Raw genomic sequence first — 56,747 nt, 5'->3', positions numbered from 1 at the left:
CGAAGGACGAGGACTTCACCGACCTCGTCTGGCTCGGTGGCGCGGATCGACCGGCCTCCGCCGCCGAGCCCGCTTGGCTCGCCGGCGGCACCGCCCTCGTGCTGCGCCGCATCCGGATGGAGCTCGACACCTGGGACCGGGTTGACCGGCCTGGCCGCGAGCAGACGATCGGCCGCACACTCGCGGACGGGGCGCCGCTCACGGGCGGCACCGAGCACTCCCCCGTCGACTACGAGGCGAAGAACGAGCTCGGGCTCCCGGTGATCCCGAGCTACGCGCACATTCGGCGCGCGCGCTCGGAAGACCCGAGCGAGCGGATCTTCCGCCGGGCGGTGAACTACGAGGAGGGGGGCGAGTCGGGCCTCCTCTTCGCCTGTTACCAGCGCAACCCGCTCACGCAGTACGTTCCGATTCAGGAGCGGATCGACGAGCTCGATCTGCTCAACGAGTGGGTCACACACACGGGGTCCGCCGTGTTCGCGATCCTGCCCGGGTTCCGCGCGGGCGAGCAGCTCGCTGCGACGCTGCTCGCGTAGCCGAGACTGCCCCGGGGCGGCCGCTCAGTGCGGCTGCCCCGGGGCAGCTGGGTACGACCCCGGCGGCGCGCTCAGTTCGCGCGCTGCGCGAACGCCGTCTCGTAGATCAGCACGCTCGCCGCGGTCGCCAGGTTCAGCGACTCTGCCTCGCCGTAGATCGGGAGCTTGAGGGAGCGGTCCGTGAGCGCGCGCTCAGTGTCCGTGAGCCCGCGCGCCTCGTTGCCGAACACCCAGGCGATCGGGCCGGCGAGCACGCCCTCCGAGCGGGCAGCGAGCAGGTCGGTGCCGCGCACATCCGCGGCCAGGGTGGTGAGCCCGGCGGCGCGCGCCGCGTCGATCACGGCAGCAAGATCCGGCGCGACCACCACGGGCAAGTGGAACAGCGAACCGGTGGTGGAGCGCACCACCTTCGGGTGGAACGGGTCGATGCTCTCGCCCGCAAACACCACCGCGTCGGCACCGGCCGCGTCCGCGGCGCGCAGCACGGCGCCCGCGTTGCCCGGATCCCGCACCTCGTGCATGATGACGACGAGCTTCGCGTCGGCGAACGCTTCGTCCAGGCTCGTGTCCCAGGTCTGCGCCACGGCGACGACCCCCTGCGGCGAGACCGTCTCCGTCATCGCCGCGAGCACCTGGCCCGTGACGCGCTCAAGCTCAACGTCGCCGTCCGAGGCGAGCCGGTCGATCTCGTGCTGCCACGGTTCGTTCCCGGTCGTCGCGAAGACGACGTCGGCGAGCCCCGGACGGTAGGCGAGCAGCTCGCGGACGGCCTGCGGCCCCTCCACGAGGAAGCGGCCGTACTCCTGGCGCTCTTTCTTGCGGGCGAGGGCGGCGGTCTTCTTCACGCGGCCTGACTTCGGGTTCTCAATCACCCACTAACCATACCCGCGCCCGGTGCGGGCCGGTTCCGGGCACCGCGCACCTGCCCGGGGAATGCACAAGGCCCCGTCCAACCGGACGGGGCCTTGTGTGTGGTGCGAGGGGCGCGTTACGCGGCCTTCGGCGCCGAGGTGTCCTCGGGCAGAGCCTTCTTGGCGACCTCGACGAGCGTCGCGAACGCTGCCGGCTCGTTCGTGGCGAGCTCGGAGAGCATGCGACGGTCAACCTCGACACCCGCGAGGCCGAGGCCCTGGATGAAGCGGTTGTAGGTGAGGCCGTTGAGGCGGGCGCCAGCGTTGATGCGCTGGATCCACAGGCGACGGAAGTCGCCCTTCTTCTTACGACGGTCGTTGTATGCGTAGACGAGGGAGTGAGTGACCTGCTCCTTGGCCTTACGGTACAGACGCGAACGCTGTCCGCGGTAGCCCTCGGCACGCTCGAGGATTACGCGACGCTTCTTGTGGGCGTTGACGGCCCGCTTGACTCTTGCCATTTCAGTTCTTCCTTACAAACTCTGTGATGAAAAGCGTGGTGCTCGCGTCTTAGTGACCGAGGAGCTTCATTGCCTGCTTGGCGTCACCCTTTGACAGGATCTGGTCAGCACCGAGGCGACGCTTGCGGCGCGAGGACTTCACCTCGAGGTTGTGGCGCAGGCCAGCACGCTGCTTCTTGAGCTTGCCGGAACCGGTCAGCTTGAAGCGCTTCTTGGCCCCCGAGTGGGTCTTCTGCTTTGGCATCGATTTCTCCTTGTTGTGTGCGCGCCCGAGGGCTGCGATGTGCTCGGTTTCGGCTCAGGGAGCCGCACCGAAGATTAGTCGTCGGTGGGGACGGCCTCTGCGGCCTTGTCCGCCTTCCGCGTGGCCTTTTCCTCGGCGCGGCGAGCGTTCAGCTCGGCCTTCGCCTCGGACTTGTTCTTGAGCGGGGCGATGACCATCACCATGTTGCGGCCATCGATCCGGGGGGAAGACTCAACGGTGCCGAACTCGGCGATGTCCTCAGCGAACTGCTGGAGGAGGCGCACGCCCTGCTCGGGACGCGACTGCTCGCGGCCACGGAACAGGATCATTGCCTTGACCTTGTCGCCCTGAGAGAGGAACCCGACCGCACGCTTCGTCTTGGTCTCGTAGTCGTGCTTGTCGATCTTCAGGCGGAACCGGACCTCCTTGAGGACCGTGTTTGCCTGGTTGCGGCGAGCTTCCTTCGCCTTCTGCGCAGCCTCGTACTTGAACTTGCCGAAGTCCATGATCTTCGCGACCGGGGGCTTCGAGTTCGGGGCAACCTCTACGAGATCGAGATCGGCGTCAGCCGCCATGCGGAGTGCGGTCTCAATCGGCACGACACCGACCTGCTCGCCACTGGCACCAACCAGTCGCACCTCGGTGACGCGGATTCTGTCATTCGTACGGGGATCGCTGATCGCCGGCTCCTCTGCTTCAGTGTGCGCTCTCCCCGGAGGGGGAGAACCGTGGGCGCTCCCTGACGGGAGTCACTGTGGAGGAAGATCCGGACCGCGCACGCGCCGTCCCACACCCTTACTGCTGCCTCCTGAGAGGCGGGGTGTCAACAACCCGGTAACCTTAGAGAGGTGCCGGGTGGGAGAATCTCCACTTCCGCATCTCGGCGTTTCACCGAGAACCGTCACCAATCTTAGCACACGACCGCCGTAACAGTCAGGACAGCATGAGCGAGAACCCGAGCGATCAGCCGCAGACCCAGCCTGCCGCACCGGAAACCACGGAGCAGGAAGACATCGCGCAGGCGACTCGCGACATCGCGGACGTGGCAGCCGTAGAGGTCATCACCACCGCGGCCGTGCACCTGCTCAGCGCCGCAGCCGTGAAGGTCGGCCTCGCCGACGACCCCGAGACCCAGACCGACCTCGACGAGGGCCGCAAGCTCATCAACGCGCTCGCCGGGCTCATCACCGCCGGGGCGCCCGAGATCAGCGACATGCACGCGCGCAGCCTGCGCGACGGGCTGCGCTCCGTGCAGCTCGCGTTCCGCGAGGCCTCGGCGATCCCCGACGCCCCGGGCAAGGGACCGGGCGAGAAGTACACGGGCCCCGTCAACTAGAGGAGCGCGGCTCCCACTTCTCCCCCGCCCTCAGCCCTTGAGGTTCTTCATGGAGAAGTGGGAGCTCACCTTCCCCACCCCACGGATCGACATGATCCGCCCCGTCAAAAACTCCTCGTAGCCGGCGAGGTCGGCGACCGCGATCCGCAAGAAGTAGTCGGGTGTCCCGAAGAGGCGCTTGAACTCCGAGACCTCTTCGAGCGCGGCGGCCTCCCGCTCGAAGTCTGTGACCACCGCCGCCTCCTGCGTCACGAGATCGACGTGCAGGATCACCTCGAAGCCGCGCCCCACGGCGTGCGGGTCGACACTCGCGTGGTAGCCGCGGATCACCCCGTCAGCCTCCAACCGCTGCACGCGGCGCAGGCACGGCCCCGCAGTGAGGCCAACGCGGGACGCGAGTTCGACGTTCGTCACGCGCCCATCGCGAACGAGCTCGTCAATAATTGCGCGGTCAAGGCTGTCCATGCACATATATTGCCCGATCAGCGGCCCTGGTGACCAATTCAGCACGCACATTGCGCGGTGTCTGCGCAAATATAGTCATATGCCGGAATCCACCGCCGCGTCCGAGGGCGCCCCACCGTCGCGCCGCGGCCAGATCGCTGCCGGGCTCAACGATTCCCTCGGCGTCGGCCTCGGCATATTCCCGCTCGGGATCGCGCTCGGCGTGCTCGTGGTGCAGGCCGGCCTCCCGTGGTGGGTCTCGCCCGCGCTCGCGATCGGCGTGTTCGCTGGCTCGGTGGAGCTGCTCCTCGTCGGCATGATCGCGGCGGCCACGCCGCTCGTCACGATCGCGGTGACGGTGTTCGCCGTGAATTTCCGGCACGTGTTCTACGCGCTCTCGTTCCCCGTCTCTCGCGTGCGGCCGGGACTGCCGCGCGCGTACTCGATCTACGCGATGATCGACGAGGCGTACGCCACCTACGTGCTCATGCCCGCCGCCCAGCTCTCCTCCGCGCGGATGGTGACCGGGCAGCTCGCCATGCAGGCGTACTGGGTGGGCGGCGGGCTCGTGGGCGTGTGGCTTGCCGCGGCGCTCCCGGCACCCATCGAGGGGTTCGAGTTCGCCCTCGTCGCACTGTTCATCGTCATGACGCTCGACGCGCTCCGCAGCCGCCGCGAGGTCCCCTCGGCGCTGCTCGCCGGGCTCGCGGTCACCGTCGCGCTCTTCGCGTTCCCAGACCAAACGCTCCTCGCGGCGCTCATCATCTTCGCCGCGGCTCTCGCCGTGCGCTTCGCCATCACGAAGGGGGCGGATCGTGCCTGACATCGGCTACCTCATCGCGGCGGTCCTGGTCGCCGGCGGGATCACGCTCGCGCTCCGCGTGCTGCCGTTCGCGATATTGAAGCCCCTGCGGAAGTCGCGGTTCGTTCAGGCCCTGGGGCGGTGGATGCCGGTCGGGATCATGCTCATCCTCGCCGTCGTCGTGCTGCGGGACGAGGTCGCGCAGCGTCCGGACCACGCCTGGGCGGTCGCGGCGGCGGCGCTCGTCACCGTCGCAGTGCACCTGCTCGGCAGGCGCCGCGCGCTCCTCAGCATCGCCGCGGGAACGGCGAGCTACATCCTGCTGCTCAACCTGCTGTAGCCGGGGCGGCAGGCAGGGTCGGTGACTGGCACGTTGGCGTGTTGGCGTGTTGGCGTGTTGGCGTGCTGGCGGAGCCGTGGCGCGGTGCCCGCGTGGCGCTACGCGCCGCGCGGGGCGGCGACGGGGCGCACGCGCATCGAGTCCACGCGCTCCGCGATCACGGCGGACGCCGCCCAGCCGGCCTGCGCGCGTTCGAGGAGCTCCCCCAGGGCGGCGCGGTCGAGCCCCGGCGCGAGCTTGAGATTGACGTCCACCTCGGGTGCGAGCAGGCGACCCTCGGGGTCCCCGGGCGACAGCCACAGGTCCGCGACCGCCGCCTCGGTGGCAACCGCCGCGCGGAACGCCGCGAGCACCTCGTCGTCCGCCCAGCCGGGCACGTACGCCTCGCCGAGCGCGAGCGCGCGCAGAGCGGGACGCCGGATCCCGTACTCAAGCTCGGGTGTCGCCGCGTCAAGGATGATGAGGTCGGTCAGTTCCTGCACCGCCGCGAGCGCGGCCTGGGTCGCGGGGACCGGGATCGGCCGCGCGCTCTCGTGCCAGCTCGCGAGCGTGGTCACGGAGCTGAACACCGGGAGCACGCGCCGGCCGTCCGGGGCCGCGACCGTGACGATCGACAGCTCCTGCGTCTTCTCGACGGTCTTCCCCTCCGGGGTCACGCCCAGGTCGCCGGCCTCGGCGAGCATTGGCACGAGCACGCGCGCCGCCCCCAGCTCCGCGATCACGCGGCCGTGCGCGGCGGCGATGTCGGCGACCGCCGCCCAGTGCGCCGCGGCGTCGGTTGCGGCCGCGGCGGCCGCTGCAGCGGCACGCAGCTCGGCGACGGCGGCGGCAACCAGCACGGGCGTCGCGCCGTCGTCGTCGGCGAACGCTGTGCCGTGGTGGTCGAAGGTGCGCCCCTCCCAGGGGAACCCCGCCGAGTCAGCGGGCCCCCCGGGGACGAGGCTCTCCGGGACCCCCGTCGACCGCGGGACGTCACCCGTCGAGGGGAGCTTCTTGATCGCCATGGCTCAGCCGGTCGCGTTCTCGGGTCTCGGAACCGGCGCGGCTACGCGTGCGCCGCGGGACGGCCGGCAACGTCGAGCGCCGCGGGCAGGGAGAACGCGCCATCGTAGAGCGCCTTACCGATGATGGCGCCCTCGACGCCCAGCGGTACGAGCGCGCGCAGGGCGACGAGGTCGTCGAGGCTTGAGACACCGCCGGAGGCGACCACCGGGCGATCGGTCCGCTCGCACATCTCGCGCAGCAGCTCCACGTTCGGTCCGCGCATCGTGCCGTCCTTCGTCACATCGGTGACCACGTAGCGCGAGCAGTTCGCGTCTTCGAGGCGCTCAAGCACGTCCCACAGATTGCCGCCCTCTTCGGTCCACCCGCGCGCCGCGAGCGTCTCGCCGCGCACGTCGAGGCCGACCGCGATCTGATCGCCGAAGCGGGCGATAACCGAGCGGGTCCACTCCGGGTTTTCAAGCGCGGCGGTGCCGAGGTTGACCCGGCGCACCCCCATCTCGAGGGCCGCCTCCAGGCTCGCGTCGTCACGGATCCCGCCGGAGAACTCGATGTCCACTGCCGTGCCGGCGCGCTTCACGATCTTGCGCGCCACAGCGACGTTGCTGCCGCGGCCGAATGCCGCGTCGAGGTCGACGAGGTGAATCCACTCGGCGCCCTGCTCGATCCAGTCCATCGCTGCGTCGACCGGGCTGCCGTAGTTCGTCTCGGTGCCAGCCTCACCCTGCGTGAGACGCACCGCCTTGCCGTCGACCATGTCGATCGCGGGCAACAGCTGCAGCTTCGGCCCCTCGGTGAACTCGCTCATGTGTGATGTGCTCCTTGTGGGTGTCAGAACGTGGTGATCCAGTTGCGCAGCAGCTGAATGCCGGCCTCACCGGACTTTTCGGGATGAAACTGGGTGGCGCTGAGCGGGCCGTTTTCAACCGCCGCGACGAAGCGCTCGCCGTGCTCGGCCCAGGTGACGCGCGGCCGAGTCGCCTCGGTGCGACCCTCGAGCGTCCACTCGGTCGCTGCGTTCGAGTGCACGAAGTAGAAGCGCTCATCCGCGACCCCATCGAACAGGCGCGAGTCCTGCGGCGGTGCGATCGTGTTCCAGCCCATGTGCGGCAGCACGGGAGCCCGCAGCTCGCGCACCGTCCCCGGCCACTGATCCAGCCCGTCGGTTTCAACGCCTCGCTCCACCCCGCGGGCGAACATCACCTGGAGGCCCACGCAGATGCCGAGCACCGGGCGGCCCCCGGCGAGCCGGCGGTCGATCAGCTCGTCGCCGCGCACGGCCGTGAGCTGCTGCATCACGGCGTCGAACGCGCCCACGCCGGGCACGAGCAGCCCGTCAGCCGCCTGCACCGCGCGCGGGTCGCGGGTCAGCTCGACCTCGGCACCGGCAGCGACGAGCGCCTTCACCGCCGAGTGCACGTTGCCCGAGCCGTAGTCGAGCACGGCGACGCGCGGGGCGGCTGCGGTCACAGCGCACCCTTGGTCGACGGCACGCCGGTGACGAGCGGGTCGAGGGCCTTCGCCTGGCGGAACGCGCGGGCGAACGCCTTGAACTCGGCCTCCGCGATGTGGTGCGGATCGCGCCCCTCGATCAGCTTCAGGTGCACGGTGAGGCGCGCGTTGAGGGTCAGCGCCTCGAAGAAGTGCCGCACCATCGACCCGGTGAAGTGGCCGCCGATGAGGTGGAATTCGAAGCCAGCGGGCTCGCCGGAGTGCACGAGGTACGGGCGTCCCGAGATGTCCACGACCGCCTGCGCGAGCGCCTCGTCGAGCGGCACGAGGGCATCGCCGTAGCGCGAGATGCCTCGTTTGTCGCCCAGCGCGGCAAGGAGGGCCTGGCCCAGCAGGATCCCCGTGTCTTCGACCGTGTGGTGCACGTCGATGTCGATATCGCCGGTGGCGCGTACCGTCAGGTCAGTGAGCGAGTGCCGTGCAAACGCCGTGAGCATGTGATCGAAGAACGGAACCCCGGTCTGAATGTCTGAGGCACCGGTGCCATCAAGGTCGAGGCTCAGGCTGATCTGCGACTCGCTCGTTGAACGCTCGAGCGCGACGGTACGTGTGGCTGCGGTCATGCAGCCAAGTCTATCCGGGTTCGTGTGCCGGATCAGCCTCCGCAACGGCCCGCTGCGGCGCGGTGCGGCGGCGGCGGCGCGTGACATACACGGTGACCCAGATCCCCGCCAGGACCAGGAACAGCACGAGCACCACCCAGTCGGGCACTCCGGCGGCGAAGTTCATCACGGATGATTCGAGCCGCGCCTGATCCGTCGCCCCGAGCACGCCCCCGATCGAGGTGGTGCCCTGCGTCACGAGGAGGAGCACCCCGATCGCGATGGTCAGCGCCCCGCCGATGATGTTCGTCCACGCATTGCGCCAGCGGCCAATCACGAGCTCGCGGGGGCGCACGAGCCGGCGCACGGCGGGCAGGCGCTCCCACAGCACGGCAAGCACGAGCAGCGGCGCGGTCATCCCGGCCGCGAACACGAGGAGCACGATCCCGCCGGCGATCGCGTTGCCGCCGAACGCGGCGAACGCGAGCGCCGCGCCCAGCAGCGGGCCGGCGCACACTCCAGCCAGGCCGTACACCGTGCCGAGCGCAAACACGGAGGCGATCGAGGCGCTCTCGGCGCCGCGCTGGGCGATCACCCCCGGGATCCGAACGCCGAGCAGCAGCGCCGCGCCGAGCACGATCACGAGCACGGAGGCGATCGTGACCAGCGTGAAGCGGTGCTGATTGACCCACGCGCCGAGCGTGCCGGCGAGCAGGCCGAGCGGCACGAGGGCGGTTGCCAGCCCGAGGAAGAACACCCCGGTGCGCGCGAGCAGCGCTCCGGGGCTCGAGAACGCGTAGGCGAAGAACGCGGGGAGCAGCATCACCGAGCACGGACTCAGCAGCGTCAGCACGCCACCGAGGAACGCGCCGAGCAGGGTCAGACTCACGGCCCCGACCTACTGCTTCGCCGCGGCCAGCGCCTCGTCGAGCATGGCGCGGAACGTCTCGACCGGTTGCGCACCGCTGATCGCTTGCCCGTCGACCGCGAAGAACGGGACGCCGCTCACCCCGAGCTGCTGGGCCTGCGTGGTGCTCTGGCTCACGGCCTCGCGCAGGTCGGCGCGCTCCATGTCCGCGGCGAACCGGTCGAGATCCGGCACCTTGGCGGTCTTGGCGAACGCGAGCAGCTCCTCGGGCGTGAGATCCGGGTGCCCGCTCTCGGGCGCCGCGTCGTAGACCGCCTTCACGAACTCGAAGTAGTGCTCCTGCTCCCCCGCGGCGCGCGCGGCAGCGGCGGCCCGAGTGGATTCCTCGCCGAAGTAGGCGACGTCGTGCATTTCGAGGCGCACCTTGCCGGTGTTGACGTACTCCTCCACGAGCACGGGGAAGGTGTCGCGCGAGAACACGGCGCAGAAGGGGCAGCGGAAGTCGACCCACTCGCTCAGCACCACCGGGGCGTCGAGGGCGCCAATCGCCATGGTGTCGCCGTCGATGCGCCGCTCCACCGTCACCGCGGTGTCGGCGTCGGTGCCAGCTGCGGAGTCCTCGGCCGCGGCCCCGTCCGACGCGGCGGTGGCGCCGCCCGCGGCACCGCCCTGCGCGAGCTGCACGCCGCCGAACACGAGCCCGACCACGGCGAGCGCGCCGAGCACCAGGTTCAGGGTTCGGGAGCGACGAAGTCTGCGCTCGAGCTCAGTGCGGGGCAGGGTCTCAGGGGCGTGAGGCATACACACCAGGCTAGCCGGAGCCCCGGCGCTGGCGTTCCGGGAACGCCCAGATTGAGTAGCCCAGCCGGGCGCGCGCGCCAAAAACCAGGGGGTCACGCAGCATTTCTGAGCGGAGAATCCCGGCGACCGGCGCGCGGGGCTGCGCGACGCGGCGCGCAGCCTGGCGCGCGCGTGTTCGATCCTCGCGCGCTAGGCCGTCGCGCCGCCCGGCCCGAGCTCCGTGATGGCGGCGATCACGGCGTCGGTCTCCGCCGCGGTGCCCGCGGTGATGCGGAGGTGGCCGGGGATGCTGAGGTTGCGGATGAGGATTCCGCGCGCCCGGAGCGCCTCGAACGTGGCGCCGGGGTCGCTGAATCCGCCAACGAGGATGAAGTTGGCACCAGACTCGTGCACGGTGTACCCGAGCCCGGTGAGCACCGCGGCGAGGCGATCACGCTGGTCGCGAATGTCGGCGACGGCGCGCAGCATCGCGCCGGAGTGCCGGAGCGCCGCCGTGGCGGCCGCCTGCGTCAGCGCGGAGAGGTGGTACGGCAGCCGCACCAGGCGGAGGGCGTCGACGATTGCGGGGTCCGCGGCGAGGTAGCCGAGGCGCACCCCGGCGAACGCGAACGCCTTGCTCATGGTGCGCGAGACGAGGAGCCGGTGCCGCCCGGGGAGGAGCGTGACGGCGCTCTCGCGCTCCGCGTCGAACTCCTGGTAGGCCTCGTCGACGATCAGGATCCCGTCGAACGCGTCGTACGCGGCGAGGATCACCTCGCGGTCAAGAGGCGTGCCCGTCGGGTTGTTGGGCCCGCACAGGATCACGACGTCTGGCCGGTGCTCGGCGAGCGCGGCGGTGACGAGCTCGGGCGTGAGGGCGTAGTCGGCGGGCCGGGGCACGTCGATCCACGCCGTGTCGGTACCCGATGCGAGCAGGGGGTACATGGAGTAGCTCGGGGTGAAGCTGAGCAGCGAGCGCCCGGGACCGCCGAATGCCTGGAGGATTTGCTGCAGGACTTCGTTCGAACCGTTCGCGGCCCAGAGCTGCTCGGGCTGCAGGCCATGCCCGAGGTATCCGGCGAGCGCGGCTCGCAGCTCGCCGAACTCGCGGTCGGGGTACCGGTTCACGCCACGAACCGCGGCGGCCAAGGAGGCGGCGATGTCCGCGACGACCTCGTCGGGGAGCGGATGCGTGTTCTCGTTCACGTTCAGGCTGACGGGCACGGCATCCTGCGGTGCCCCGTACGGCTGCTTGCCGACGAGGTTTGCGCGGAGTGGGAGATCGCTCAGGCTAGTCACCGCCCCAGTCTACGCTGCGCTGCGGCTCGGCAGCGTCTCTGCGCTTTCTCTGCTCCGCCGCCGCCGTCATGCGGGCCAGGCAGCCGCCGTGGTGCGGGCCAAGCGCACCCACGGAACACCGAACCTGGGCCGTGCGCGCAGTGCTACGCGGAGAGACCGAGTTCTTCTGCCGACACCACCACGGGGCTGTCCGAGTATCGCAGCGGCACGGCAATCGGCTGCCCGGCCTCCACGCCTGAACCGCCCAGCTGATTCAGCTGCACGATCTCAGCGACGAGGTCGCGAGGGTCAGCCGAGGAATCGAGGGCCGTAGCGACCGACCAGAGCGAGGCGCCCGGCTGCACCACGACGTAGTGGAACTGCTGGCCGTCTGCCTGCGCGTTTGAGGCCAGCGCCTGCGGTGCGCCGAGCGTCGCGACACAGGCGAGAACGCCCGCGGTGAAGACGGTGGCAAGAGCGCCGAACACCACGCGGCCACGACGAGTGAGGCGCATGCGGGTGCGGGGACCGCCAAGCGCACCGCGTGCGTCGCGGGCCTCGTCCGTGCGCTGGGACGACATCACTGCTGCGCTGAGAGTAGCTGAGCTCATGATCGTTTCCTTTCTTCGCGATGTCTGCGGATATGAGATCCATGCGAACATCTGTTTCGAATATATCTTCGATAGATCGAAACCGCAAGCAAGAGTTCGAATAGATGTTTCGTTCTTTTCCGCGACACTCGAACACATGTTTGCCCGTGTTCGAATGAAGCGACTAGGGTTTCGAGCAACGAGATCACTGAACCAGGCACCTCCGACATTCATGGATCCAAGCCCCAACCCCGCCCTCCGGGACGGAAAGGACAGCGATGAGCGACTTGGCCGCGCCCCACTCAATGAAGCCGCTGACCGAAAAGCAGCAGGCGATCCTCGAGTTCATTGGCCGCTCGGTCGAGTCGCGCGGATACCCGCCGAGCATGCGCGAGATCGGCGACGCCGTGGGGCTCTCCTCACTTTCGAGCGTCACCCACCAGCTGAGCCGACTCGAACTCGGCGGCTACATCCGCCGCGACCCGAATCGCCCCCGCGCCCTCGAGGTCCTGGTTGAGCTCGCGTCCACGAGCAGCGCTGTCGCCGAGGGATCCGCGCACCAGCCAGAAGAAGCCGCATACGTCCCGCTCGTGGGCCAGATCGCCGCCGGCGTCCCCATCACTGCCGACCAGCAGGTGGAAGAGGTCGTGCCACTCCCCCGTCAGCTCGTGGGCGACGGCGACCTGTTCATGCTGCGCGTGGTCGGCGAGTCAATGATCGACGCGGCGATCTGCGACGGCGACTTCGTCGTGGTGCGCCAGCAGCGCGAGGCCGAGAATGGCGACATCGTCGCGGCGATGCTCGACGGCGAGGCCACGGTCAAGGTATTCCGTCGCCGCGACGGCCACACCTGGCTCCTGCCGCGCAACAGCGCGTTCGAGCCGATCCTGGGCGATCACGCCGAGGTGCTCGGCCGCGTGGTCGCGGTCTTCCGCTCGGTCTAGCCACACCCGGATCACACTCGGCCCACGCGGGAGCGGCGGGCCGCGCGATGGCGCGCGCCCGCACGCCGCCCCCCGCTGCGCCACCCCCTTGCCACCCACCCCGCTGGGCCCGTCTGCGCGCGAGCCCGCGCGGGAGCGCCCACGTGCGCGTTTCGAACTCACGCAGGAGATCCGAACTCAGGCGGACGGAATCGCGGAGATTCATCCGCCTGAGTTCGGATCTCCTGCGTGAATTCGGCGACCCCAGCCACCCACACCCCTCCACCCACACCCCACCACTTGATTTGTTGCACCGGGTCTATTTAAGATTGCGGCATGCGCTCACTCACCGACGCCCCACCCGCAACCCCACACTTCGTCACGGCGGGGTTCGCCCCGCACACGGTCCCGTACCGCGACGGCCTCGCCCTGCAGCGGGACGCGGCCGAGCGGGTGCGCACCCGCGCAGACCGCGGCACCGTCTTCCTCCTCGAACACGAGGCCGTCTATACGGCCGGCCGGCGCGCCACCCCCGACGAGTACCCGCGCGACGGCACTCCGGTCGTCGACGTCGACCGCGGCGGGCGGGTCACCTGGCACGGCCCCGGGCAGCTGGTCGCCTACCCGGTGATCAAGCTCGCCCCTGGCGTGGGGGTCGTCGACCTCGTGCGCGGCCTCGAGCAGGTCATCATCGACGCGGCGGCCGAGCTCGGCGCGAACGGCTTTCGCGTGGCGGGCCGCTCCGGCGTCTGGGCCGACGACGGTGGTCCGGCACCGGCGAAGTTTGCGCAGATCGGGCTCCACGCGAGCGACGGGATCATCACCCACGGTCTGGCGCTGAACTGCAGCAACGACCTCACCCCGTTTTCCGGATTCGTACCCTGCGGCATCACCGACGCCGGCGTCACCTCGGTCAGCGCGCTCGCCGGACGCCGCGTCACCCCGGCGGATGCCGCACCGGTACTGCAGGAGCGCCTCGCAGCCGCACTCACGGAGTTCGCGGCGTGAGCGCGCGGATGCTGCCCGCCACCGGCGCACGCCCGGAGGCGGAGGGACGCAAGCTGCTCCGGATCGAGGCTCGCAACGCGGAGACCCCGATCGAGCGCAAGCCAGCGTGGATCAAGACCCGCGCCCGGTTCGGGCCCGAGTACCAGGAGGTCCGGGAACTCGTGAAGTCTGGCGGCCTGCACACCGTGTGCCAGGAGGCCGGCTGCCCAAACATCTCAGAGTGCTGGGAGGACCGCGAGGCGACGTTCCTCATCGGCGGTTCGATCTGCACGCGCCGCTGCGACTTCTGCATGATCAGCACCGGCAAGCCGCTGCCCCTCGACCTCGACGAGCCGCGTCGCGTCGCGGAGTCGGTGCGCACCATGGGCCTGCGCTATGCCACGATCACGGGGGTCACCCGCGACGACCTGCCAGACACGGGCGCGTGGCTCTACGCTGAGACGATCCGGCAGATCCACGAGCTCAACCCGGGCTCGGGGGTTGAGGTGCTCGCCGACGACCTCGGCGGGAGGCCCGAGGATCTTGCCCAGGTGTTCGAGGCCGCGCCGGAGGTGTTCGCCCACAACCTCGAGACCGTGCCGCGAATCTTTCGGCAGATCCGGCCGGGGTTCCGGTACGAGCGCTCGCTCGACGTGATCGCGCAGGCGCGGGCCGCGGGCATGATCACGAAGTCAAACCTGATTCTCGGCATGGGCGAGACACGGGCGGAGATCAGCGAGACCATGCGCGAGCTGCGCTCGGCCGGGTGTGACGTGCTCACGCTGACCCAGTACCTGCGCCCCACGCAGCTGCACCACCCGATCGACCGGTGGCTGCCGCCGGAGGAGTTCGTGGAGCTGCACGCCGAGGCTGAGGCACTCGGCTTTGATGGCGTGCTTGCCGGACCGCTCGTGCGCTCCTCGTACCGCGCCGGGAGGCTCTGGGCGCAGACCATGGCGAAGCAGGGCCGGACAGTCCCGGAGGCGCTGCGGCACCTCTCGGAGCGCGCCGCCGCCTCGTTCCCGCAGGCGGTGTAACGCAGCGCGCACAGCCAGCACAGCTCACACAGCCAGCGCAGCTCACACAGCCAGCGCAGCCAGCCCAGCTAACGCAGCGGGTCGGGCGTCAGCAGGTCAAGGTCGCGCAGCACGGCGAGCACGCGCTCGTGCCGGTTGAACGTGTAGAGGTGCACCGACGGTGCTCCCCCGGCGAGGAGTTCGCTCGCGAGTTCCACGGTGTGCTCCACGCCCAGCTCGGGCGCGTAGCCACCCGCCTCGTCGAGTTCGCGGGTGAGCTCCGCCGGGGCTGGGCGCCCCGCGAGCTCGGCGACCTTGCGCAGCTGCCCGCTCGTGGCAACGGGCATGAGCCCGGGAAGCACGGGGATCCGCAGCCCGGCGCGCTGCGCGTCGCTCACGAACGACAGGTATTCCTCCGCGCGGAAGAACAGCTGCGTGATGGCGAACTGCGCGCCGGCCTCCTGCTTCGCGACGAGCCAGTCGATGTCCTCGCTGCGCGAGCGCGAGAGCGGGTGCCCGTTCGGGTAGGCGGCCACCGAGGTGCGCCCGACACTCGTGAGGGCCGGGCGTTCGGCGCGCGCCTCAGCGACCAGCTCAACGAGTTCGAGGGCGGAGAGCGACCCGGCCACCTCGGGATCGGCCTCCGTGCGCCCGCGGGGCGGGTCGCCCCGCAGCGCGAGGAAGTCGTGCACCCCGGCGTCCATGATGCTGTGGATCGCGGCGCGCACGGTCTCGCGATCCTCCCCCACCGTGGTGAGGTGCGCGAGCGGCAGCGCGTCGGTGTGGTCCCGCAGGTACTTGAGCAGGTCGACCGAGGCGTCGCGGTTCGAGCCGTTCGCGCCGTACGTGACGGAGATAAAGTCGGGGCCGGCGGCGGACAGGTGCTGCACGGCGTGGCCCAGCGCGAGGGCGGCGGCTCCGCTGCGCGCCGGAAACACCTCAAACGAGAATCGGGCGCGGGTCGGGGCGCTGCCGGTGAGCAGCGCGGGACTCATCGCGCACCCCCGGGGGCAGTCCCCGCCGAACCCGCGGCGGCAGTCCCCGCCGAACCCGCGGCGGCAGTCCCCGCAGATCCAGCGAGTCCCACGGAGCCGGCAAGCTCCTCGGCCGCGAGCGCGGTGCCGCGCACGCGGGCCGCGATCTTCGCGAACGCGACGTCACGGGCGAAATCCGGTGACCCGTGCCGCGGCTTCTCGTCGATGAGGTAGGGCGAGAACCCACAGTCGTCGGTCGACCCGAGGAGCTCGGCCGGGATAAAGCGGGCGGCGCGCACGAGCTGATCGCGGATCTGTTCCGCGGTCTCAAGCTTTGGGTTCGTGGGATTCGTCACCCCGAGCAGCACGCGCGGCACCCCGCTCGCGCCGTCCGCCGCCGCCCTGACGCGGCCGCGCAGCTGGCGACCCACGAGCCGGGCGACCCGATCCGGCTCACGCTCGCCGGCGGCCTGCACGAGAAAGTAGCCGGCCTCGATCTGGAACAGCTCCGGCAGCAGCTCGGCATAGTCGACGTCGGCGCTGTGCGCGGAGTCGTTGTCGTTGCCCGGGCAGGTGTGCACGCCGACGGCCGAGCGCTCAGCGTCGCTCAGCCGGTCGAGCACCCGGTTGATGAGCTCGATAAATCCGCCGAGCGCGTCCGGCCCCGCCCACGGCGCGCGGAGGTCCCGGCGCAGGGCGAGTCGGCCCTCGGTGAAGTCGATCGAGACGCGCGCGGCACCGGCCGCGAACGAGCGGCGAATGTCCTCGGCGCAGCCGGTGACCACGTCTTCGAGGAAGTCCTCGCGGCTGTAGTCGCCGATCCCGCCCTCGGGCACCATGAGCGAGAGCATTGACGGTGAGATCACCGCCTGCTTCAGCGGCAGCTCGGTGAGCGCGCGCGCCGCAGCGACGTCGTCCGCGGCCCAGGACTTGAATGCGAAGGGCGCGCGGGCGAGGCTCGGGATCACCCGGTGGTGGCCGTCGGCAAACACCGCGAACACGGGGCCCACTGAGAGGTCCTCGGTGCCAAGCGGGTAGCTCGCAAAGCTCTGGCGGCGCTGCTCGCCGTCGCTGACGATCGGCGAACCGGTCGCGGCGAAGCGCTCGATCGTGTCGGCGACGGCGCGATCCTGCTCGGCGCGCAGCTCCTCCTGCGAGGCAAGACCGGTCTCGGCGTCGAGCACAACGCGCTGGAGGCGCGACGGACGCGGCAGCGAGCCGACGGCCTCCGTGGGGAGGCCGCCGCTCGGCCAGGGCGCGGCCGGGTCGAGGTGTTCAGGCGCCGCGGCGCCGACCGCACCCTGGGACACGGCGTTACGCTCCGCGCACGGCGCGGGCGGCCTGCACGAGGTTCGTGAGGCTCGCAACCGTCTCTTCGTAGCCGCGAGTCTTCAGCCCGCAGTCGGGGTTGACCCAGAGCTGCTCGCCGGGGATGCGCGCGGCCGCGATCTGGATGAGTTCGGTCTGCTCCGCGACGCTCGGCACGCGGGGCGAGTGGATGTCGTAGACCCCCGGGCCGATCCCGCGCGAGTAGCCGTGATCGCCGAGTGGATCGACCACGTCCATGCGGCTGCGCGCCGCCTCGATGCTCGTCACGTCGGCGTCGAGCCCGTCGACCGCGTCGATGATCTCGCCAAACTCGGAGTAACACAGGTGCGTGTGGATCTGCACGTCGCTCGCTGCGCCGCTCGTCGCGAGGCGGAAGGAGCCCACCGACCAGTCGAGGTACGCGGCCTGGCGATCCGCGTCGAGCGGGAGCAGTTCGCGCAGCGCCGGCTCGTCGACCTGCACGATCTTGATGCCGGCGTCGACGAGGTCGTCGATCTCGTCGCGCAGCGCGAGCGCCACCTGCTCGGCGGTGTCGGAGAGCGGCTGATCGTCGCGCACGAACGACCAGGCAAGGATCGTGACCGGACCCGTCAGCATGCCCTTCACCGGACGCTCGGTGAGCGACTGCGCGTAGCCGGACCACGCGACCGTCATCGGCGCGGGCCGCGACACGTCGCCCCAGAGGATCGACGGGCGCGTGGCGCGGGTGCCGTAGGACTGCACCCAGCCGTGCTCGGTCACCGCGAAGCCGTCAAGAAGCTCGGCGAAGTACTGGACCATGTCATTGCGCTCTGCCTCGCCGTGCACGAGCACGTCGAGCCCGATCTCCTCCTGCAGGCGGATCACGCGTGCGATCTCATCGCGCAGGAAGCCGTCGTACGCCTCCTGGTCGATCTCGCCGCGGCCAAACGCGGCGCGCGCCTTGCGAATCTCGGTGGTCTGCGGGAACGAGCCGATCGTGGTCGTGGCGAGCTCGGGGATGTCGAGTGCGCGCTGCGCGTCGCGGCGGTCGCCCTCGGCGGCACGGTTGCGGTCTGCCGCCGTGACCGCGCCGGCGCGGTCACGGACGGCGGCGTCACGGACGCCGGGCGCGGCCTGGCGATCGGCAAGGATTGCGTCGACCTCGGCAAGCTCCGATTCGACCGCCGCGGTTCCGGCCGCGAGTCCGCGTGCGAGGATCGCGACCTGCGCGACCTTCTGGTCGGCGAACGCGAGCCAGCTGCGCAGCCGCGCGTCGAGCTTCGTCTCGTCGGCCACGTCGTGCGGCACGTGCTGCAGGCTGTTGCTCGTGCCGATCACGGTCGCGATCCCGGCGTCCTGCACACGCACCGCGGTCGCGAGCGCCGCGCGCAGGTCGGTACGCCAGATGTTGCGGCCGTCGACCACGCCGGCGACGAGCTGAGTGCCGGCGAACGCCGTAGCGAGCGCCCCGGAGCTGAGGTCTGCCTCGGGGAGGGTGCCGCGAACCAGGTCGGCCTGCACGGCCTCGACCGGGAGCGCGCCCAGCCGGGTCAGCGCGGCAGACGAGTCGCCGTACGGGGCGGTGAGCAGAATTGACGGCCGCTCGGTCGCCGCACCGAGCGTCGCGTACGCGCGCTCGACGAGGGTCAGGATCTCGGCGCGCGGCACGGCGAGCGAGTCGGAGACGAGTGCCGGCTCATCGAGCTGCACCCAGCCGGCACCTCCGGCGGCGAGCGCTGCGAGCAGCTCGGCGTACACGGCGACGACCTCGTCGAGGCGGTCGATGGGCCGGAAGCCAGCCGCGGCGTCGTCCGACGCCTTCGCGAGGAGCAGGTAGGTCACGGGTCCCACCAGCACGGGGCGGGACTCGATGCCCTGCGCAGCGGCCTCCGCGAGCTGCGCGACGAGCGCGGCGGGGTTGGCGGCGAGCGGCGTGCGCTCATCGATCTCGGGAACGCTGTAGTGGTAGTTGGTGTCAAACCACTTGGTCATCTCGAGCGGCTGGTGGTCCTTGTCGCCGCGGGCGAGCGCGAAGGTCGTGGCGAGGTCGCTGCCCCCCGTCGCGTCGGCGAAGCGGTGCGGGATCGCGCCGAGCGCGATCGTGGCGTCGAGCACCTGGTCGTAGAAGCTGAAGCTCTCGGGGACCGCGCCGCCAGCGGCGGGGAGGCCGAGCTCGACGAGGTGGGCGCGGGTTGCCGCGCGCAGCTCGCTGGCCGTGCGCTGCAGCTCGGTCTCGCTCGTGTTCCCCTTCCAGAATGACTCGATGGCGCGCTTGAGCTCGCGGCGCCTTCCGATCCGTGGGTACCCGAGGATCGTGGCGGTGGGCAGGGGCGTTGCGGGCATCGGAGTCCTCCGGGGTTATCGCGGCGAAGGCCCGGCTAGCACCCCGGGCTCTCACACGGTAGCCCGGCCGCGCCGATGCGCGCGCGCATGTTGCGCCATGTGAACTACGGAATGTTACGTGCCCTGCGGGAGGCTGCCGCGCACGCAGCGGGCGGACGGGTGTGCGGTCCTCGAGCTCGGGGTAAACTTGAGGTGTTCAGTTGGGGGCCAGACGAAGGCAATCACCATGGCACACCAGAGAACCCCGACAGGTGAGACCCACGAGGTCGGGATCACGGACGTGTTTTTCTCGGCGACTGACCGACGCGGTGTGCTCGAACACGCGAACGAGCTCTTTGTGAGGTTCTCGCGCTACGACCGGAGCGCGCTGCTCGGAGCCCCGCACTCGCTGGTGCGGCACCCGGACGTCCCGGGCGCCGTGTTCCACACGATGTGGCGCGAGCTGCGAGCCGGGCGCCCGTTCGCCGGCCACCTCACCAACCTCGCCGCGGACGGCAGCGCCTACTCCGTGTACGCGACGGTGACACCGCTGCGCGGTGGCGGGTACCTGTCCGTGCGGATTCGCCCAATGAACGAGTCGCGCCTCGCCCAGACTCGGTCCTGGTACCGGGACCTCACAGCGTACGAGTCGGGGCTGCGGGCGGCCGGGGTCTCGAAGCGGGACGCGGCAGCGCAGGGCGCGGAGCGGTTCGAGCGCATCGTCACGGACACCGGTTACGCCTCACTCACCGCGTTCCAGCACCACGCGCTGCCGCAGGAGATCGACCGCTACGAGCGCCGCGCCGACCCGGTGCCCGCCCGTCCGGGCGCGCGCGGGGAGGTCGCCGACCTGCTGCGCATCGTCGTCGAGATCGATGGCGCGCTGAGTGCGTGGTCGCTGCGGCAGCGTCGCCTCGCAGTGCTCTCCGAGTCGCTCCAGCGAGCTGGCGATCACCTGCAGCGCGAGCTCGATGCGGCTGCCCGCACGGTCACGCGCGTGACCGAGTTGTCGGGACGCAACCGGGATCCCAAGTTCTTCGAGCCCCTCGGCGTCTGGGCGCAGATGCAAAGCCTGATCCGGGGCTATATCGTCAAACTCATCGGGGATCTGACGCGGCTCGATACGCACAGCGCCGAGAACCGGTTCAGGATCGCGCTCGCCAAGCTTCACACGCGTATGATGGCCGCGTTTGCGGCGGAGCTCATCGACGCGCCGCAGCGCGACGAGACACAGGCCGCAGCGATCGCACTGCTGGCAGAGTCGCTGCGGAGCGCGCTCGCCGAGATGGGCACGAACTCGATCGCGCACCGATCCATCACCTCGACGACCGTCGGCGCCATCGCAAAGTCAGCGGCGGTGATCGAGATCCCACGCAAGCTGCTCAGCGAGTGGCAGCAGCAGCTCGCTGACACCGAGCTTTCCCCGGAGCTGCGAGAGCTTGCCGACGACGTGGCCGCATCGGTTGCGGCACTCGCCGAGTCGCTCACCGAGCTGCGCGGCATTGTGAAGCTGTGCGGCGAGATCGGCGACGGCGACGATCCCGCGGAGCTGATCGCGCTGATCGGCAGAATGGACGCGGTCACCGGGCAGCGCACCGAGCACGCTCCCCGCCGGGGCGCCTAAGCGCCCCGCGGCCCCTCAGCTCAGGTAGGCCTGCAGCTTCGAGAACATCTCCGGCGTCACATACGCGCGAACCCGTGTGCCCTCCTCGACGTACTCGGTCTCGAGCACGCGGTTGCGCTCGTGCATCTCGGCGATCAGCTCGCCGCGGTCGTAGGGCACCACGACAGTGACCTCGCGGTCGGGTACCGGCAGCGCGGCGTCGATCCGGCGGCTCAGCTCGTCGAGCCCCTCGCCGGTGCGCGCAGACACGAACACCGCGTCGGGGACGAGCCCGTGCAGCACGAGCCGCTGCGAGTCGCTGAGCAGGTCCGCCTTGTTGAAGGCGACGATCTCGGGAATCCCCTGCGCGTCCACCTCGGCGATCACATCGCGCACGGTGCGCAGCTGGGCTTCTGGATCCGGGTGGGAGCCGTCGACCACGTGCAGGATCACGTCTGCCTCGCCCACCTCCTCGAACGTGGAGCGGAACGCCTCAACCAGCTGGTGAGGCAGCTCGCGCACGAAGCCGACCGTGTCGACGTAGGTGAACTTGCGGCCGTCGTCGGTCTCAGCGTGCCGCACCGCGGTGTCGAGGGTGGCAAACAGCTGGTTCTGTACGAGCTCCTGCGTGCCGGTGAGGCGGTTGAGGAGGCTCGATTTGCCGGCGTTCGTGTATCCGGCGATGGCGACCGACTGCACCTCGCCGCGCTTGCGATTTGCACGCTTTGCCTCGCGCGCCGGCGCCATCTGCTGGATCTGCTTGCGCAGCTTCGCCATGCGAGTGTGGATCTTGCGGCGATCGAGCTCCATCTTCGTCTCGCCGGGACCGCGCGAGCCCATGCCCGCCCCGCCGGATCCGACCTGCCCACCGGCCTGCCGCGACATCGACTCACCCCAGCCGCGCAGACGCGGCAGCAGGTACTGCAGCTGCGCAAGCTCAACCTGGGCCTTGCCCTCGCGACTCTTCGCGTGCTGACTGAAGATGTCGAGGATCACGGCGGTGCGGTCGATCACCTTGACCTTGACGACGTCCTCCAGCGCGCGGCGCTGAGAAGGGGCGAGCTCGGTGTCGGCGATCACGGTGTCTGCACCAACCGCGGCGACCAGCTCAGCAAGCTCCTGCGCCTTGCCCTTGCCCAGGTACGTCGCCGGATCCGGGTTGGCCCGGCGCTGCAGCAGCCCGTCGAGCACCACGGCGCCGGCCGTCTCGGCGAGCGCCGCGAGCTCGCGCAGCGAGTTCTCGGCGTCGTCCGTTGACTTCTGAGAGTAAATCCCGATCAACACCACGTTCTCAATACGCAGCTGGCGGTACTCGACCTCGGTTACGTCTTCAAGTTCGGTCGAGAGCCCGACGACGCGCCGCAGCGACGCGCGATCCTCGCGTTCCATGCGGATCGCGTCGAGGTCGGCGCCGAGCTGATCGTGCGACTCATCGCCAAGCGCCTGCGCGCCGCCCGTCAGGTCACGAATGACCGTGGCGGACTCCGAGCGCCCGGCGCGCGAAAGCACGCGATCAAGCGGATCGCCCGACGCCGCCGCGGGGGCATCGTCTGCGACCTGGCTCGCCGCGGCGGCCCCGTCGTCCGCCGCAACGGCGTCGAGGATCTGGTCTGAGTCTTCAGAGAGTCGTTTCGTCATCTGCCACAAGTCTACGCCGCGCGGGCAGCGCAGCACAGGCCGAGTTCGCCAGGGGCGCAGCGCCTGGGATACTGGTCGGGTGACCGAGCACTACTTCTCCGAGGCCCCGGCCGGCGACTTCAAACCACGCACCATCGAGGTCGAACTCGCGGGCGCCCCCCGACGCGTCACGACCGCCGGGGGCGTGTTCAGCCCCGAGCATCTTGATCGCGGCACCGAGATCCTGCTGCGCACCCTCGCGAAGGCAGGCGACGATCGCCCCGGCCCGCTCCTGGACATCGGCTGCGGGTGGGGGCCCATCGCGCTCGCCGCTGCGCTTGAGTTCCCCGAGCGCGAGGTCTGGGCCGTCGACATCAACGAGCGCTCCCGCGAGCTCACGCGCGCAAACGCCGCCGGACTCGGCCTCACCGGGATCAGGGTCGCCGCACCCGACGAGGTGCCCGCTGACGTGCGGTTCGGCGAGATTCGCTCGAACCCGCCGATCCGCGTCGGCAAGGACGCGCTGCACGGCATCCTGCAGCAGTGGCTCCCCCGGCTCGCGCCCGGCGGCGTCGCGCACCTTGTCGTCGCCAAGCACCTCGGCGCCGACTCGCTGCAGCGCTGGATCGGGGCGACGTTCCCGGATCTCGCCGTCGACCGGATGGCGCGCGACAAGGGCTTCCACGTAATCCGGGCGGAGCGCCCGGAAGCGTAGCGGCCGGCGGCCGAGCGGCCGGGCGGCCGAGGCGGCGCTACGCCTCGGGCAGCTCGATCTCGCCCGAGTACACGAGCTCTGCCGGGCCGTTCAGCGAGACGTGCTCGCCCTCCTCCGTCGCGAACATGCGCACGGCGAGGCGCCCCCCGGGCACGTCCACGCGCCAGTGGTTCGGCATCCCCTCGCCACCCCAGTGCCTGAACGCAAGCGCCGCGGCAGCCGTCCCGGTGCCGCACGACAGCGTCTCGCCCACGCCGCGTTCGTGCACGCGCATGCGAATCCGGGCCACGCCATCCGCGATCAGCGGATCCTCGGGGACCACGAACTCCACGTTCGCACCGGAGGCCGGGGCGGGATCGAGCGCGGGCGCGCGATGCAGATCGAGCCCCTCGAGCTCGCCGGCGTGCGCGAGCGCGGTGACCACGTGCGGGTTCCCCAGATCGATTCCGAGTCCGGGGCGCGCCACGTCGAGCCCGTGCGCCGCAACGAGGCGTTCGGGGGCGAGCCGCCACCGGCCGAGGTCGACGGTGTACCCGGAGACGCCGGCGAGCACGTCCTTCACACCGGCGCGGGTGCCGATCGGCAGCGTGTCCCGCCGCTCCGGGGCAACCAGGCCCTCCGTGATCAAGTAGTGCGCGTAGACGCGGATCCCGTTGCCGCACATCTCGGCGGGGGTGCCGTCAGCGTTCCAGTAGTCCATGAACCACTCCGCGTCGGGCTCCTCCGCGAGGCTGGCCGCGCCCTCGGGGAGCGCGCGCGAGCGCACCGCGCGAATCACGCCGTCGGCCCCGATGCCCGTGTGCCGGTCGCACAGGAAGCGGATCTGCTCCGGGGTGAGCGTGAGCTCGCCGTCCGGGTCGGTAAAAAGCACGAAGTCGTTGCCCGTGCCGTGGCCCTTGGTAAACGCGAGGGTCGTCATGGGACAAGTCTACGGGCAGCCGGGCGCGCGGGCGCTCACCCGTCGAGCCGCTTGCCGCGCACCAGCACGTCGGCATCCTCGTACCCGAGCTCGTCGTAGTACCCGATCAGCCGCTCGTTCTCCGAGCGCACCATCAGCTGCACCTTCGGACAGCCGAGCGCGGCGAGACGCACCTCGGCCTCCGCGACCAGCGCGCGGCCGATTCCCTCGCCGGCGCGCGCGGCGTCGCTCGCGAGGTAGTAGAGCCAGCCCCGGTGCCCGTCGTACCCGGCCATCACCGAGCCAACGATCGCGTTACCGTCCACCGCCACCAGGAACAGCTCGGGCTGCACCCGCAGCTTCCGCGCGATGTCCTGCTCTGGGTCGTTCCAGGGGCGGGTGAGACCGCGCGCACGCCACAGCGCAATCACGGGGTCCGTGTCGGGCACTGCAAACGCGCGGATCTCAAATGCCATCCGCACATCCTCTCACGGCGCATTCACGGACGCCCGAGCCGCATCGCCGGCGGCGCCCGGGAACCAGTCGGTGCCGCCAGCTGGGCCGCGCGGACGCTGACGCGGCACCCTCGCTTCGGGGGCGACTCTGGGTTAGCGTGAGGAAATGACACACACGCCCGATTCCCCGCCGTCCAACCCCGCGGCCTCGGCCGCCGGTGAGACCGCTCCCGACACCGCCCTCACGCAGGCGGAGCTTGGTCACCTGCGACACTGCGTGCGCCTCGCACAGGCTGCCCTCGACCTCGGCGACGAGCCGTTCGGGTCACTCCTGGTGGATGCGGACGGCGCGGTGCGGTTCGAGGATCACAACCGCGTGAGCGGCGGCGACGCCACCCGCCACCCAGAATTTGAGATCGCCCGCTGGGCCGCGGCGCAGCTGAGCCCCGCTGAGCGAGCCGCGAGCACCGTGTTCACGTCCGGGGAGCACTGCCCTATGTGCGCCGCCGCGCACGCGTGGGTGGGGCTCGGCCGGATCGTGTACGCGGCGAGCACCGCGCAGCTCGGCGCCTGGCTCGCCGAGTGGGGCGCGCCCGCGGCCCCCGTTGCACCGCTTCCCATCCGGGCCGTAGCGCCGGGCGTCCCGGTCGCGGGCCCGGCGCCGGAGCTGGCCGCAGAGATTCGTGCGCTCCACGCTCGCAGCCGCGGGATCGTCGAGTAGGCCGAGCCGCGGCACGGCGCCCTGAGCCGACGCGACAGCCGCGGCACCCACATCGCACGCTTGACGTACTATGACTGACGTAGTATGTTTGGCGCAGTACAGGGTTCCCAGTAGAGACGAGACCACATGATCGGCGGCGACGCAATCCGCGGCTACGTGGACCTCATGGTGCTCTCGCTCCTGCGCACCGGGCCCTCCTACGCATACGAACTCGCGCAGCGCATCAGCGCGGTCACGGGCGACGACTACGCCATCAAGCAGACCACGCTCTATTCGGCGGTCAAGCGCCTTGAAACGAGCGCTCTCGTGAGCTCGTATGCAGATGTCTCCCCCTCCGGAAAGCCGCGCACCTACTACCAGATCACCGACGCGGGTCGGGAGCACTTGCAGCTCAAGGTGACCGAGTGGCACCACACCAAGTCCGTCGTCGATCGATTCACCGAAGGAGTCGAGCCGTGAACATCATCATGAGCTACCTGAACACGATGTTCAGCGCCTACCCGCAAACCCCGCGGCTACTCGAGGCGAAGGCCGAGCTGCATGGAATGATGGAAGACGCCTACACGAGCCTGATCGCGGAGGGCCGCTCCGAAAACGAGGCCGTGGGTCAGGTGATCAGCGATTTCGGGAACCTCGCCGAGGTGGCGCCCGAGCTCGGAATCACCTCCGAACTCGGAATCGCCGCCGGCTCCCCCGCGGCGGCCGCACCGACTGTCGCTCCCGCCGCCGGAGCCCCCGCGGGTGGAGCTGCCGCGGCCGGGATCCCGGCTGCCGCGCGTCCGACCCAGCCGGCGGACCCGCCTGTCACCATCGCAGAAGCGAGCGGCTACGCCGACGCCCACGAGCGCACGCGGTACCGCACCGCGATCGCGATCGCGCTGTTCGTGATCTCCCCGGCCAAGCTGATCTGGCTCACGAGCGCCGCGTCCGAGGGCGTCATCCCACTCGCCTCGGGCCCGGCCACGCTGATCGGGGTCTTCGCACTCCTCCTGCTCGTCGCGGTCGGCGTGATGCTCCTCATCAGCTCGGCGCGGGAGCTCACCCCGTTCAACCGGCTCGAAAGCGGCAGATTCACCCCCACCGCCGAGGTGACCGCGTGGTCCCGCGAGCTGGCGCAGCGGCACGAGCGCAGCCGGATTCGCGCGCTGCAGATCGCCGTACTGCTCTGGATCCTCTCCCCGGCGCCGCTCCTCACGGCAGCACTGCTCAACGACTCCCCCACCAAGGGGACGTGGGTGGCCAGCGGGGTCGTCGCGCTCCTCCTCGTCGTGGCGATCGGGCTCCTGGTCCTGCTCCCCACCGCGTGGGCCCACACGGTTGCCGAGAAGCTCGATCGCCGCGGCCCGGCACCACAGGCGGAGGACGATGATCCGCACAGCATCGTGGGCGTGATCGCGTCGTTCTACTGGCCGCTGCTCACCGCGATCTACCTGGGGTGGAGTTTCATCGGCGACGCGTGGGGCCAGTCGTGGGTGCTGTGGCCGATTGGCGCGGTGCTCTTCGGCGCGATCGCCGCGGGCGGCGGTGCCTGGGAATCGTACCGCCGCGCCCGCCGCTAGCTGGCGGCCGGCCCGTCGAGTCCGGGCAACTCCCCCGGTGCGAGCCAGGACACGTCGCGGTAGCGCTTGAACCAGCTCACCTGCCGGCGGGCGTAGCGGCGGGTGAGCGCCTGCGTCTCCGCGATCGCCTCGGCTTCGCCGAGCCCACCGGCGAGCTGCGCGAGCGCCTGCGCGTAGCCGATCGCGCGTGAGGCCGTGGGGCCGGTCTCGATTCCGCGTGGGATCAAACCGCGCACCTCGTCAAGCAGTCCGTCCTCCCACATCGTCTCAACGCGCTGGTCGAGGCGCGGCACGAGGTCAGCCCGATCGACGTGCACGCCGAGGATCCGCGTGTCCGCGTGCCACAGGGCCGGCGCCTCCGGCAGCGTGGTCTGCGCCGAGCCGCCGAGCAGCGCGATCTCAAGTGCGCGCACCACGCGGCGGGGATTCCTCACGTCAACACTCGCGGCTGCGGCGGGGTCGAGCTCCGCGAGGCGCGCGAGCAGCGGGGCGGTGCCGCCCGCGGCGAGCTCCGCTTCGAGCGCCGCACGCACGGCGTCGTCGCGAGGCGGAAACGTGAAGTCGAACACGGCGCTCGACACGTAGAGCCCTGATCCCCCGACCAGAATCGCGTCGGCACCGCGCGCGGTGATTTCCGCGATGGTGGCGCGCACCACCGGCTGATACCAGGCGACGGTAGCCTCGGCGGCCGGCTCAAGCGCGTCAAACAGGTGGTGCGGTATCCCGCGCCGCTCCCCCTCGGGAAGCTTCGCGGTGCCGATGTCCATGCCGCGATACAGCTGCATCGCGTCGGCGTTCACGATCTCGGCGCGGCGGCCGCGGGCCGCCAGCGCCTCGGCGAGGTCGAGTGACAGCGCCGACTTGCCGGTCCCGGTCGCGCCGACGATGACCCAGAGCCGTGGGCCCGCGTCGATCATCGAGTGCGGATCGTGGGGAGGCCGAGGCTGACCGCGCGCGGGGCGGTGTCCCCGGCCGGGGCGGGAACGCCGCAGCTCTCTGCCTGCCGGCGATCCCAGGCGTCGCCGGCGCGGGTGCGGCGCACGGCGTACACCCCCGGCTCGACATCCGCGATGAGGAAGAACGGCGCGGCCGACGTGATCTGCACGGTCACCACGTCGCCCGGGCGGGGCTCCGCAGCGCCCTCGGGCACGGCGAAGTGCACGAGACGGTTGTCTTCTGCGCGTCCCGACAGGCGGCTGCGCGCGGCGTCCTTTTTGCCCTCGGTCACGGAGACGAGCACCTCAACGGTGCGTCCAACCTGGGCCTCGTTCTCCTCGAACGAGATCCGCTCCTGCAGCGCCATGAGCCGCTCGTAGCGCTCCTGCACGATCTCCTTGGGCACCTGATCCGGCATCGTGGCCGCGGGCGTGCCCGGTCGGATCGAGTACTGGAACGTGAAGGCGCTCTGGAACCGGGACGCCTCGACCACGCGCAGGGTGTCTTGGAAGTCTTCCTCGGTCTCGCCGGGGAACCCGACGATGATGTCGGTGGTGATCGCCGCGGTGGGGATCCGCTCGCGCACCGCGTCGAGGATACCGAGGAACTTCTTCGACCGGTAGGAGCGGCGCATCGCCTTGAGCACCCCGTCAGAGCCGGACTGCAGTGGCATGTGCAGCGACGGCATCACGTTGTGCGTCTCTGCCATTGCCGCGATCACATCGTCGGTGAACGCGGCGGGGTGCGGGCTCGTAAAGCGGACGCGCTCAAGCCCCTCGATCTCGCCCATCGCGCGCAGCAGCTTGCCGAAGGCCTGGCGGTCGCCAAACTCGACACCGTAGGTGTTGACGTTCTGCCCCAGCAGGGTGACCTCGATGGCGCCGTCGTCTACGAGCGCCTGGACCTCGGCGAGCACGTCGCCGGGGCGGCGGTCCTTCTCCTTGCCGCGGAGGGCCGGCACGATGCAGAACGTGCAGGTGTTGTTGCACCCCACCGAGATGGACACCCAGCCGCTCGACGCCGACTCGCGGCGGGTGGGCAGCGTCGACGGAAACACCTCGAGCGCCTCGAGGATCTCCACCTGAGCCTCGGCGTTGTGGCGTGCGCGCTCCAGCAGGGCGGGAAGCGAACCCATGTTGTGGGTGCCGAAGACCACGTCGACCCAGGGGGCCTTCTCCACGATCGTGCCCTGATCCTTCTGGGCGAGGCACCCGCCGACCGCGATCTGCATGCCGTCGCGCTCGCGCTTCACGCCGGCGAGGTAGCCCAGGTTGCCATAGAGCTTGTTCGCGGCGTTCTCACGCACTGCACAGGTGTTGATCACCACGACATCGGCGTCGGCCGGGTCGGTCGCGGCGATGTAGCCGGCCGCGTCGAGGGAGCCCGAGAGGCGCTCTGAATCGTGCACGTTCATCTGGCAGCCGAGCGTGCGCACGGTGTAGCTGCGCGGGCTGCCGTCGGGGCGCAGCGCGGCCGGCGACGGTGCGATCACGATGGGGTCGGCGGATGCAAGACTCATGGCGCCAGTTTATCGGCGCGCAGGGCGAAACTGGCGCACACACTGCACTCCTGTGCCGAAAACCCGCGGAACTGAGTGTGCGATCGACGCCGCCGTGCCTCACTCACACCGCGGTCCGGCTCACCTGAACCTGACACCGCCGCCGGACCTCCCGGAACCGCCGCCGTCGAGTGCCGCCTTGACGGCGCGCATGGCCGGCTCGCCAGACCAGCCGCGCCGCGCAAGAAAGCCGAGGAGGCGCCGCTCGGCGACCTGGCGGTCGAGCCCGCCCAGTTTGCTGGCTCGCGCGACGGCGGCGTCCCGCAGCAGCGTGAACTCCTCGTCGTCGTCGAGCTCACCAAGCGCCTCGTCAATAATCGCGTCCGCGAGGCGGCGCTCCCGGAGCTTCATGCGGATCTGCGACCGGCTGGCACGCTTCGCCGTGCGCAGCTTCTCCGTGACCGTGCGCGCCAGACCAAGATCGTCGAGGTAGTGGCTCTCGCAGAACTCGTCGATGAGCACGTCAACGTGCGCTGCGGCGTGATCGAGGCGCAGGAGCTCCTCGCGCAGCTCGCCGCTGGAGCGGGCTCGCCGGGCGAGCAGCCGCACGCCGTCATCGTACGCGGCACGGGCGGGATCCGACTCGGGGTCCTCCGGATCGGCGGGAACCCCGCGTGCCTCGGACTGCGCGTCGGTCAGCGACACGGGCGTCACCGCCGCGCGTCGCGCGCCGGGCGCCACCGCGGGCCGCTCGCCCACCTCGGCGGGGGCGGGCAACTCGCTCGCACGGACCAGCCGATCGCTCAGCGCAGTGACGATCGCGGACGCCGCGGGGCTGGCGGGTTCGCCGGTGGCGGCCACCGCCGCGGGCGCCACCGCTGCGGCGCCCTCCTCGGGGCCGGACGCGGGCTCCCCCGCGGGAGCGCCGACGTCCCCACGGGGGTCTGCGCCCGCACGGCTCTCTGAGTCTGCGGGGGTGTCGGAGTCCGCGGGAGTGCCCCAAGTGCGCTGACGGAGCAGCCCGCGCAGCTCGACGACCTCCGCGAGATTTGCGCGGTCTTGCCCACCCCCGGGGACGGGCTCGCTCGGGGGCGGGAGGAAGCGGACGGCCATGCGGCTAGGCGCTCGCGCGCTCGGCCTCGGCAGCGGGTTCGGCCGGTGCCGCGGGCACCTCTGGCTCCTCGCTGCGGCCGTTGACGCCGAGCTTGGTGAGAATCTTCTCCTCGATCTCGAGCGCCATGTCGGGGTTCTGAATGAGGAAGCGGCGCGCGTTCTCCATGCCCTGGCCAAGCTGGTCGCCGTCGTAGGTGAACCAGGCGCCGCTCTTCTTGATGAGGCCCTGCTCAACGCCGTAATCGATGAGCGAGCCCTCGCGGGAGATGCCGATGCCGTAGAGGATGTCGAACTCGGCCTGCTTGAAGGGCGGAGCCATCTTGTTCTTAACGACCTTGACACGGGTGCGGTTGCCCACCGCGTCCGTGCCGTCCTTGAGCGTCTGAATACGACGGATGTCGAGGCGGACGGACGCGTAGAACTTGAGCGCCTTGCCGCCGGAGGTGGTCTCGGGGCTCCCGAAGAACACACCGACCTTCTCGCGCAGCTGATTAATGAAGATGCAGGTGGTCTTGGTGGCGCTGAGGCTGCCGGTGATCTTTCGCAGCGCCTGTGACATGAGTCGCGCCTGGAGCCCCACGTGGCTGTCGCCCATCTCGCCGTCGATCTCGGCCTTCGGCACGAGCGCCGCAACCGAGTCGATTACGACGAGATCGACCGAGCCGGAGCGGATCAGCATGTCGGCGATTTCGAGTGCCTGCTCGCCGGTGTCTGGCTGCGCCACGAGCAGCGCGTCGATGTCGACACCGAGCTTCTTCGCGTACTCGGGGTCGAGTGCGTGCTCTGCGTCGATGAACGCGGCGATGCCGCCGGCGCGCTGCGCGTTGGCGATCGCGTGCAGTGTCAGCGTCGTCTTACCCGACGACTCCGGGCCGTAGATCTCCACGACGCGGCCGCGGGGAAGCCCACCAATCCCGAGCGCGACATCGAGGGCCACCGAGCCGGTGGGGATGACCTCGACGGGGGCGCGCTCCTGGCTGCCCATGCGCATGATGGCGCCCTTGCCGAAGTTCTTATCGATCTGCGCGAGCGCGACCTCGAGAGCCTTCTCGCGGTCCTTGGGTGCTGCCATGTTCTTGCTCCTTGGGTGTGTGCGGGCCTACCGCGGGTTGCTGCCTACCGACTGTCTCGGCCCCGGTGCGGGGCAGACAAGGCACTGGTGTGTTCGTGCTGTTCACACTAGAAGCAACCACCGACATTGAAGCCTGACGCTGGTCATTCTGTGGAGAACAAGGCACTTACCTCACCTGTGGACGAAGTTAGCACCCATCGAACACACTTTCGAATAACACCCCGGCGTGTTGCACACCCACCCGCCTATTTCGCGTCGCGCAGCCCCCGGCCGTGGCGCCGTTCGAGCGGCACCTGCAGGTCGGCACAGAGTGCCTGCCACACCTCGCGGGCGGGGAGCCCGCGCTCGAGCGCCTCGTTGGGGGTCCCGCCGATCGCCGCGATCCAGTGATCGCGCAGCAACACCCCCGAGTACTCGGCCCCGAACTCCTCAACGCAGGCGCGCCGAAACTCACTCAGTCGCACGCCCGCCCCCCTCGGCACAGAAACGGCAAAGCGCCCGCCCCTTCGGGGTCGGGCGCTTTCCCCGCGCGCTCGGCGCGCGGAAGCCTTCTGGCGACACGAGCTTAGGACACGAGCTCGGACGCAAAGCCCGAGACAAGATCCGCCGGCACCGTATCGGGTACGCGGTGTGCGAGCGGGATCGCGAGCCCCTCAACGATCGCGAGACGTTCACTCACCTCACCCATAATGACCGAGAGTGGCGTGTCGAGCGCGTCGGCAACCGCGGCGAGGATCTCGCTCGAGGCTTCCTTCTGCCCGCGCTCAACCTCGCTCAGGTACCCAAGCGCAACGCTCGCGTCCCCGGCAACCTGGCGCAGTGTGCGGCCCTTTTGTTGACGGAAGTCACGAAGTACGTCGCCGATCTCCTGACGCATCAGCACCATGTGGCCCCTCCTTCACTCGCACGACCACCGGTCGTGCGTCTACCCTACCCGCTTCTCGGCTATCAACCGCCGCGAGAACTCCACCCAGACTGGGCGGTGTTATATGGAACAACCCCGACTCTAGCCGCTCTATTCCTGAAACTTCTCTGAAGTTGAGTCAGCCCGACTCAGGTTTCATCAAATTCGCAGTTTCGAGCGAGCTGGCCCTGCGCTGGCCGGGTCACACACGGTCGAGGGCAGCGAGGAGCTCCGTGAGGGCAGCACGGACCGTGGCACCACGAATTTCGCCGCGATCGCCAGAGAGCGCGAGCCTGGTCGCGGTGTCCGCGTCCCCGACGCTGAGCCCCAGCCACACCGTGCCGGCCGGCTGCCCAGTCTGCGGATCCGGATCCGGACCGGCCACCCCCGTGGTCGCGATCCCCAGCTCGGCGGCGACGGCCACGCCGGTGCCGCGTGACACCGCGCAGGCGCGCCGCACCCCGCGCGCCATCTGCCGCGCGACCTCGGCGGCCACGGGACCCTGCTCGGCGAGCAGGGCGGCGTCGACGTCGAGGAGCGAGCGTTTGAGGTCGGTGTCGTAGGCGACAATGGCGCCGGAGACCACGCGGGAGGCGCCGGGAATCGAGACGAGGGCCGCGGCGAGCGCACCACCGGTCAGCGATTCAGCGACCGCGAGGCGGAGCCCGAGCGCGGCCGCGCGCTCGATGACCGCGCGCGCGAGCGCCGGCTCAGACTCCGGGACCGGCTGGGCGCTCGCACCGCGCGAGCGCCCAGCCGCTACCGGCGGCTCAGCAGCGACGGGCGGCTCAGGCGCGCGCACCGCCACCGCTCCGGTTGCGGACGTACGCGAGCACGTAGTCGATCCCGCTGAGGATCGTGAGCACGACCGCAATGGTCATGGTGATGATGTTTGCCCAAATCGCGATCGGGGCGGCCGCTCCGAGCACGTCGGCGAGCGGCAGGAGCGCCAGGGTGATCGCCACCGACTGGGCGACGGTCTTCAGCTTGCCCATCCACGCGGCGGCAACCACCACGTCGCTGACAATCATGAGGCGGTGCACGGTGATCCCCACCTCGCGGATCAACACCACGATCGTGATCCACCAGGGCAGCTCGCCGAGGATGGAGAGCCCCACGAGCGCGGCGCCGGTGAGGAGTTTGTCCGCGATCGGGTCGAGCAGCTTGCCCAAATCGGTGACGAGTCCCCGAGAGCGGGCGAGGTAGCCGTCCCAGGCGTCCGTCGCGATCGCGATCACGAAGAAGGCCGCGGCGGCCCAGCGGAGCGGGCCGTTCTCGCCGTGATCGGCGAGCAGCATCCAGACAAAGAATGGCGTCGCGATCATTCGCGCCACCGTGATGATGTTCGGCGCGTTCCAGTTGCTCACCGGGGCTGAGGTCTCGGTCATGTGCGGTTAATCCCGTCCGGTCAGGCTCCAGGCGTCTTCGTCGTCGTCGTCGCCCTCGACCTCCTCGAGTGTTGCCTGGTATTTCGCGACGGGATCGTCGTAGCGATCATCGCCGAATCCTGCGCCCTGCGCCGGGAGCGCCTCGGTGAGCGGCTGCAAGACCGCGGTCTCGGGATCAGCGCCGTGCGGCGACTGGTCCGCGCCGGCACTGCCGACCGCTGCACCGCCAACCGCTCCGCCGCCGTCCGCCGCGGGAGCAGGGGGCGCTGCCGCTGCCGGAGCAGGGGCCGCCGGGGCCACGAACGGCTGCGCCGGGGCCGGGCCGCCCTTGAGCCTGGCGAGCACCTCGGGGAGCTGCTCGGGGGCGATGAGCACGTCGCGTGCCTTCGAGCCCTCGGACGGCCCCACGATGTCGCGCGATTCCATGAGGTCCATGAGGCGACCGGCCTTCGCGAAGCCGACGCGCAGCTTGCGCTGCAGCATGGAGGTGGATCCGAACTGCGAGGTGACCACCAGCTCGACCGCGGCGAGCAGCACCTCGAGGTCGTCTCCGATGTCCTCGTCGATGTCTTTCTTCTCGACGGTCTGTGCGACGTCGGCCCGGTACTCGGGCTGCGCCTGCGCCTTCACGTGCGCCACGACCTGAGCGATCTCTGACTCGTTGACCCAGGCGCCCTGCACGCGCATGGGCGACGATTCGCCGTTGAGCAGCAGCAGTCCGTCGCCCTGCCCGATCAGGCGCTCGGCGCCAACCTCGTCGAGGATGACGCGCGAGTCGGTGCCAGAGGCCACCGCGAACGCGTAGCGGCTGGGCACGTTCGACTTGATCACGCCGGTGACCACGTTGACCGAGGGGCGCTGGGTGGCGAGCACCAGGTGGATGCCGGCCGCGCGGGCGAGCTGGGTGATGCGCTGAATCGAGTCTTCGACGTCGCGCGGGGCGATGAGCATGAGGTCCGCGAGCTCGTCGACCACCACGAGGAGGTACGGGTACGGCTTGAGCACGCGCTGACTCCCGGCCGGGAGCACGATCCCACCGGAGCGGACCGCCTCGTTGAAGTCGTCGATGTGGCGGAAGCCGAAGCTTGCCAGATCGTCGTACCGCATGTCCATCTCTTTCACGACCCACTGCAGCGCCTCGGCCGCCTTTTTGGCGTTCGTGATGATGGGGGTGATGAGGTGCGGCACACCCTGGTAGACCGTGAGCTCAACCCGCTTGGGGTCCACGAGCACCATGCGCACCTCGGCGGGGGTGGCCCGCATAAGGATGCTCGTGATCATCGAGTTGATGAAGCTCGACTTGCCAGAGCCGGTTGCGCCGGCCACGAGCAGGTGGGGCATCTTGGCGAGGTTTGCGACCACGAAGCCGCCCTTGACGTCTTTGCCGACGCCGATGGTCATGGGGTGGGTGCTGCGCTGCGCGCGGTTTGAGCGCAGCACGTCACCGAGCGCCACGTTCTCGCGATCCTGGTTGGGGATCTCAATGCCGATCGCGCTCTTGCCGGGGATCGGCGAGAGAATGCGGACCTCGTTCGACGCGACGGCGTACGAGAGGTTCTTCGACAGCGCCGTGACCTTCTCCACCTTCACGCCGGGGCCCAGCTCGACCTCGTACTGCGTGACTGTGGGACCGCGCGAGAACCCGGAGACGCGTGCATCGACCTTGAACTCCTCGAACACGCGGCCGAGCGCCGCCATGATCACGTCGTTCGCGTCAGTGTGCGCCTTCGGGGCGTCGCCCGCGGAGAGCGCACCCTGATCGGGCAGCCGGTAGTCGGCCTGCTGCGCCGGCTCGTGCACGGGGGCGACCAGGAACGGGGTCGTTGCCGCGGCCGGCTCCGACTCGTCGGACGCGGTGTCGGCCGGGGCGAAGTCGTCCCACGAGTCGTCTCCGAGGCCCGAGGCCGGGGCCGCCGCGGCCGTCTCGACCGCGGCCTCCGCCTGATCGAGGTCGGTGAACAGCTCGGCGGGAAACACGTCGGTGACGGGCTCGGGTGCGAGCGCCGAGTCGAAGGCGACCTTGCGCGCCGGGGCGTCCGGCTCCGGCGCCTCGGGGGCGCCCGCGAGCATCGAGTCGAGGGCCTGGTTGTCGCCGGCGTACGCCGGATCCTCCTCGCGACCTGACGAGTTGCGCCGCCACCAGGGCAGCGCACCGGGCTCGGCCGGCTGCTCCTCGATGTCGAACAGGGCGGCGTCCGTGCTGGCGCGCTCCTTCTTCGACTGGCGCGGTTCGGCTGGCTCATCCGACTCGACCACACCGAACAAGAACGCATACGCCTCGCGGAGGCGGCGCACGATGCGACCGGGCGGGGTCTTGGTGACGATCAGGATGGAGAACAGCAGCAGCAGCGAGAGCACCGGTACCGCGAACCACATGGTGAGCGCGGCGAGCGGGGTACCCACCATCCAGCCCAGCAGACCGCCGGCCTCGGCGAGCGCGGGCATGCCGTCGCGCGGGTTGGGCTGGCCGCCGTAGACGTGCGTGATCCCGGCGATCGCGGTGATCGCAAGGAAGAGGCCGATCGCGATCCGGCGGTTGTCGGTGACGCTGGAGGGGTGGTTGAAGAGCCACAGCGCGAAGCCGGCCATGATGATTGGCAGCCCGAAGGCGACGCGGCCGAGCAGGCCGCCGAAGGTCCACGCGTCGAGCTGCACGGCGACCGGGTTGCCAATGAGGAACCACTCGATGACCGCACCGGCCACGGCGAGCAGCACCAGCAGCAGTGGCACGCCGTCGCGGCGATCCTCTGCGGCGAGCGGTTCGACACGGAACGCGCGCGCAGCTCCACCCACGGCGTGCGCGAGCCCGTTCCACGCGCGGATCAGCACGCCCTCGGTGGGCTGCGCCTCGACGAGCACCTTCGTTTTCGCGGTCGCCCGGGACCCCGTTGCACGGGACCCCGTTCCGCGGGACCCGCGCGCCGGGGTGCTCCCCGATTTCGAGCGCGACGAAGCTTTACTGGCCATGGTAACTACGGTACAGGGCACCACCGACAGCGGGGGTGTTCGGCGGCGGCGCGCCAGATATCGGCGTTAGCGCCGGCGGAGCGAGCGCACGATCTTCTTTGCGAGCGGCAGCCCCTCGGTCCAGATCTTGTAGCCCGGACCCGGGCGATCCCAGGAGCCAGCGAGGAGGTTCTCGTGCCCGGCGAAGCCGGTCTTGAACGTGGTCACCCCGTCGTTGATGAGTCCGCCGAAGTCGTAGCGTTCCACGCCGATCTCCCGCATGTGGCGAATCACGTGCCACTTCAGCGCGTAGTTCGCGCGGAGGCGCTGCCCGGTCTCGCTCATGCCCCCGTAGAGCTCGAACGCCGTGCGACCCGAGTGCGCCATGAACAGGAACGCGACGGGCGCGTTGTCGACGTAGGCCGCCCACACCGGCGAGTTGTCGCCGAGCATGGTGAACGCATCGTGGTAGTACGAGTCCTCGTGCAGCCCGAAATCGGCGCGCTCACTCGTCGCCCGGTACACTTCCAGGCACTCGTCGAGCTGCGCGAGCGTCTCGACGGGGCGGATCTCCATCGTCTCCTCGCGGCCAGACTTGCGAATGTACTGGCGGTGCTTCTTCGACATCTCTGCGAGCAACTCGTCCTCGCTCTTGCGCAGGTCGAGGATCAGGGTGCGCGCAGGCAGCACGGGAGTCTTGCTCTCGCGCCACTCCCCCGACAGCGGCACGGTCCCGGCGTTCTCATCGGGCTCGATTGACACCGCGACGGCCCGGCGCGAGCCGTGCACGTACGCGGCAACCGCGTCGGCGATCGCGCCCGGCGCGGGCGCGGGCGCGGGCAGATCCGAATCCTGCGGATCGCGCGCGAGCACGGGCCCGCGCGGGGCGTACACGAAGTCGCCCAGCGGGCCGGGCAGGGTGCGCGTCAAGAGCTGGCACGCGCCAACGATGGGCGCGTCGGTACCCGAGCCGTCGCGCACGAGCACGCGCTCGGCGCGCCAGCGGTGCGCCGACTTGAGTTCACCCCAGCCCCAGAGCTGCAGCGGGTGCCCGCCGAGGGTTTCGACGGTGTCGTCCCAGACGGCACGATCCGTGCACGGTGACACGGTGAGCGAGGTCACGAGCGAGTCCTTCCGAGTTTGCGGGCCACGAAGCCGGTGAGCTCCGCGAGTTCTGGGGAGCGCAGCAGACGCAGCGCGAGGGCGTACACCAGGCCGACGACCACGGCCACCGCGGCGGCGAAGCACACGGCGAGCACTGCGTTCTGGTTGCCAAACGCGAGCAGGATCGCCCAGCTCGCGAGCAGGCCGAAGACCACGGCGGGGATCGCGGCGAGCGCGTACTTCACCACGCTCTGCATGATCCGGCGCCCGTCGAACGAGCCGATCTTGCGACGCAGTAGCCAGGTCGCGATAAGCGCCTCAACGATGGTGGCGAACGACCAGATCAGCGCGAAGTACAGCCCGATGTACCTGGGCGCAACCAGCCACGGCAGCGTGAGGGAGAGCGCGATCACGATCCCCATCTGAATCGAGGTGAAGATGAACGGCGTGCGCGTGTCGGAGAGGGCGTAGAACGCGCGCTGCACCACGAAGAGGAAGCTGTAGGCCGCCAGGCTCACCGAGTACGCCATGAGCGCCTCCGCGAACATATCGACCTGCTCCGTAGTGGCGCCGAAGTTGATCACCCGCGAAATGAACGGGGCGGCGGCGACCAACACCACGGCGGAGAACACCATCACCAGCGCGACCTGCCGCACCGACGCAGAGAAGTCGGCGCGGAACTCGGCCATCTTCCCGGTCTGACCCCACTCCGAGAGCCGGGTGAAGTACGCGGTCGCGAGCGAGACGGCAATCACCGAGTGCGGCATCATGAAGATCAGCCACACGTTTTGCATCGCACTGAGCGAGGGTCCCTCGCCGGAGCCGACCGAGACGATGCGGTTGGTCACGAGGCCGCCGAGCTGCATCACCACGACCATCGCGAGTGTCCAGGTGGCGAGCTTGGCGGTGCGCCCGAGGCCCACGCCGCGCCACGCGAAGTCTGGTCGGAACCGAATCCCGGCTTTGCGCCACGACACGAACAGGATGAGCGCCTGCGCCACGATCCCGAGCGTCGCCGATCCCGCCAGAATCGCGATCATCACCGGGGTCCACGCGGTGACCGCGAGGTGCCCCTTCGGGTCAGACCCAAACATCGCGATGAAGACGAGGATGCCGGCGATCGCGATGACGTTGTTGAGCACCGGGGCCCAGGTAAACGGGCCGAACACGCTGCGCGCGTTCAGCACCTCCCCCATCACCGTGTAGATCCCGTAGAACACCACCTGCGGCATGCACCAGTAGGCGAAGGCCGTGGCGAGCGCCAGCTGCGAGTCGCCCCAGTCCTGCACGGTCACGCGCACGATCCACGGCGCGGCCGCCATCGCGAGGCCGGTGATGATCACGAGGGCGGTGGTAACCAGCGTGAGTACCTTGTTGATGTACCCGGCACCGCCGTCCGCGTTCTGCGCGGCGCGCACGATCTGCGGCACCAGCACGGCGTTGAGCACGCCGCCGATCAGGATCATGTAGACCGTGTTGGGCAGCAGGTTGCCGCTCGCGAACGCGTCGGCCGAGCGCGCGCCGACCGAACCGATGGCGTACGCGAGCAGCATTGCCTTCGCGAGTCCGAGGATCCGCGACACCATGGTGCCGGACGCCATGACGGCGCTCGCGCGCATCAGTCCTGTGGCCATTAGTAGTACGGGTCCTTCCGGACGGCAAGCGAGAGCCGGCGAGCGATCCGATCGCCGAGCTTCGTCCACAGCGCAAACGCGCGCGGTTTCAGTGCGAGGTCGAATGCTCCAGCGTAGTCGGTGATGTCGGGCGCGAACGAGCGCTTGAACTGGCCCACACCGTGCAGCGGGTGGTCCTTGTCGTCAGCCCGGTCCGAGGGCGGAGCGCCGCACAGGTCGTGCGAGGTCGCGCCGCGCTCGTGTGCCCAGCGCAGCACCTCCCACTGCAGCGCGTGCGAGGCGCCGTAGGCAGTCTTCGCGCGCACGGAGGCGCCGTCCTTGTAGGTGGTCTTCGCGCCGAGCCCCATGGCGAAGGCGCCGGCGACGAGCTGCGGCTCACCCGTCTCGTCCGCGCGGTGCGCGAGGAAGATCTGTCCGGCGTGTGCGGCCTCGAAGGTCTGCCAGAACGCCCGATAGTACTGCGCGGAGCGCAGCACGAAGCGCCCCTCGGCGGTCTCCTGGAGCAGGCCGAAGAGGGCCGCGCAGTGCTCGTCGCTCGCGGCGACGCGGGTCACCACGATCCCGTCGCGCGCTGCGCGCGTGATCGAGTTGCGAGCCTTCTTGCCGATCCGCTTGAAGACCTCGTCCTCGGTCCCGGACACGTCGACGATGATCGTTGACGGATTGGGGATGATCCGCACGGTGTCGCGGTACCCGGCAGCGTGGAATGCCGCGCGGGTCTCCGGCGCCGTGCGCGGCTCAATCTTGAGCATGAACGCACCGCGACTGCGCGCGAGCGCCGCGACCGCGCTGGCGGTTTCGAGGACGCGCTCCGCGTCCTCGCCGGCGGGCCCGGCTGGCAGGTGCCACCACTCGCCGAGCAGCGGCACGCGCTTGGCGAGCACCCCGACCGCGATGGAACTCGCGCCCGGTCGTTCAACGATCACGTGGTGCGCGCGGTACCGCCCCTCGGCGCACTTGACGCGCATGTAGGGGTCGCCCGACCACACCTCACCGCCGCCGGGATTTGCCGCGACGAGCGCGTCCCAGTCGGCAGTTTCTGAGGGAGATGCAATGCGGGCGACGGCCGAAGCCGCCGCCGCATCAGAGCCCGAAAGCACCTGCTACACCACCACCACGACGGGGACGATCATCGCCTTGCGGCGCAGCTTCGTTCCGACCCAGCGGCCCACCGTGCGGCGCACGATCTGCTGCAGCTGGTGGTGATCCGTCACGCCGTCGCGCATCGCGTCCTCAAGGGCCTTGGCCACCTGGGGCTTGATCTTTTCGAAGACGTGCGTCTCCTCGGCAACACCCTTCGCGTGGATGTCCGGGCCGGAAACGATCTGGCCCAGGGTGGTCTCCACGACCGTGATGACGGAGATGAAGCCCTCCTCCGCGAGCGTGCGCCGATCGCGGAGGTCGTCCTCGGTCACGCGGCCGACGCTCTTGCCGTCGACGTAGATGAAATCGATGTCGAGCTGGCCCACCGGGCGCGCAACGCCGTCGACCAGGTCGACGACGGTGCCGTTCTCGGCGATGACCGTGCGGTTCTGCGGCACACCCGTCTCGATCGCGAGCGCCGCGTTTGCGACGAGCATGCGGTGCTCACCGTGGATCGGCATCACGTTCTTGGGGCGCACGATGTTGTAGCAGTACAGCAGTTCGCCGGCGGATGCGTGGCCGGAGACGTGCACCTTCGCGTTGCCCTTGTGCACCACGTTCGCGCCGAGCTTGATCAGGCCGTCGATGACGCGGTAGACCGATGTCTCGTTGCCCGGGATCAGGCTGGACGCGAGAATCACGGTGTCGTCCGGGCCAACCTCGACCTGGTGTTCGCGGTTCACCATGCGGCTGAGCACTGCCATCGGCTCGCCCTGCGAACCGGTCGACATGTACACGATCCGGTGGTCGGGGATGTCGCCGCTCTTCTTGAGGTCGACGAGCACCCCCTCCGGCACCTCGAGGTAGCCGAGGTCGGCGGCAATCTTCATGTTGCGCACCATCGAGCGGCCGAGCAGCACCACGCGGCGACCGTTCGCCTGCGCGGCGTCGAGCACCTGCTGCACGCGGTGCACGTGGCTCGAGAAGCTCGCGACCACGACCTTGCCCTTGGTCTTCGCGATGACCTGCTCGATCACGGGGCCAATGTTCTTCTCGGGCGAGGTGAAGCCCGGCACATCGGCGTTCGTCGAGTCGGTCATGAAGAGGTCAACGCCCTCTTCGCCGAGTCGAGCGAATGCCCGCAGATCGGTGATGCGGCCGTCGAGCGGCAGCTGATCCATCTTGAAATCGCCCGTGCCGATCACCAGGCCGGCGTCGGTGCGGATCGCCACGGCGAGCGCGTCCGGAATGGAGTGGTTCACCGCGATGAACTCGAGGTCGAACGGACCGTAGCTCACTTCCTCGTCGGCTGCCACCACGCGGGTGACGGGGCGGATCCGGTGCTCCTTGAGCTTCGCTTCGACGAACGCGAGCGTCAGCTTGGACCCCACGAGGGGAATGTCTTCCCGCATCTTCAGCAGGTACGGGACGCCACCGATGTGATCCTCGTGGCCGTGAGTGAGCACGACCGCGACGATATCCTTCAGCCGGTGCTGAATCTTGGTGATGTCGGGCAGGATCAGGTCCACGCCGGGGTGCTGGACCTCGGGGAAAAGCACACCACAGTCAACGATGAGCAACTTGCCATCGATCTCGTAGACCGTCATGTTCCGGCCGACCTCACCGAGGCCGCCCAGAGGGGTAATGCGAAGTGTCCCCGATTCAAGGGCGGGGGGTGCGTAAGCGGGGTTGGGCACAAAGCCTCCTGTTTGTTAGCGGGTGGTGCCTGCAATCTGGGGCAGGGCACCGCCGGCAGCCGCGTTGCGGTCCGGCCTGAAGTTTGAAAGGTCGACGCCTGGGACGTCTGTGACGAGTGCGAGCTCGTCCTCGATGAGGGCGGCCTCCCACTCTTCCGGGCCGACGAGCGGCAGCCGCACACGCGGGCTGCCGATCCGGCCAAGACCGTGCAGGATGTACTTCGCCGCGACGGTTCCGGGAACGTGGGTCATCACGGCGCGCACGAGCGGTTCAAGGCTCTGATGCGCGTCGCGCGCGGTGTGCAGGTCGCCTGCGTTGACCGCGTCGATGATCGCGCGGTACGGCGCGGCCGCAATGTTCGCGGTGACGCCGATGAGCCCGGTCGCGCCGATCGAGAGGTGCGGCAGCACGTTCGCGTCGTCGCCCGAGAAGTACATCAGGTCCGTTTGGTTGAGCACGCGGCTGACCTCGCTGAAGTCGCCCTTGGCGTCCTTCACCGCGAGGATGTTCGGGTGCTTCGCGAGCCGCAGGATCGTCTCGTACGTGATCGGGACGCCGGTGCGGCCCGGGATGTCGTACAGGATGACCGGCAGATCGGTCGCGTCGGCAACCATGCGGAAGTGTGTGAGCAGACCCGCCTGGGTCGGCTTGTTGTAGTACGGCGTGACGATCATCACGCCGTCGGCGCCGGCCTTTTCGCTGGCCTTGTAGAGCTCGATGGCGTGGGCGGTCTCGTTTGAACCGCCGCCGGTGATGATCTTTGCGCGCCCGCCCGAGACCGCTTTCGCGACCTCGACGAGCTTGATCTTCTCAGGGTCCGTGAGGGTGCTGGTCTCGCCCGTGGTGCCGGTGACGACGATGCCGTCGGCGCCGCTGACGATGCAGTCATCGATGTGCTTCTCTACGGCAGCCCAATCGACCTCGCCGTCCGCCTGGAAGGGCGTGACGAGCGCGACGAGCACCTGTCCAAAAGGATTCTCCTGATTTGCCACTTCCCTAGGCTACCGGACGAACCCCCGTCTCACTCATTCGGGCTCCCGATCCCAGCGAGTTCCGCGCGCTGTCGCGCGTCGCCTGGACACCCTCCGGGCCCTCCCGAGCGCCGGCTACGCGCGCTCGTAGCGCACGAAGCGGTAGCTGAGGCCGGCCGCCTCGTCGCTGTGCACCGCGGCGTCGTCGCGGGGCACCTCGACCCACTCGGGGCCGACCTCAGGCGCGCGAGTGTCGCCGTCGATCTCGGCAGCGATCTCGGTGATCTCCAGGCGGTCGGCGAGCGGCAGTGCCTGCCGGTAGAGCTCTCCCCCGCCCATGACCCACACCCACTCGGGCGCCGGCCCCGAGGCCGGAGCGCTCGCGCGGGCGATCGCCTCGCCCGGCGAGGTCACAACGCTGGCTCCCACAGCCGACCACTCGGGGTTGCGGGTGACCACGATGTTCTCCCGGCCCGGCAGCGGCCGGAACCGCTCGGGCAGCGACTCCCACGTGCGACGCCCCATGATCACCGGCGCGCCGAGCGTGGTGCGCTTGAAGTGCGCCAGGTCGCCGGGGAGGTGCCACGGCATCGCCCCGTCGCGGCCAATCACGCCGTTCGCGGCCTGCGCCCAGATCAGCCCTACCCTGGGGCCGGGTGATGCCGCACCGCTCACACCGCCACCGGCGCTTTGATCCCGGGGTGGTGCTGGTAGTCAAGCACCTCAAAATCGTCGAGGGTGTAGTCGAGGATCGAATCCGCCTTGCGGATCGCGATCTTCGGGTACGGGAACGGCTCGCGAGACAGCTGCCGCTCGACCTGCTCCACGTGGTTGTCGTAGATGTGGCAGTCGCCGCCGGTCCACACGAACTCGCCGGGCTCCAGCCCCGTCTGCTGCGCCACCATGAGTGTCAGCAGCGCGTACGAGGCGATGTTGAACGGCACGCCGAGGAACATGTCGGCCGAGCGCTGGTAGAGCTGGCACGACAGCTTGCCGTCTGCAACGTAGAACTGGAAGAACGCGTGGCAGGGCGCGAGGGCCATGTCGCCGATGTCGGCGACGTTCCACGCGGACACGATGAGCCTGCGCGAGTCTGGGGTGGCGCGGATCTGTTCAATGACCTGCGCGATCTGGTCGATGTGCTCGCCCGACGGCGTGGGCCACGAGCGCCACTGCACGCCGTAGACGGGGCCGAGGTCGCCGTTCTCGTCGGCCCACTCGTCCCAGATCGTGACGTCGTGCTCCTTCAAGAACGCGGTGTTGCCCTCGCCGCGCAGAAACCACAGCAGCTCGACGGCGACAGATTTGAAGTGCACACGCTTCGTGGTGATGAGCGGGAACGACTCGGCGAGGTCAAACCGGATCTGCCGACCGAACAGGCTGCGCGTGCCCGTGCCGGTGCGGTCAGACTTCGGGTCGCCGTGCTCGTAGACCTCGCGCAGCAGGTCCTCGTAGGGGGTGGGAATCGAGTTCGCAGTCACATCTTGAGTGTACCCGCGGGGTCCGACATTCGGCTCCGTGTCGCCACAGCGACCACCGCGCGCTGAGCTACGATCGGGCGCGCTTCCGCTCGTGTTTTTCGTTCAGCATCAGGAGATCCGCGCGGGAGATGAACGCCTCGGGAGACTCGCCGCGCCGCCACTCTGACACGCCAAACGACCAGCCCGGATCCGGAATCTGCCGCCGCAGCCGCTCCCCCGCCGCCAGCGCCTGCTCCGCGTTCGCGTCGATCGTGAGCAGCACGAACTCGTCGCCGCCAAACCGCGCAAACACGTCCTGCGGCCGCGAGTGATCCCGCACGGCGCGCGCGAACTCCTGCAAGACCCGGTCCCCCGCCGCGTGGCCGTGCGCGTCGTTCACCCGTTTGAAGTCGTCGAGATCGAGATACAGCAGCGACAGCGGCTGCCCGCTGCGCTGCGCTGCGGTGACCGCCGGGCCCAGGAGGCGCTCGAAACCCCGCTTGTTCCACACGTCGCACAGCGGGTCGGTGATCGAGGTTCGTTCAAGGCGCGCCTTAAACCTCCCGATCAGCTCCCCCGCGAGGAGGCCCGTGACCGCGAGCGTCATCAGCACGGTCGCCACCTCGTCGCCGAACCGCGAGAGCATGAGCACGATGTAGGTCGCCATCCACGTGTAACTCAGTGTGCGCGCGAACCAGAGCGGGAAGAACCACACCAGGTAGAGGATGTACGGGAAGAAGAGCAGCCCCATGTTGAACGCGCGCAACGCGTCCGGCGTGGTGAGTGCCGACGGCACCACCACGAGCAGCGCGCCGATCATCAGCGCGCCAGCGAACCGCGTCGAAAACCGGCGCCCGAGTGCCAGCACCCCGCCGCCCGCGACCACGCAGGCGATCGCGATCACCACAAGATCCGGGCGCGGAGCCTCCGAGTAGCGAAACACGGAGGCGTTCAGCGCCGCGAAGACCGCACCAGCGAGGTAGAAGGCCGCTGTGGCGATCGACAGATCCGTTTGATTCGCGCGCACTGATTCGTCCTGCTTCCCCGTGCTCGAACAGTGTCCGACGATCCTATGTCACGTGTGGACCCCCACCTGTGCTCATACGACGAAAACGCCCCGCGTGCGCAACATGTGCTGCGTTTCATCTGAAACACTGCACATGTTGCGCACGCGGGGCGCGCAGTTCGTTCGGGCCGTGGCCGGTTAGGAACCGAGCCCGTCGTCGAACACGGGCATCGCCGAGGTGTCAGACTCGGCGTCCGCCTTCGCGAGCACCTCGCCGCGGAAGAACCCGGGGGTGGAGCGCGACTGCAGGATCATGAGCACCACGCCGAGGCCGAGCACCACGACGCCGATGATCCCCACGAGGCCGATGCCGCCGACGTTGCTCCCCGAACCGAATGCCGGGTCCATGCTGTCGACCGTGGTCTGCACGAACACGATCAGCAGCAGGATGCCGCCCAGGCCGGGGAACACGAACTTCGACATGACCGCGCCGAAGCCCTCCTTGAACGCCGTGCGACGGAAGTACCACGGGCTCGCGAGCGCGGTGATCCCGTAGTAGAAGCACACCATCATGCCAAGGGCGGTGATCGTGTCCCAGAGGACGTCCTCGCTGATGAAGCGCATGATCGCGTAGAACACCGAGGCGACGACCGAGGACAGCAGGAGCGCCACGTACGGGGACTTGTACTTCGGGTGGATCTTCTTGATCGCGGGCGGCAGGGCGCCGTAGTGCGACATCGCGAGCAGCGTGCGCGCCGGCGAGATCGCGGTCGAGTTGATCGAGGCCATCGCGCTCACAAGGATCGCGAGCGAGAGCAGGATCGCGGCGGGCCCCATGACCGGGTGCGCGAGCGCGGCGAACACGTTCTCCGCGATCGACGGGTTGTTGAGCCCCGTGCCGGTGTCGCCGAGGCCGGCGTAGGCGACGGTGGCCGCCGCGGTGCCGACGTAGAGCACCACGAGGATGAAGACGAGGATCATCGCGGCCTTGCTCTCGGTCGAGAGGCGACCCTTCGACGGCTTCGTCTCCTCGCCCATCGTGAGCACGGTGTCCCAGCCCCAGTAGACGAAGATCGACACGGCAATGCCGGCGGCGAACGCGCTAAAACTGTCGACCTCGAGCGGGTTGAACCAGGAGAGCTCGGGCATGCGCCCGGCCTCGTTGGCGGGATCCCCGGCGCCCACGAACATTGCGACGATGAACCACACCATGATGGCCATCTGGAAGATGACGGTGATGTACTGGAAGATCTTCGTGGAGGTCATGCCGCGGTACGAGATGAACGTCGCGACCGCCATGAAACACAGGCAGACCAGGATGTTGATGAACTTATTGTCCGAGATCTCCGCGATCGCCGGGTTGTCGGCGATGATGCTGATCGACTGGAACAGGAACTCAACCGCGATCCCCGCGAGGTTTGAGAGCACGAGCACGGTCGCGGCGATGAGGCCCCAGCCGGCCATCCAGCCCACCCACGGGCCGAACGCGCGAGTCGCCCACGTGAACGAGGTTCCCGAGTCGGGCATCGCCGAGTTCAGCGCGCGGTATCCCAGCGCGACGAGCAGCATGGGAATGAAGCCCATGAGGAAGATCGCGGGAGTCTGGTACCCGACCTCCGCGGCAGCAGGACCCACCGCGGCGGTCAGGGTGTACGCCGGGGCGCACACCGAGAGCCCGATCACGAGGGCGCCCATGACCCCCACGGTTCCCGAGGGGAGCCCCTTCTTGCTGATTCCGGTGACCGAATCAAGCGTGCGAGTTCGTGGCTCGGGAGCGTTGAGGTCATATTTGGCCATGACAACCGTGCTTTCTGGCGCGAGGTGTTGCGCATCGTCGGCTACAGGTGATTCCGCGCTGGAATCCATCCGGGGTCATCCTGGCCCCGATCCCTGGCGTTCGGGCATCGAGTCTATGCACGCAACTGGGTTTTCCCTAATCCTTCGGAGTTATTCCACTGATTTCGTTCTTTTTGAGCCCAATTGCTTCGCGTATCGCTGCTCTTGCGCGTTTTCGGTCACCACATGCGTCGTACACAATGCCGAGACGCATCCACGCCTGCCACGACTCGGGGGCCGCCTCAACCTCGGCCCGATACTTCGGGAACGCCGCATCGGCGTCCTCGCGCACGGGGCGCCCGGAGGGTCGCGTCGACACGGGTTCTTCAGGCATCAGCCCGGCCGTGCCGAGCTCGTCGGCCAGGCGCGTCGACTCGCGGCCGAACTGCAGTTCGCGCAGCAGCGCCCACACGCCGATCAGGGGCAGGATCAGCATGGCAACGCCCATCACGATCGGCAGCACCTCGCCGGAGCTCAGCAGGCCAATCGCGCGGATCCCCGCGAACACGAAGTACAGCGCGAGCAGCACGCTCATGATGGAGACGCCGATCACGGCGCGGACGCGGGCGCTCACGCGGCCACCTCCCCCGCTGCGGGGCGGCCGAGTCCGTCGAGGCCGAGCACGCGGTCGAGGCCGACCGTGAGCCCGCTCCCCGCGGAGCCCGCGGCCACGAACTCAAGCGCCGCGCGGATGCCCGCCCGGTAGGCGTCGTTCGAGTGCGTGTCGTGCATCACCGTGAGCACCTCACCGGGGCCGCCGAAGCGCACCTCCTGCTTCGCGACCACGCCGGCGAGCCGCAGGCTGTGGATCGGGATCCCGGCGACCAGCTCGCCGCGCGCCGGCTGCTCGGCGTACGGGGCCTCGATCGCCCGGTCCCCGCGGGCTTCGGCAATGACCTCCGCCGTGCGCACCGCGGTGCCGGAGGGCGAGTCGACCTTCTGCGGGTGGTGGGCCTCGACGATCTCGATCGCGTCGAAATAGGGCGCGGCCGCGCGCGCGAGCGCGGTGCCCAGCACCGAGCCAAGCGAGAAGTTCGGCACCACGAGCACGGTGCCGCCAGCGGCCGCGACGCGCTCCCGCAGCTCCGCGAGCCGCGCGGCCGACCAGCCGCTCGTGCCGACCACGACGCGCTGACCGCGCGCGAGCGCCCGGTCGACGATCGCCGCGGAGGCGTCCGGGTGGCTCACATCAACGAGGATCTCAGCGTCGGCCCCGGCGCTCGGGTCTGACGAGCTCGTGAGGCGTGCCACGAGGTCGAGGTCCGGGTGCGCCTCGACCACCTCGCACACGAGTGTTCCGAGTCGGCCTGTGGCCCCGGCGACGGCTACGCGTTTCGACATACCCCTCAATCTACCGGCTCGGGGCGCCGCGCTGACTACGCGGAGGCCGCGAGCGCCGAGCGGGACACGTCGCCCACTGCCACGACCGTGAGCGGCCGCTCGGCGATCGCCGCGGCGACCGCCTTGATCTCGTCGCCGGTCACCTCCGCGAACCGCGCGAGCGAGGTGTCGAGGTCGTAGAGCTCGCCGGCGCCGAGCTCGGCGCGGGCCAGGCGGCCCATCCGGGTCTCCGAGTCTTCAAGGGCGAGCGCCGTCGAACCCGCGATCTGCCCGAGCGCCCGCTCGTGCTCCTCGGCGGTGATCCCGCCGTCGGCGATCTTTTGCAGTTCCAGTTGGCTGAGCTCGAGCACTGCCCCGGCCTTCTCGGGCGCGCTGCCGGCGTAGATCCCGAAGAGGCCGGCGTCCGAGTAGCTGGCCCCAAACGAGTACGCCGTGTACGCCAGACCGCGCTTCTCGCGGATCTCCTGGAAGAGCCGGCTCGACATGCCGCCGCCGAGCACCGAGTTCATGATGCCGAACGCGAAGCGGCGCGGATCGTTGCCGCGCAGTCCCGGCGTGCCGAGCATCAGGTTGATCTGCTCGCTGGGGCGCTCGGTGACGCACACCCGCGGCGCGGTCTGCGCGGGGACCGTCGCGGGGTCGGTGGTGGCGAGTGCGCGCCGCACCGGCGTCGCCTCGCGGTCAGTGTGCCAGCGCTCCTCGGGCGAGGCGTTGAGCGCGGCCACGATCTGCGCGACGAGCTGATCGTGGTCGACCGCGCCCGCCGCGGTGACGACGAGCGTGGACGGGTCGTAGCGGTCGCGGTAGTGGCGGTCGACGTCGTCGCGGCGGGCCGCGCGGATCGTCTCGGGGAGGCCGCCGATCGGGCGCCCCAGCGGGTGGTCGACGAGCACCTCCTCGAAGAGCTGCTCGCTCGCGACGTCGGCGAGATCGTCGGCGGCCATCGCGAGCTCCTCAAGAATCACGCCGCGCTCGGTCTCGAACTCCTCGGGGTCGAGCACCGAGTTGGTCACCATGTCGGCGAGCACGGTCACGGCCTCGGCCAGGTCGGCGTCGCGCACCTTCGCGTAGTAGCAGGTGTACTCCTTCGCGGTGAGCGCGTTGTGCTCGGCACCCATGCGGTCAAAGGTGGTGGCGATCTCGTACGCGTCGCGGGTGGGCGTGCCCTTGAACAGCAGGTGCTCAAGGAAGTGCGTGGACCCCAGGCTCCCCGGGGCGTCGCCCCGCTCGCCCTGCTCGTCGCGAGATCCAACGCCCACCCAGAAGCCGATCGAGGCGCTGCGCGCGCTGGGCATCAGCTCGGTGAGTACACGGAGGCCGCTCGGGTGCACCGTGCGGCGCATGAGGCTGCCGCTGAGGTCCACCGAGAGCTCGGCCTGGTCAAGGGGCAGGAGGATCGGTTCGCGCATCCCCCCAGCCTATCCGGCGCGCCTGAGCGGCCTCTCCCCCGGCGCGCGGCGCGGTTCACAAGCCCGGGCACGTCGCAGCCCAGCGCGCGCCGCGGACCCGCGTGCGTCGCTGCCCAGCGCGCGCCCCTGCCCAGCTCGCGCCGCGGGCCCGCATGCGTCGCAGCGCGGGACTCCGCGCTACTTCGACTGATCCCGCAGCCGCACGAGGCGCTCGTGCCCCGTCTCCTCGAGCTCGGCGATGTCCGAGCGGGACTTCAGAAAATCGGAGAACGAGCGGAAGCCGAGCGCGCGCTCGTTGAAGGACGGGTCCATGCGCCGCATCTGCTGCTTCACGGCCGAGCTGTACAGCCAGCCCGAGTCGTCCTTGTCCTGGCTGAGCCAGAGCGCGCGAATCAGGAGGCCCGTCGCATCGATGTCTGGATCTGAGGTGCCCTCCTCGTCGTCATCGTCGTGTTCATCGTCGTGCAGCCCGGCGTCCGCGCCGTGCGGCGCCTCGCTCGCTGGCGTGGTGGCCGGCCCGTTCGACTTGGAGCTGCGCGGCGGCGTGAGCTCGTCGAGCGCCGCGGCGAGCTCGTCGAGCGGCGCCTCGGCCGAGCGCTGAGCCCCGGCCTCCGCGGAGTCGGCCGCGGCAGCCCCGGCCGATGCAGATGCCCCGGCGTCGCCCGCAGGCCGGGCACGCCGCCCCCGGGCCGGCTGCACCGGACGCTCCGGGAGCTCAACGCCGGGCAGTGAGTCGTAGCTGGCGAACTCGTCGCAGGCGGCCGTGAGCGCCTTGGCCGTGGACCCGGCGACGCCGATGCCCACCACGTAACGCCCGAGGCGCTTGCAGCGCTGCGCCAGCGGCACGTAGTCTGAATCGCCAGCGACGATCACCACGTGCGTGAGGTCGTCGAGCCGGAACATGTCTTCGACCGTGTCCACCGCGAGGCGGATGTCCGCGCCGTTCTTTGCGTAGGCCGCGGCCGGGAACAGCTGCACCAGGTCGACGGCGCGCGCCACCAGCTGCGAGCGGTACACGGCATTCACCGGCGCCGACCAGTCGGCGTAGGCGCGCGTGAGGACGAGCGTGCCGAACGACGACGCGTAGTCGATGATCGCACCCACGTCGACCGCCGCGGCTTTCAGGCGCTCGGCCACATCGGGGGCGGTCGGATCCTCGGCAATGCGCTGCCGGTCGCGCGAGAACGAGTTGCGCCCGTGCACCCGGTCGTACCACGAGAGCACAATGTTGTCGAAGTCGAGGTAGACCGCGACGCGTCCGTTCTGAGTATCCGCCATGCCCCCAGTCTGGCAGGGTCTCCCCGCCCTGTCTGCACACGCGCCCCAGCCCGCCGCGGGTTCTCGCAGGAAACACGCGGCTGCGCCGAGAGATTCACGGGGCACAGAGCCCAAGAACCGGGTGTGGCCACGCGGGCGAACTCAATCACGGCCGTCCCCCTCCGGCCACGCGCGGCCGCCCCTGCGAGAGCGCGACCATGATGAGGCGCTGCACCTCGGGCCAGTCGTGCTCCACTTGCCAGGACCCCACGCGAATGGTGACGAAGCCATTCACCGCGAGCACCGCGTCAATCCGGTTGTCGGCGGTGCGCTGCGGCCCAACGTGGTGCCCGCCATCAATCTGCAGCACCAGCCACCCCTCGATGAGGAAGTCAACCCTGTGCCCGTACAGCCAGGCCTGCGCCACGACTCGGAGACGCAGTGCGGTGAGGCGGCGGCGCACGTAGCTCTCGAGCCCAGAATCGGAGAAGATGGAACACGCGGCGAGGAGCTCCCGCTCCCGCTCGCGCAGCGGCAGCCGTTCAAGACCAGCGCGCGTGACGGTTTCGGTGCGGAGCGCTGACTCCCACACGGCGAGCGCGCCCTCCGCGGGGAGACACCCGGCCGCGAGCACGAGGGCGTTCTCCACGCGGTCGATGAGCCGGTGGGGCTCGCGCCACACCACCGGCACAGCCCAGTGACACACGTGGTTGCCGCCGCGCACCCGCGAGTTGGGCGTGCGCGCGGCGACGTGCGGGCGAGTCACCCGATCCGGCACCCACAGCCCCAGTCGGGAGATCAGGCTCATGCAGCTCAGGAGCACCCCGTGCTGAGCTGCGTAGACGAGCTGCCGGTCGGCGTCTGGAAGTGCGAGCCAGCCACGCTGTGGCCGCACCAAGCGGCCGGCTGCGCGGTGCGCGTCGAGGGTGTGGCGGCTCCACCCCGCATCGATGAGGTGCTGTGCGCGCATGATGCCGCCGGCGGCGCGCAGTGTCGTGAAGATGGTCATGCGTCCACCATGCGCGACGCGCGGCCGCCGCGGGACGGCGAATCGTGAACTGTGGAGAGTGCGCCGCCACCGCGTGCTGCTGCTGAGCTGTGGACGGAGGTGGGCGGCCGGGCTCGCGCAGGAGATCCGAACTCAGGCGGGTGAAAACCGCCGAATTCGTCCGCCTGAGTTCGGATCTCCTGCGCGAGTTCGGATCTCCTGTGCGAGCTCGGATCTCCTGCGCGAGCACGGATCTCCTGCGCGAGCTCGGAGCCCTGCGCGAGCTCGAATCTCCCGCGCGAGCTCGGGGAGGGAGAAGGACGACAGGCGGAAGGAGCCCACACACAAACGCGCACGCCGCCCCAAGCGGGGCGACGGGCGCGTGTGCGGTGGAGCTTACTCCGCGGCTACCTCAGCGGCCTCGGCGGGCGCCTCAGCGGCCTGCTCCTCGAGCACGGGCTCGAGCGAGAGCTTGCCACGATCATCGACCTTCGTGATCTTCACGAGGATCTTCTGACCCACGGCGAGCACGTCGTCGACGCTCTCGATGCGCTTGCCACCGGCGAGCTTGCGCACCTCGGAGATGTGCAGCAGGCCGTCCTTGCCGGGGAGCAGCGAGACGAAGGCACCGAAGGCGGCGTTCTTCACGACGGTGCCGAGGTACTGCTCGCCGACCTCGGGGTTCTGCGGGTTGGCGATCGCGTTGACCTGGGCGCGGGCGGCCTCGGCCGCGGGGCCGTCGGTCGCGCCGATGTAGACGGTGCCGTCGTCGTCGATCGAGATGTCGGCGCCGGTCTCGTCCTGGATCCCGTTGATGGTCTTGCCCTTGGGCCCGATCAGCTCGCCGATCTTGTCCACCGGGATGTTGACCGTGATCACGCGGGGCGCGGTCGGGGCCATCTCGTCGGGGGCGTCGATCGCCTGGTTGAGCACGTTGAGGATCGTGAGGCGAGCCTCGTGAGCCTGCGTGAGCGCGCCCTTGAGCACGTCGGCGGGGAGGCCGTCGAGCTTGGTGTCGAGCTGGATCGCGGTGATGAACTCGCTGGTACCGGCGACCTTGAAGTCCATGTCGCCGAGCGCATCCTCAGCACCCAGGATGTCGGTGAGCGCCGCGTAGCGGGTCTCGCCGTTGACCTCGTCGGAGACCAGGCCCATGGCGATGCCGGCGACGGGTGCGCGCAGCGGCACACCGGCGTTGAGCAGCGACAGGGTCGAGGCGCAGACGGAGCCCATCGAGGTGGAGCCGTTCGAGGACAGCGCCTCGGACACCTGACGGATCGCGTACGGGAACTCCTCGCGGCTCGGCAACACCGGCACGAGCGCGCGCTCGGCGAGGAAGCCGTGCCCGATCTCGCGACGCTTCGGCGAACCAACGCGGCCGGTCTCACCGGTCGAGTACGGCGGGAAGTTGTAGTGGTGCAGGTAGCGCTTGCTCGTGATCGGCGACAGCGAGTCGATCTGCTGCTCCATCTTGAGCATGTTCAGCGTGGTGACGCCCAGGATCTGGGTCTCGCCGCGCTGGAAGATGGCCGAGCCGTGCACGCGCGGGATGACCTGGACCTCGGCGTCGAGCGCGCGAATGTCGCTCGTGCCGCGGCCGTCCATGCGCACGCCCTCGGAGAGGACGCGGCTGCGGACGATGTCCTTGGTGACCGACTTGTACGCGGCCGAGACCTCACCGTTTGCCGACTCGGGGAGTTCCCCGGCGGCAACGCGTGCGGCGATCTGCTCCTTGACGCGAGCCTTCAGCGCGTCGTCGGCGTTCTGGCGCTCCTGCTTGTCAGCGATCTGGTAGATCGGTGCGAGCTCGGTGCGTGCCAGCGCGTCAACGGCTGCGAGGGTCTCGTCGGTGTAGGGCAGGAAGACCGGGTAGTCGGCGATCTCCTTCGCCGACTGCGCGGCGAGCTCCGACTGGGCCTTGCACAGCTGGGCGATGAACGGCTTTGCCGCGTCAAGACCGGCCGCGACCACTGCCTCGTTGGGCTTGGTGGCGCCGCTGCGGATGAGCTCCCAGCTCTGCTCGGTTGCCTCTGCCTCGACCATCATGATCGCGACGTCTTCGGCACCGTTCTTGTCGGTGACGACGCGGCCGGCAACGACGAGATCGAAGACGGCGTCCTTGAGCTGCTCCACGTTCGGGAACGCGACCCACTGATCACCGATCAGCGCGAGGCGGACACCGGCGATGGGGCCGGAGAACGGGAGGCCCGAGATCTGGGTCGACGCGGAGGCCGCGTTGATCGCGAGCGCGTCGTAGAACTCGCCCGGTGCGATCGACAGGACCGTGATGACGACCTGGACCTCGTTGCGGAGACCGGCGACGAACGACGGGCGCAGGGGGCGGTCAATGAGACGGCAGACGAGGATCGCCTCGGTCGAGGGGCGGCCCTCGCGACGGAAGAACGAGCCGGGGATCTTGCCCGCGGCGTACGAGCGCTCTTCGACGTCGATGGTCAGGGGGAAGAAGTCGAAGTGATCCTTCGGCTGCTTGGATGCGCTGGTGGCGGAGAGGAGCATGGTCTCCTCGTCCAGGTACGCGGCGACCGCGCCCTGTGCCTGCTGCGCGAGGCGTCCGGTTTCGAAGCGGATGGTCCGCTTCCCGAACTTGCCGTTGTCGAGGACTGCCTCGGCGAACTTGATTTCAGGACCCTCCACGGGTACTCCTTTGCTTCGGGTGAGCACACAGTAACTGCTCGCTTGGGCCGATCGGCCTGCGAGTGCTGATCAACAGTGGAAGGCCACTCACTGCGCGCTGCGGCGTCGCGGTGAGGGATCCACCACCGAAGACCAGCCACCTGTGCTCGCTGCTTCGTTGGTGTGGGCAGACGCCCACGGTTTCTAAGATAGCACCGCCCCCCGGCGAAACGGGTGAACGGTTGGGCCCGCCTGCTACGGCGTGAACAGCGCCTGGCCCACGTGCTCGCCCGGCGCGATCCCGCCCGGCACGGCCCAGAGCCCGGAGCCGACGTGGCGCAGGTACTCGTTCATCGAGTCAGACTTGAGGTTCTGCTGCACGCGCACGAACGTCGCGGGGTCGTGCTGGAAGCTGATGAAGAAGAGCCCCGCGCCGAGCTGCCCGAGCGGGTTCGAGCCGTCGACGTAGTTGTAGCCGCGGCGCAGCATGCGCGCCCCGCCGTTCTGGTCGGGGTGCGCGAGCCGCAGGTGGGCATCGTTCGCGATCGCGGCCTCGCCGTCGCCGCTCACCGCCGCGAAGTCCGGGGCGTCGAACTCAGCGCCGCCCGAGAGCGGACCGCCCTCCCCCTTGGTGCGGCCCACGATCCGCTCCTGCTCGTCGAGCGAGGCGCGGTCCCACGTCTCGATCGTCATCGCGATCTTGCGCGCCACCAGGTAGCTGCCGCCGCGCAGCCACGCCTGCGGGTGGTCGTCTGCCACCCACACGTGCTCGGCGAGCGCCCGGGTTTCCTCGGCCATCACGTTCGCTGTACCGTCCTTGAACCCGAAGAGGTTCCGGGGCGTGTCCTGCGCCACCGACGTGGACGATGTGCGGCCGAAGCCGAGCTGGCTCCAGGCGACGCGGGCGCGCCCCATCGCGATGCGGCTGAGGTTGCGGATCGCGTGCACGGCGACCTGTGGATCGTCGGCGCAGGCCTGGATGCACAGGTCCCCGCCCGTGGTCGCCGCGTCGAGCAGGTCGAAGGCGAACGAGGGCAGCTCGACAAACTCCTCGGGGAGCCGATCGGCGATCCCGAAGCGATCCTCGCCGTCCGCCGTCTCAAACAGCGTGCGGCCGAACCCGAAGGTGATCGTGAGGTTCGAGGCGTGGAGGCCGAGCGCCTCGCCGGTGTCCGCGGGCGGGGCGAGCGGCGGGCCGTCGACCGCGCCGCCGACGCCGATCTCTTCGCCGCGGGTCAGCGCGGCGGCGGCCTCGGTCCAGTCAGTGAGCAGCTCGATGAGCGCGGCGCGGTCCACGCCGCGGAGCAGCTTGAAGCTGGCGAAGTGGAGGCGATCCTGCGCCGGAGTGACGATCCCGGCCTGGTGCGCGCCAGTGAACGGCACGCTCCCCGAGTCGGATCCGCCGGACCCGGCAGCGCCGCCGGCACCAACCGCCGCGGCAGCGATCGCGGCACCGCCGGCGCCCCCGACCGCGAGGCCAGCGGCTCCGGCGCCGAGCAGGCCGAACAGCCCGCGACGGCTCACCGCGGCGGTCTGGGCGGGCGCCTCGCCCGCGGGTGCCCCCGAGTCGGGGGGGGGGGGGGGGGGGCCCCGCGCCGGGGGGGGGGGGGGGGGGGGGGGGGGGGGCGCCCCCCCCCCCCCCCGGGGGGGGGGGGCGGGGGGGGCGCCCGGCCCCCCCCCCCCCCCGCCCCCCCCCCCCGCGCCCCCCCCCCCGCCCCCCCCCCCCCCCCCCCCCCCCCCCCC

55 protein-coding genes and 1 pseudogene (1 of these 56 running past the window's edge) are annotated in these 56,747 nt (G+C 69.9%); 12 read left to right on the top strand and 44 right to left on the bottom strand.

All coding sequences use genetic code 11. From position 1 onward, the window contains the following. Positions 1–536 carry the 3' portion of a Dyp-type peroxidase gene (locus EV139_RS09395; RefSeq protein ID WP_237464396.1) on the top strand. 727 nt of this gene lie to the left of the window's left edge, so 536 of the gene's 1,263 nt are visible here — the last part of the coding sequence; its start codon lies off the left edge, out of view; the stop codon is at positions 534–536. A gap of 71 nt (positions 537–607) precedes the next feature. On the opposite strand, the gene EV139_RS09390 is transcribed toward EV139_RS09395, so the two are convergent. The 4 genes from EV139_RS09390 to infC all read right to left on the bottom strand — a co-directional run bounded on the left by EV139_RS09390 (position 608) and on the right by infC (position 2,832). Further along, a complete protein-coding gene (locus EV139_RS09390; protein ID WP_130454088.1) occupies positions 608–1,408 on the bottom strand; it encodes a TrmH family RNA methyltransferase in 801 nt (266 codons plus the stop codon). A 116-nt stretch (positions 1,409–1,524) separates the two neighbouring features. Next, complete coding sequence (rplT, locus tag EV139_RS09385; RefSeq protein ID WP_130454087.1) at positions 1,525–1,908, bottom strand: 50S ribosomal protein L20; 384 nt, start codon at positions 1,906–1,908, stop codon at positions 1,525–1,527. Between the two features lie 49 nt (positions 1,909–1,957). Further along, on the bottom strand, positions 1,958–2,152 hold the full coding sequence (gene rpmI, locus EV139_RS09380; RefSeq protein ID WP_087011182.1) for a 50S ribosomal protein L35: 195 nt from the start codon (positions 2,150–2,152) through the stop codon (positions 1,958–1,960). Between the two features lie 74 nt (positions 2,153–2,226). Continuing rightward, on the bottom strand, positions 2,227–2,832 hold the full coding sequence (infC, locus tag EV139_RS09375) for a translation initiation factor IF-3 (RefSeq protein ID WP_130454086.1): 606 nt from the start codon (positions 2,830–2,832) through the stop codon (positions 2,227–2,229). A 263-nt stretch (positions 2,833–3,095) separates the two neighbouring features. Here infC and EV139_RS09370 point away from each other — a divergent pair, with 263 nt between their 5' ends. Then, positions 3,096–3,488, top strand: a complete 393-nt coding sequence (locus tag EV139_RS09370) for a DUF1844 domain-containing protein (protein ID WP_130454085.1) — start codon at positions 3,096–3,098, stop codon at positions 3,486–3,488. A gap of 30 nt (positions 3,489–3,518) precedes the next feature. On the opposite strand, the gene EV139_RS09365 is transcribed toward EV139_RS09370, so the two are convergent. After that, positions 3,519–3,953: an Lrp/AsnC family transcriptional regulator gene (locus EV139_RS09365; RefSeq protein WP_130454084.1), complete on the bottom strand. Its 435-nt coding sequence runs from the start codon at positions 3,951–3,953 to the stop codon at positions 3,519–3,521. Positions 3,954–4,032: 79 nt separating this feature from the next. Between EV139_RS09365 and EV139_RS09360 the strand changes: the two genes are divergently transcribed. Further along, positions 4,033–4,755 (top strand): AzlC family ABC transporter permease, encoded by a 723-nt coding sequence (locus EV139_RS09360; RefSeq protein WP_130454083.1) that lies wholly within the window; start codon positions 4,033–4,035, stop codon positions 4,753–4,755. Next, on the top strand, positions 4,748–5,074 hold the full coding sequence (locus tag EV139_RS09355; protein WP_130454082.1) for a branched-chain amino acid transporter permease: 327 nt from the start codon (positions 4,748–4,750) through the stop codon (positions 5,072–5,074). The genes EV139_RS09360 and EV139_RS09355 overlap by 8 nt, the downstream gene beginning before the upstream one ends. Before the next feature lie 98 nt (positions 5,075–5,172). Here EV139_RS09355 and EV139_RS09350 read toward each other — a convergent pair whose 3' ends face one another. The 8 genes from EV139_RS09350 to EV139_RS09315 form a co-directional block, all read right to left on the bottom strand. Beyond that, entirely contained in the window at positions 5,173–6,078 is a 906-nt protein-coding gene (locus EV139_RS09350; RefSeq protein WP_130454081.1) for an SseB family protein, read from the bottom strand. A gap of 41 nt (positions 6,079–6,119) precedes the next feature. Beyond that, positions 6,120–6,884, bottom strand: coding sequence for a bifunctional 1-(5-phosphoribosyl)-5-((5-phosphoribosylamino)methylideneamino)imidazole-4-carboxamide isomerase/phosphoribosylanthranilate isomerase PriA (gene priA / locus EV139_RS09345; protein WP_130454080.1), 765 nt, complete (start codon positions 6,882–6,884; stop codon positions 6,120–6,122). A gap of 23 nt (positions 6,885–6,907) precedes the next feature. Then, the gene (gene hisH / locus EV139_RS09340) at positions 6,908–7,546 is read right to left on the bottom strand and encodes an imidazole glycerol phosphate synthase subunit HisH (RefSeq protein WP_130454079.1); all 639 of its coding nucleotides are present in this window, start codon (positions 7,544–7,546) and stop codon (positions 6,908–6,910) included. Then, the gene (gene hisB, locus EV139_RS09335; protein ID WP_130454078.1) at positions 7,543–8,151 is read right to left on the bottom strand and encodes an imidazoleglycerol-phosphate dehydratase HisB; all 609 of its coding nucleotides are present in this window, start codon (positions 8,149–8,151) and stop codon (positions 7,543–7,545) included. The genes hisH and hisB overlap by 4 nt, the downstream gene beginning before the upstream one ends. A gap of 10 nt (positions 8,152–8,161) precedes the next feature. After that, positions 8,162–9,019: a cytochrome c biogenesis CcdA family protein gene (locus tag EV139_RS09330; RefSeq protein ID WP_130454077.1), complete on the bottom strand. Its 858-nt coding sequence runs from the start codon at positions 9,017–9,019 to the stop codon at positions 8,162–8,164. A 9-nt stretch (positions 9,020–9,028) separates the two neighbouring features. Then, positions 9,029–9,799, bottom strand: coding sequence for a DsbA family protein (locus EV139_RS09325; RefSeq protein ID WP_237464398.1), 771 nt, complete (start codon positions 9,797–9,799; stop codon positions 9,029–9,031). Positions 9,800–9,988: 189 nt separating this feature from the next. Beyond that, the gene (locus EV139_RS09320) at positions 9,989–11,077 is read right to left on the bottom strand and encodes a histidinol-phosphate transaminase (RefSeq protein ID WP_130454076.1); all 1,089 of its coding nucleotides are present in this window, start codon (positions 11,075–11,077) and stop codon (positions 9,989–9,991) included. A 143-nt stretch (positions 11,078–11,220) separates the two neighbouring features. Continuing rightward, a complete protein-coding gene (locus EV139_RS09315) occupies positions 11,221–11,667 on the bottom strand; it encodes a LysM peptidoglycan-binding domain-containing protein (RefSeq protein WP_130454075.1) in 447 nt (148 codons plus the stop codon). A 257-nt stretch (positions 11,668–11,924) separates the two neighbouring features. Between EV139_RS09315 and lexA the strand changes: the two genes are divergently transcribed. From lexA to lipA, 3 genes are all read left to right on the top strand, one after another. Then, a complete protein-coding gene (lexA, locus tag EV139_RS09310; protein WP_130454074.1) occupies positions 11,925–12,590 on the top strand; it encodes a transcriptional repressor LexA in 666 nt (221 codons plus the stop codon). A 315-nt stretch (positions 12,591–12,905) separates the two neighbouring features. Continuing rightward, the gene (lipB, locus tag EV139_RS09305; RefSeq protein WP_130454073.1) at positions 12,906–13,577 is read left to right on the top strand and encodes a lipoyl(octanoyl) transferase LipB; all 672 of its coding nucleotides are present in this window, start codon (positions 12,906–12,908) and stop codon (positions 13,575–13,577) included. 8 nt (positions 13,578–13,585) lie between these two features. Next, the gene (gene lipA / locus EV139_RS09300) at positions 13,586–14,593 is read left to right on the top strand and encodes a lipoyl synthase (protein WP_130454454.1); all 1,008 of its coding nucleotides are present in this window, start codon (positions 13,586–13,588) and stop codon (positions 14,591–14,593) included. A 68-nt stretch (positions 14,594–14,661) separates the two neighbouring features. On the opposite strand, the gene EV139_RS09295 is transcribed toward lipA, so the two are convergent. The 3 genes from EV139_RS09295 to metE are packed head-to-tail and all read right to left on the bottom strand — an operon-like array spanning position 14,662 to position 19,179. Beyond that, positions 14,662–15,567, bottom strand: a complete 906-nt coding sequence (locus tag EV139_RS09295) for a methylenetetrahydrofolate reductase (protein ID WP_130454072.1) — start codon at positions 15,565–15,567, stop codon at positions 14,662–14,664. Next, positions 15,564–16,856 carry a uroporphyrinogen decarboxylase/cobalamine-independent methonine synthase family protein gene (locus EV139_RS09290; protein ID WP_237464401.1) on the bottom strand — a complete coding sequence of 431 codons (1,293 nt, stop codon included), beginning with the start codon at positions 16,854–16,856 and terminating at the stop codon, positions 15,564–15,566. The genes EV139_RS09295 and EV139_RS09290 overlap by 4 nt, the downstream gene beginning before the upstream one ends. A gap of 4 nt (positions 16,857–16,860) precedes the next feature. Next, the gene (gene metE / locus EV139_RS09285; protein WP_130454071.1) at positions 16,861–19,179 is read right to left on the bottom strand and encodes a 5-methyltetrahydropteroyltriglutamate--homocysteine S-methyltransferase; all 2,319 of its coding nucleotides are present in this window, start codon (positions 19,177–19,179) and stop codon (positions 16,861–16,863) included. A 226-nt stretch (positions 19,180–19,405) separates the two neighbouring features. Here metE and EV139_RS09280 point away from each other — a divergent pair, with 226 nt between their 5' ends. After that, complete coding sequence (locus EV139_RS09280) at positions 19,406–20,782, top strand: PAS domain-containing protein (protein ID WP_130454070.1); 1,377 nt, start codon at positions 19,406–19,408, stop codon at positions 20,780–20,782. A gap of 15 nt (positions 20,783–20,797) precedes the next feature. Here EV139_RS09280 and hflX read toward each other — a convergent pair whose 3' ends face one another. Continuing rightward, positions 20,798–22,399, bottom strand: coding sequence for a GTPase HflX (gene hflX / locus EV139_RS09275; RefSeq protein WP_198677526.1), 1,602 nt, complete (start codon positions 22,397–22,399; stop codon positions 20,798–20,800). A 79-nt stretch (positions 22,400–22,478) separates the two neighbouring features. On the opposite strand from hflX, the gene EV139_RS09270 reads away from it, so the two are divergent. After that, positions 22,479–23,093, top strand: a complete 615-nt coding sequence (locus tag EV139_RS09270; RefSeq protein ID WP_130454069.1) for a class I SAM-dependent methyltransferase — start codon at positions 22,479–22,481, stop codon at positions 23,091–23,093. 37 nt (positions 23,094–23,130) lie between these two features. Here EV139_RS09270 and dapF read toward each other — a convergent pair whose 3' ends face one another. Both dapF and EV139_RS09260 read right to left on the bottom strand, forming a co-directional pair. Then, positions 23,131–24,012: a diaminopimelate epimerase gene (gene dapF / locus EV139_RS09265; protein WP_130454068.1), complete on the bottom strand. Its 882-nt coding sequence runs from the start codon at positions 24,010–24,012 to the stop codon at positions 23,131–23,133. A 35-nt stretch (positions 24,013–24,047) separates the two neighbouring features. After that, positions 24,048–24,467: a GNAT family acetyltransferase gene (locus EV139_RS09260; protein WP_130454067.1), complete on the bottom strand. Its 420-nt coding sequence runs from the start codon at positions 24,465–24,467 to the stop codon at positions 24,048–24,050. 145 nt (positions 24,468–24,612) lie between these two features. Here EV139_RS09260 and EV139_RS09255 point away from each other — a divergent pair, with 145 nt between their 5' ends. The 3 genes from EV139_RS09255 to EV139_RS09245 all read left to right on the top strand — a co-directional run bounded on the left by EV139_RS09255 (position 24,613) and on the right by EV139_RS09245 (position 26,726). Beyond that, positions 24,613–25,167: a nucleoside deaminase gene (locus tag EV139_RS09255; protein ID WP_130454066.1), complete on the top strand. Its 555-nt coding sequence runs from the start codon at positions 24,613–24,615 to the stop codon at positions 25,165–25,167. Positions 25,168–25,293: 126 nt separating this feature from the next. Continuing rightward, a complete protein-coding gene (locus EV139_RS09250; protein ID WP_130454065.1) occupies positions 25,294–25,626 on the top strand; it encodes a PadR family transcriptional regulator in 333 nt (110 codons plus the stop codon). Next, complete coding sequence (locus EV139_RS09245; RefSeq protein ID WP_130454064.1) at positions 25,623–26,726, top strand: permease prefix domain 1-containing protein; 1,104 nt, start codon at positions 25,623–25,625, stop codon at positions 26,724–26,726. Before EV139_RS09250 ends, EV139_RS09245 begins: the two co-directional genes overlap by 4 nt. On the opposite strand, the gene miaA is transcribed toward EV139_RS09245, so the two are convergent. From miaA to efeB, 25 genes and pseudogenes are all read right to left on the bottom strand, one after another. Next, entirely contained in the window at positions 26,723–27,643 is a 921-nt protein-coding gene (gene miaA, locus EV139_RS09240) for a tRNA (adenosine(37)-N6)-dimethylallyltransferase MiaA (RefSeq protein ID WP_130454063.1), read from the bottom strand. The two genes, EV139_RS09245 and miaA, sit on opposite strands and share 4 nt — an antisense overlap. After that, positions 27,640–29,181 (bottom strand): tRNA (N6-isopentenyl adenosine(37)-C2)-methylthiotransferase MiaB, encoded by a 1,542-nt coding sequence (gene miaB / locus EV139_RS09235; protein ID WP_130454062.1) that lies wholly within the window; start codon positions 29,179–29,181, stop codon positions 27,640–27,642. The genes miaA and miaB overlap by 4 nt, the downstream gene beginning before the upstream one ends. A gap of 120 nt (positions 29,182–29,301) precedes the next feature. Continuing rightward, the gene (locus EV139_RS09230) at positions 29,302–30,273 is read right to left on the bottom strand and encodes a regulatory protein RecX (protein WP_130454061.1); all 972 of its coding nucleotides are present in this window, start codon (positions 30,271–30,273) and stop codon (positions 29,302–29,304) included. 4 nt (positions 30,274–30,277) lie between these two features. Beyond that, positions 30,278–31,345 (bottom strand): recombinase RecA, encoded by a 1,068-nt coding sequence (gene recA, locus EV139_RS09225; protein WP_130454060.1) that lies wholly within the window; start codon positions 31,343–31,345, stop codon positions 30,278–30,280. 245 nt (positions 31,346–31,590) lie between these two features. Next, positions 31,591–31,809 carry a DUF3046 domain-containing protein gene (locus EV139_RS09220; protein ID WP_130454059.1) on the bottom strand — a complete coding sequence of 73 codons (219 nt, stop codon included), beginning with the start codon at positions 31,807–31,809 and terminating at the stop codon, positions 31,591–31,593. A gap of 101 nt (positions 31,810–31,910) precedes the next feature. Beyond that, entirely contained in the window at positions 31,911–32,231 is a 321-nt protein-coding gene (locus tag EV139_RS09215; protein ID WP_130454058.1) for a helix-turn-helix domain-containing protein, read from the bottom strand. A gap of 220 nt (positions 32,232–32,451) precedes the next feature. Next, positions 32,452–33,051, bottom strand: a complete 600-nt coding sequence (locus EV139_RS09210) for a CinA family protein (RefSeq protein WP_130454057.1) — start codon at positions 33,049–33,051, stop codon at positions 32,452–32,454. Further along, positions 33,038–33,637 carry a CDP-diacylglycerol--glycerol-3-phosphate 3-phosphatidyltransferase gene (gene pgsA / locus EV139_RS09205; protein ID WP_130454056.1) on the bottom strand — a complete coding sequence of 200 codons (600 nt, stop codon included), beginning with the start codon at positions 33,635–33,637 and terminating at the stop codon, positions 33,038–33,040. Before pgsA ends, EV139_RS09210 begins: the two co-directional genes overlap by 14 nt. Positions 33,638–33,643: 6 nt before the next feature. After that, positions 33,644–36,604, bottom strand: coding sequence for an FtsK/SpoIIIE family DNA translocase (locus tag EV139_RS09200; RefSeq protein WP_130454055.1), 2,961 nt, complete (start codon positions 36,602–36,604; stop codon positions 33,644–33,646). A 66-nt stretch (positions 36,605–36,670) separates the two neighbouring features. Continuing rightward, on the bottom strand, positions 36,671–37,705 hold the full coding sequence (locus tag EV139_RS09195; protein ID WP_130454054.1) for a lipid II:glycine glycyltransferase FemX: 1,035 nt from the start codon (positions 37,703–37,705) through the stop codon (positions 36,671–36,673). Further along, entirely contained in the window at positions 37,702–39,321 is a 1,620-nt protein-coding gene (gene murJ / locus EV139_RS09190) for a murein biosynthesis integral membrane protein MurJ (RefSeq protein WP_130454053.1), read from the bottom strand. The genes EV139_RS09195 and murJ overlap by 4 nt, the downstream gene beginning before the upstream one ends. After that, entirely contained in the window at positions 39,321–40,421 is a 1,101-nt protein-coding gene (locus EV139_RS09185) for a lipid II:glycine glycyltransferase FemX (RefSeq protein WP_130454052.1), read from the bottom strand. The genes murJ and EV139_RS09185 overlap by 1 nt, the downstream gene beginning before the upstream one ends. Before the next feature lie 3 nt (positions 40,422–40,424). After that, positions 40,425–42,101 (bottom strand): ribonuclease J, encoded by a 1,677-nt coding sequence (locus tag EV139_RS09180; RefSeq protein WP_130454051.1) that lies wholly within the window; start codon positions 42,099–42,101, stop codon positions 40,425–40,427. 15 nt (positions 42,102–42,116) lie between these two features. Further along, entirely contained in the window at positions 42,117–43,094 is a 978-nt protein-coding gene (gene dapA, locus EV139_RS09175; RefSeq protein ID WP_130454050.1) for a 4-hydroxy-tetrahydrodipicolinate synthase, read from the bottom strand. 114 nt (positions 43,095–43,208) lie between these two features. Continuing rightward, positions 43,209–43,748, bottom strand: coding sequence for a dihydrofolate reductase (locus tag EV139_RS09170; RefSeq protein ID WP_130454049.1), 540 nt, complete (start codon positions 43,746–43,748; stop codon positions 43,209–43,211). Then, complete coding sequence (locus EV139_RS09165) at positions 43,745–44,554, bottom strand: thymidylate synthase (RefSeq protein ID WP_130454048.1); 810 nt, start codon at positions 44,552–44,554, stop codon at positions 43,745–43,747. The genes EV139_RS09170 and EV139_RS09165 overlap by 4 nt, the downstream gene beginning before the upstream one ends. A 67-nt stretch (positions 44,555–44,621) precedes the next feature. Then, positions 44,622–45,560 carry a GGDEF domain-containing protein gene (locus EV139_RS16240; RefSeq protein WP_130454047.1) on the bottom strand — a complete coding sequence of 313 codons (939 nt, stop codon included), beginning with the start codon at positions 45,558–45,560 and terminating at the stop codon, positions 44,622–44,624. A gap of 177 nt (positions 45,561–45,737) precedes the next feature. Further along, on the bottom strand, positions 45,738–47,336 hold the full coding sequence (locus EV139_RS09155; protein ID WP_130454046.1) for an APC family permease: 1,599 nt from the start codon (positions 47,334–47,336) through the stop codon (positions 45,738–45,740). Positions 47,337–47,472: 136 nt separating this feature from the next. Next, positions 47,473–47,949 (bottom strand): tetratricopeptide repeat protein, encoded by a 477-nt coding sequence (locus tag EV139_RS09150; RefSeq protein ID WP_241989010.1) that lies wholly within the window; start codon positions 47,947–47,949, stop codon positions 47,473–47,475. Beyond that, positions 47,946–48,716 (bottom strand): 4-hydroxy-tetrahydrodipicolinate reductase, encoded by a 771-nt coding sequence (gene dapB / locus EV139_RS09145; RefSeq protein WP_130454045.1) that lies wholly within the window; start codon positions 48,714–48,716, stop codon positions 47,946–47,948. The genes EV139_RS09150 and dapB overlap by 4 nt, the downstream gene beginning before the upstream one ends. 35 nt (positions 48,717–48,751) lie before the next feature. Further along, positions 48,752–50,125 (bottom strand): M16 family metallopeptidase, encoded by a 1,374-nt coding sequence (locus tag EV139_RS09140; protein WP_130454044.1) that lies wholly within the window; start codon positions 50,123–50,125, stop codon positions 48,752–48,754. Between the two features lie 177 nt (positions 50,126–50,302). Next, the gene (locus EV139_RS09135; RefSeq protein ID WP_130454043.1) at positions 50,303–51,403 is read right to left on the bottom strand and encodes an NYN domain-containing protein; all 1,101 of its coding nucleotides are present in this window, start codon (positions 51,401–51,403) and stop codon (positions 50,303–50,305) included. 145 nt (positions 51,404–51,548) lie between these two features. After that, a complete protein-coding gene (locus tag EV139_RS09130) occupies positions 51,549–52,391 on the bottom strand; it encodes a DUF559 domain-containing protein (protein WP_237464407.1) in 843 nt (280 codons plus the stop codon). Between the two features lie 375 nt (positions 52,392–52,766). Further along, positions 52,767–55,025: a polyribonucleotide nucleotidyltransferase gene (locus EV139_RS09125; protein WP_130454042.1), complete on the bottom strand. Its 2,259-nt coding sequence runs from the start codon at positions 55,023–55,025 to the stop codon at positions 52,767–52,769. A 234-nt stretch (positions 55,026–55,259) separates the two neighbouring features. Then, a pseudogene (efeB, locus tag EV139_RS09120) lies at positions 55,260–56,564 on the bottom strand (iron uptake transporter deferrochelatase/peroxidase subunit); the annotation flags it as partial. Positions 56,565–56,747: the final 183 nt, after the last annotated feature.

This window comes from Leucobacter luti, assembly GCF_004217175.1.
GTDB lineage: Bacteria > Actinomycetota > Actinomycetes > Actinomycetales > Microbacteriaceae > Leucobacter > Leucobacter luti.
The sequence above is the reverse complement of the archived record's forward strand: the minus strand, read 5'-3'. Positions and strand labels throughout refer to the sequence as shown.

Bases quoted from the DNA above. Each gene is read 5' to 3' on its own strand.
- rplT (WP_130454087.1), bottom strand. From the start codon at position 1,908: ATGGCAAGAGTCAAGCGGGCCGTCAACGCCCACAAGAAGCGTCGCGTA.
- rpmI (WP_087011182.1), bottom strand. From the start codon at position 2,152: ATGCCAAAGCAGAAGACCCACTCGGGGGCCAAGAAGCGCTTCAAGCTG.
- EV139_RS09370 (WP_130454085.1), top strand. From the start codon at position 3,096: ATGAGCGAGAACCCGAGCGATCAGCCGCAGACCCAGCCTGCCGCACCG.
- EV139_RS09365 (WP_130454084.1), bottom strand. From the start codon at position 3,953: ATGGACAGCCTTGACCGCGCAATTATTGACGAGCTCGTTCGCGATGGG.
- EV139_RS09360 (WP_130454083.1), top strand. From the start codon at position 4,033: ATGCCGGAATCCACCGCCGCGTCCGAGGGCGCCCCACCGTCGCGCCGC.
- EV139_RS09350 (WP_130454081.1), bottom strand. From the start codon at position 6,078: ATGGCGATCAAGAAGCTCCCCTCGACGGGTGACGTCCCGCGGTCGACG.
- priA (WP_130454080.1), bottom strand. From the start codon at position 6,884: ATGAGCGAGTTCACCGAGGGGCCGAAGCTGCAGCTGTTGCCCGCGATC.
- hisB (WP_130454078.1), bottom strand. From the start codon at position 8,151: ATGACCGCAGCCACACGTACCGTCGCGCTCGAGCGTTCAACGAGCGAG.
- EV139_RS09325 (WP_237464398.1), bottom strand. From the start codon at position 9,799: ATGCCTCACGCCCCTGAGACCCTGCCCCGCACTGAGCTCGAGCGCAGA.
- EV139_RS09315 (WP_130454075.1), bottom strand. From the start codon at position 11,667: ATGAGCTCAGCTACTCTCAGCGCAGCAGTGATGTCGTCCCAGCGCACG.
- lexA (WP_130454074.1), top strand. From the start codon at position 11,925: ATGAGCGACTTGGCCGCGCCCCACTCAATGAAGCCGCTGACCGAAAAG.
- lipB (WP_130454073.1), top strand. From the start codon at position 12,906: ATGCGCTCACTCACCGACGCCCCACCCGCAACCCCACACTTCGTCACG.
- lipA (WP_130454454.1), top strand. From the start codon at position 13,586: ATGCTGCCCGCCACCGGCGCACGCCCGGAGGCGGAGGGACGCAAGCTG.
- EV139_RS09295 (WP_130454072.1), bottom strand. From the start codon at position 15,567: ATGAGTCCCGCGCTGCTCACCGGCAGCGCCCCGACCCGCGCCCGATTC.
- metE (WP_130454071.1), bottom strand. From the start codon at position 19,179: ATGCCCGCAACGCCCCTGCCCACCGCCACGATCCTCGGGTACCCACGG.
- EV139_RS09280 (WP_130454070.1), top strand. From the start codon at position 19,406: ATGGCACACCAGAGAACCCCGACAGGTGAGACCCACGAGGTCGGGATC.
- hflX (WP_198677526.1), bottom strand. From the start codon at position 22,399: ATGACGAAACGACTCTCTGAAGACTCAGACCAGATCCTCGACGCCGTT.
- dapF (WP_130454068.1), bottom strand. From the start codon at position 24,012: ATGACGACCCTCGCGTTTACCAAGGGCCACGGCACGGGCAACGACTTC.
- EV139_RS09260 (WP_130454067.1), bottom strand. From the start codon at position 24,467: ATGGCATTTGAGATCCGCGCGTTTGCAGTGCCCGACACGGACCCCGTG.
- EV139_RS09255 (WP_130454066.1), top strand. From the start codon at position 24,613: ATGACACACACGCCCGATTCCCCGCCGTCCAACCCCGCGGCCTCGGCC.
- EV139_RS09250 (WP_130454065.1), top strand. From the start codon at position 25,294: ATGATCGGCGGCGACGCAATCCGCGGCTACGTGGACCTCATGGTGCTC.
- miaA (WP_130454063.1), bottom strand. From the start codon at position 27,643: ATGATCGACGCGGGCCCACGGCTCTGGGTCATCGTCGGCGCGACCGGG.
- miaB (WP_130454062.1), bottom strand. From the start codon at position 29,181: ATGAGTCTTGCATCCGCCGACCCCATCGTGATCGCACCGTCGCCGGCC.
- EV139_RS09230 (WP_130454061.1), bottom strand. From the start codon at position 30,273: ATGGCCGTCCGCTTCCTCCCGCCCCCGAGCGAGCCCGTCCCCGGGGGT.
- recA (WP_130454060.1), bottom strand. From the start codon at position 31,345: ATGGCAGCACCCAAGGACCGCGAGAAGGCTCTCGAGGTCGCGCTCGCG.
- EV139_RS09215 (WP_130454058.1), bottom strand. From the start codon at position 32,231: ATGGTGCTGATGCGTCAGGAGATCGGCGACGTACTTCGTGACTTCCGT.
- pgsA (WP_130454056.1), bottom strand. From the start codon at position 33,637: ATGACCGAGACCTCAGCCCCGGTGAGCAACTGGAACGCGCCGAACATC.
- EV139_RS09200 (WP_130454055.1), bottom strand. From the start codon at position 36,604: ATGGCCAGTAAAGCTTCGTCGCGCTCGAAATCGGGGAGCACCCCGGCG.
- murJ (WP_130454053.1), bottom strand. From the start codon at position 39,321: ATGGCCACAGGACTGATGCGCGCGAGCGCCGTCATGGCGTCCGGCACC.
- EV139_RS09155 (WP_130454046.1), bottom strand. From the start codon at position 47,336: ATGGCCAAATATGACCTCAACGCTCCCGAGCCACGAACTCGCACGCTT.
- dapB (WP_130454045.1), bottom strand. From the start codon at position 48,716: ATGTCGAAACGCGTAGCCGTCGCCGGGGCCACAGGCCGACTCGGAACA.
- EV139_RS09140 (WP_130454044.1), bottom strand. From the start codon at position 50,125: ATGCGCGAACCGATCCTCCTGCCCCTTGACCAGGCCGAGCTCTCGGTG.
- EV139_RS09135 (WP_130454043.1), bottom strand. From the start codon at position 51,403: ATGGCGGATACTCAGAACGGACGCGTCGCGGTCTACCTCGACTTCGAC.
- EV139_RS09130 (WP_237464407.1), bottom strand. From the start codon at position 52,391: ATGACCATCTTCACGACACTGCGCGCCGCCGGCGGCATCATGCGCGCA.